At 68.1% G+C, this 43,731-nt stretch carries 36 protein-coding genes and 2 pseudogenes; 22 read left to right on the top strand and 16 right to left on the bottom strand.

Features of this window, described 5'->3' with window-relative positions:
* Nucleotides 1–103: 103 nt before the first annotated feature.
* Complete coding sequence (locus ACWDNU_RS30280) at nt 104–1,678, bottom strand: PucR family transcriptional regulator (RefSeq protein ID WP_449671410.1); 1,575 nt, start codon at nt 1,676–1,678, stop codon at nt 104–106.
* A 92-nt stretch (nt 1,679–1,770) separates the two neighbouring features.
* Between ACWDNU_RS30280 and ACWDNU_RS30275 the strand changes: the two genes are divergently transcribed.
* The 3 genes from ACWDNU_RS30275 to ACWDNU_RS30265 are packed head-to-tail and all read left to right on the top strand — an operon-like array spanning nt 1,771 to nt 4,864.
* The gene (locus ACWDNU_RS30275) at nt 1,771–2,625 is read left to right on the top strand and encodes a hypothetical protein (RefSeq protein ID WP_449671409.1); all 855 of its coding nucleotides are present in this window, start codon (nt 1,771–1,773) and stop codon (nt 2,623–2,625) included.
* Nucleotides 2,622–3,731: an o-succinylbenzoate synthase gene (gene menC, locus ACWDNU_RS30270; protein ID WP_449671408.1), complete on the top strand. Its 1,110-nt coding sequence runs from the start codon at nt 2,622–2,624 to the stop codon at nt 3,729–3,731. The genes ACWDNU_RS30275 and menC overlap by 4 nt, the downstream gene beginning before the upstream one ends.
* 23 nt (nt 3,732–3,754) lie before the next feature.
* The gene (locus ACWDNU_RS30265) at nt 3,755–4,864 is read left to right on the top strand and encodes a serine hydrolase domain-containing protein (protein WP_449671407.1); all 1,110 of its coding nucleotides are present in this window, start codon (nt 3,755–3,757) and stop codon (nt 4,862–4,864) included.
* 83 nt (nt 4,865–4,947) lie between these two features.
* On the opposite strand, the gene ACWDNU_RS30260 is transcribed toward ACWDNU_RS30265, so the two are convergent.
* Entirely contained in the window at nt 4,948–10,089 is a 5,142-nt protein-coding gene (locus ACWDNU_RS30260; protein ID WP_449671406.1) for an AAA domain-containing protein, read from the bottom strand.
* A gap of 223 nt (nt 10,090–10,312) precedes the next feature.
* Here ACWDNU_RS30260 and ACWDNU_RS30255 point away from each other — a divergent pair, with 223 nt between their 5' ends.
* From ACWDNU_RS30255 to ACWDNU_RS30245, 3 genes and pseudogenes are all read left to right on the top strand, one after another.
* A complete protein-coding gene (locus tag ACWDNU_RS30255; protein ID WP_449671405.1) occupies nt 10,313–11,656 on the top strand; it encodes a DUF4041 domain-containing protein in 1,344 nt (447 codons plus the stop codon).
* A gap of 3 nt (nt 11,657–11,659) precedes the next feature.
* Nucleotides 11,660–11,779: pseudogene (locus ACWDNU_RS30250) on the top strand (DUF2510 domain-containing protein); the annotation flags it as partial.
* A 39-nt stretch (nt 11,780–11,818) separates the two neighbouring features.
* Nucleotides 11,819–12,235, top strand: a complete 417-nt coding sequence (locus ACWDNU_RS30245; RefSeq protein WP_449671411.1) for a DUF2510 domain-containing protein — start codon at nt 11,819–11,821, stop codon at nt 12,233–12,235.
* 40 nt (nt 12,236–12,275) lie between these two features.
* Here the strand turns inward: ACWDNU_RS30245 and ACWDNU_RS30240 are convergent, their stop codons facing one another.
* Genes ACWDNU_RS30240 through ACWDNU_RS30230 form a run of 3 tightly spaced genes read right to left on the bottom strand, consistent with a single transcriptional unit; the run spans nt 12,276 to nt 14,680 of the window.
* Nucleotides 12,276–13,181, bottom strand: coding sequence for a phosphotransferase (locus ACWDNU_RS30240; protein ID WP_449671404.1), 906 nt, complete (start codon nt 13,179–13,181; stop codon nt 12,276–12,278).
* Complete coding sequence (locus ACWDNU_RS30235) at nt 13,182–13,658, bottom strand: hypothetical protein (protein WP_449671403.1); 477 nt, start codon at nt 13,656–13,658, stop codon at nt 13,182–13,184.
* Nucleotides 13,655–14,680 (bottom strand): DNA polymerase III subunit beta family protein, encoded by a 1,026-nt coding sequence (locus ACWDNU_RS30230; RefSeq protein WP_449671402.1) that lies wholly within the window; start codon nt 14,678–14,680, stop codon nt 13,655–13,657. The genes ACWDNU_RS30235 and ACWDNU_RS30230 overlap by 4 nt, the downstream gene beginning before the upstream one ends.
* 197 nt (nt 14,681–14,877) lie before the next feature.
* On the opposite strand from ACWDNU_RS30230, the pseudogene ACWDNU_RS30225 reads away from it, so the two are divergent.
* Nucleotides 14,878–14,991 (top strand): annotated as a pseudogene (locus ACWDNU_RS30225) (tyrosine-type recombinase/integrase); the annotation flags it as partial.
* A 404-nt stretch (nt 14,992–15,395) separates the two neighbouring features.
* On the opposite strand, the gene ACWDNU_RS30220 reads toward ACWDNU_RS30225, so the two are convergent.
* The 3 genes from ACWDNU_RS30220 to ACWDNU_RS30210 all read right to left on the bottom strand — a co-directional run bounded on the left by ACWDNU_RS30220 (nt 15,396) and on the right by ACWDNU_RS30210 (nt 17,703).
* Nucleotides 15,396–16,241 carry a hypothetical protein gene (locus ACWDNU_RS30220; RefSeq protein ID WP_449671401.1) on the bottom strand — a complete coding sequence of 282 codons (846 nt, stop codon included), beginning with the start codon at nt 16,239–16,241 and terminating at the stop codon, nt 15,396–15,398.
* A gap of 18 nt (nt 16,242–16,259) precedes the next feature.
* Nucleotides 16,260–16,868: a CatB-related O-acetyltransferase gene (locus tag ACWDNU_RS30215; RefSeq protein ID WP_449671400.1), complete on the bottom strand. Its 609-nt coding sequence runs from the start codon at nt 16,866–16,868 to the stop codon at nt 16,260–16,262.
* 205 nt (nt 16,869–17,073) lie between these two features.
* Entirely contained in the window at nt 17,074–17,703 is a 630-nt protein-coding gene (locus ACWDNU_RS30210) for a DUF5701 family protein (protein WP_449671399.1), read from the bottom strand.
* Nucleotides 17,704–17,799: 96 nt separating this feature from the next.
* On the opposite strand from ACWDNU_RS30210, the gene ACWDNU_RS30205 reads away from it, so the two are divergent.
* The gene (locus ACWDNU_RS30205; protein ID WP_370935014.1) at nt 17,800–18,426 is read left to right on the top strand and encodes a TetR/AcrR family transcriptional regulator; all 627 of its coding nucleotides are present in this window, start codon (nt 17,800–17,802) and stop codon (nt 18,424–18,426) included.
* 152 nt (nt 18,427–18,578) lie between these two features.
* Complete coding sequence (locus ACWDNU_RS30200; protein WP_449671398.1) at nt 18,579–20,105, top strand: MFS transporter; 1,527 nt, start codon at nt 18,579–18,581, stop codon at nt 20,103–20,105.
* A 78-nt stretch (nt 20,106–20,183) separates the two neighbouring features.
* Here ACWDNU_RS30200 and ACWDNU_RS30195 read toward each other — a convergent pair whose 3' ends face one another.
* From ACWDNU_RS30195 to ACWDNU_RS30185, 3 genes are all read right to left on the bottom strand, one after another.
* Nucleotides 20,184–21,029 carry an SAM-dependent methyltransferase gene (locus tag ACWDNU_RS30195; protein ID WP_449671397.1) on the bottom strand — a complete coding sequence of 282 codons (846 nt, stop codon included), beginning with the start codon at nt 21,027–21,029 and terminating at the stop codon, nt 20,184–20,186.
* 137 nt (nt 21,030–21,166) lie between these two features.
* The gene (locus ACWDNU_RS30190; protein WP_449671396.1) at nt 21,167–21,718 is read right to left on the bottom strand and encodes a cysteine hydrolase family protein; all 552 of its coding nucleotides are present in this window, start codon (nt 21,716–21,718) and stop codon (nt 21,167–21,169) included.
* A 46-nt stretch (nt 21,719–21,764) separates the two neighbouring features.
* A complete protein-coding gene (locus tag ACWDNU_RS30185; RefSeq protein ID WP_370935018.1) occupies nt 21,765–22,526 on the bottom strand; it encodes an alpha/beta fold hydrolase in 762 nt (253 codons plus the stop codon).
* A 67-nt stretch (nt 22,527–22,593) separates the two neighbouring features.
* On the opposite strand from ACWDNU_RS30185, the gene ACWDNU_RS30180 reads away from it, so the two are divergent.
* Entirely contained in the window at nt 22,594–23,013 is a 420-nt protein-coding gene (locus ACWDNU_RS30180; RefSeq protein WP_370935019.1) for a MarR family winged helix-turn-helix transcriptional regulator, read from the top strand.
* A 49-nt stretch (nt 23,014–23,062) separates the two neighbouring features.
* Here ACWDNU_RS30180 and ACWDNU_RS30175 read toward each other — a convergent pair whose 3' ends face one another.
* Nucleotides 23,063–24,061: a helix-turn-helix transcriptional regulator gene (locus ACWDNU_RS30175; RefSeq protein ID WP_370935020.1), complete on the bottom strand. Its 999-nt coding sequence runs from the start codon at nt 24,059–24,061 to the stop codon at nt 23,063–23,065.
* Between the two features lie 84 nt (nt 24,062–24,145).
* Between ACWDNU_RS30175 and ACWDNU_RS30170 the strand changes: the two genes are divergently transcribed.
* On the top strand, nt 24,146–24,520 hold the full coding sequence (locus tag ACWDNU_RS30170) for a VOC family protein (RefSeq protein WP_449671395.1): 375 nt from the start codon (nt 24,146–24,148) through the stop codon (nt 24,518–24,520).
* Between the two features lie 157 nt (nt 24,521–24,677).
* Here ACWDNU_RS30170 and ACWDNU_RS30165 read toward each other — a convergent pair whose 3' ends face one another.
* Nucleotides 24,678–26,372 (bottom strand): EAL domain-containing protein, encoded by a 1,695-nt coding sequence (locus tag ACWDNU_RS30165; RefSeq protein ID WP_449671394.1) that lies wholly within the window; start codon nt 26,370–26,372, stop codon nt 24,678–24,680.
* 439 nt (nt 26,373–26,811) lie between these two features.
* A complete protein-coding gene (locus ACWDNU_RS30160) occupies nt 26,812–27,720 on the bottom strand; it encodes an SAM-dependent methyltransferase (RefSeq protein ID WP_449671393.1) in 909 nt (302 codons plus the stop codon).
* A 133-nt stretch (nt 27,721–27,853) separates the two neighbouring features.
* On the opposite strand from ACWDNU_RS30160, the gene ACWDNU_RS30155 reads away from it, so the two are divergent.
* From ACWDNU_RS30155 to ACWDNU_RS30110, 10 genes are all read left to right on the top strand, one after another.
* Nucleotides 27,854–29,458 (top strand): thiamine pyrophosphate-binding protein, encoded by a 1,605-nt coding sequence (locus ACWDNU_RS30155; RefSeq protein ID WP_449671392.1) that lies wholly within the window; start codon nt 27,854–27,856, stop codon nt 29,456–29,458.
* Nucleotides 29,459–29,581: 123 nt separating this feature from the next.
* The gene (locus ACWDNU_RS30150) at nt 29,582–31,030 is read left to right on the top strand and encodes an aldehyde dehydrogenase family protein (RefSeq protein WP_449671391.1); all 1,449 of its coding nucleotides are present in this window, start codon (nt 29,582–29,584) and stop codon (nt 31,028–31,030) included.
* 151 nt (nt 31,031–31,181) lie between these two features.
* Nucleotides 31,182–32,636, top strand: a complete 1,455-nt coding sequence (locus ACWDNU_RS30145; protein ID WP_449671390.1) for a 4-hydroxyphenylacetate 3-hydroxylase family protein — start codon at nt 31,182–31,184, stop codon at nt 32,634–32,636.
* An 18-nt stretch (nt 32,637–32,654) separates the two neighbouring features.
* Entirely contained in the window at nt 32,655–33,656 is a 1,002-nt protein-coding gene (locus ACWDNU_RS30140) for an amidohydrolase family protein (protein WP_449671389.1), read from the top strand.
* 11 nt (nt 33,657–33,667) lie between these two features.
* On the top strand, nt 33,668–34,684 hold the full coding sequence (locus ACWDNU_RS30135) for a DODA-type extradiol aromatic ring-opening family dioxygenase (protein ID WP_449671388.1): 1,017 nt from the start codon (nt 33,668–33,670) through the stop codon (nt 34,682–34,684).
* Nucleotides 34,685–34,686: 2 nt separating this feature from the next.
* Nucleotides 34,687–35,355 carry an RraA family protein gene (locus tag ACWDNU_RS30130; RefSeq protein WP_449671387.1) on the top strand — a complete coding sequence of 223 codons (669 nt, stop codon included), beginning with the start codon at nt 34,687–34,689 and terminating at the stop codon, nt 35,353–35,355.
* A complete protein-coding gene (locus ACWDNU_RS30125) occupies nt 35,355–36,002 on the top strand; it encodes an RraA family protein (protein WP_449671386.1) in 648 nt (215 codons plus the stop codon). Before ACWDNU_RS30130 ends, ACWDNU_RS30125 begins: the two co-directional genes overlap by 1 nt.
* Nucleotides 35,999–36,637: a 4-carboxy-4-hydroxy-2-oxoadipate aldolase/oxaloacetate decarboxylase gene (locus tag ACWDNU_RS30120; RefSeq protein ID WP_449671385.1), complete on the top strand. Its 639-nt coding sequence runs from the start codon at nt 35,999–36,001 to the stop codon at nt 36,635–36,637. The genes ACWDNU_RS30125 and ACWDNU_RS30120 overlap by 4 nt, the downstream gene beginning before the upstream one ends.
* Before the next feature lie 5 nt (nt 36,638–36,642).
* A complete protein-coding gene (locus ACWDNU_RS30115; RefSeq protein WP_370935032.1) occupies nt 36,643–37,605 on the top strand; it encodes a flavin reductase in 963 nt (320 codons plus the stop codon).
* A gap of 11 nt (nt 37,606–37,616) precedes the next feature.
* Complete coding sequence (locus tag ACWDNU_RS30110) at nt 37,617–39,227, top strand: FAD-dependent monooxygenase (protein ID WP_449671384.1); 1,611 nt, start codon at nt 37,617–37,619, stop codon at nt 39,225–39,227.
* Between the two features lie 60 nt (nt 39,228–39,287).
* Here the strand turns inward: ACWDNU_RS30110 and ACWDNU_RS30105 are convergent, their stop codons facing one another.
* Nucleotides 39,288–40,664 carry an aldehyde dehydrogenase family protein gene (locus ACWDNU_RS30105; protein ID WP_449671383.1) on the bottom strand — a complete coding sequence of 459 codons (1,377 nt, stop codon included), beginning with the start codon at nt 40,662–40,664 and terminating at the stop codon, nt 39,288–39,290.
* Between the two features lie 55 nt (nt 40,665–40,719).
* Nucleotides 40,720–41,871, bottom strand: coding sequence for a PucR family transcriptional regulator (locus ACWDNU_RS30100; protein WP_449671382.1), 1,152 nt, complete (start codon nt 41,869–41,871; stop codon nt 40,720–40,722).
* A 74-nt stretch (nt 41,872–41,945) separates the two neighbouring features.
* Here ACWDNU_RS30100 and ACWDNU_RS30095 point away from each other — a divergent pair, with 74 nt between their 5' ends.
* Nucleotides 41,946–43,556, top strand: a complete 1,611-nt coding sequence (locus tag ACWDNU_RS30095; protein WP_449671381.1) for a thiamine pyrophosphate-binding protein — start codon at nt 41,946–41,948, stop codon at nt 43,554–43,556.
* Nucleotides 43,557–43,731 lie beyond the last annotated feature (175 nt).

Here is a 43,731-nt window from a genome sequence, read left to right as displayed (position 1 = left end):
GCTCCAGCCGTATTCGGCGAGGAAGGCTTCGACGCGGCCGGGCGTCAGGCCGAAGCGCCAAAGCCGCTGCTTGAGAACGACCGGCATTGCCACTCACCACCCCCTACCAGCCGAGTTGATCCCCCAACCGCAACCGGAGCCACAGCACCAGCCGCTCGTCCGGATCCGCCAGGTCGAACCCGAAGATCTCCTCCGCCCGGGAAAGCCGGTACCGGATCGTGTTCGGATGCACCGACAACCGCGTCGACGCCGCAGCGATGTCACCGTTCGTATCGAGGTAAGCGAGGATCGTCGGCGCATACGTAGTCCCGTGCTCGACGTCGTGCGCCCGCACCGCCGGACCCAGCCGTCGCGGCAAAGAGGCGTCCCCGGCCAGGATCTGCGCCAGCACCGACAGCGTCGCCCCGGCCCAGACCTCCTCGATCGCCGCCACCTGACACGGTTCCGGGGAGGTCCGTCGCTCCGCCAGTGTCCGCAGGACCAGGTCCGCGTCGGCCCGGGAGGATGCGATAGACCGCAGCCCGGGAACCGTCGCGCCGAGTCCCGCTTGCACCGGCATCCGCAGCGCGCCGTGCGCTCGCCGGGCGATGTCGGCGACCAGTTCGCGGTGCGCGGGACCCTCGGGCAGCAGCGCGTAAACGGTCCCGTCGATCAGCGCGCAGCCGTGCCGTCCGTAGTGCGCCTCGCAGTGCAGGCTCACCAGATCGGCCAGCCGCGTCGCCGCGTGGGCAGCCAGTACGTCTTCGGGATCGGCGACGGTGAACGCGGCGACCGCGACCGGGGCGTCCGGGTCCAAGCCGAGTTGCGGGGCGACGGCGGTGACGCTGCTCGGGTCGGCCAGCAGGCGTTGCAGCAGGTCAGCGCGCCGACGGCGGACCACGTCGACCGCCGTGCGCGCGGCCAGCAGGTGCAGCGCGGCGATCTCGGCGGCGTTGAACAGCGCTTGCTCGGCCGTCTCGTCGAGGCTGTCGTCGGCGTCGACCACCCAGATCGAACCCAGCATCTCGCTGCCTGCCCGCACCGCGACGCCGAGCCGCGGCAGCCCGCCGGGAAGCGAAGGAAACCGGCAGGTCTGCCGTACCCGCGCGAGTTCGCGGTACTGGTCGTCGTAGAAAACCGGCACCTCCGGCACCTGCAGTCCGAGGATGCCCTGGCGGCGGCCGTCGTCGATGGGCTGGCCGGGCAGCGTCGAGTACGCCAGGATCCGCCGGTGGGGATCTTCGATGGTGGTCGCGCCGCCGACCATCCCGGCGATGGCGTTGGCCAGCGCGAACAGATCGCCCGCGGCCGGTGCGCCGGGCGTGCGCACGGCGGGGGCGAGCGCCGAGGAGATCATGGTCTCGAGGTGGTGCCAGGGCACGGCTTCGTCGGCGGCGAGCAGCACGACCCCGGCGTCGCGCGCGGCGTCGGACAGCTCGGTGAGGGGTTCGCCGAAGCTTTTCACCACCAGCGCTGAATATCCCACGGCAGAGTTGATGAGATCTTTCGCTTCGGCCGCATCGGCCCCGACGGCGAGCAGGATCGTGTCCTGCCCCGGCGGCGCGCCGCTGCGCCGCTCGTGGATGAGCACCCCGGACACCGGCACCGGACGCTCCGGCAGCGGGCTGACCGGCTGCAGCAGCGAAGCGCCGAGCGCGTCGAGGACCTGCCCGAGATCGGGGACCTCCGGATCGAGCATCTTCACCTCTTTAGCCAGACGCACAAAACATCCGCGGAATCTCTGGACCGGCACTGCACGCACCCGGACGATCCGGCCGCGAGGCTGTCAGCATGCACGTTCCACCAGGCGCACCCGCGACCGTACTCCCTCCGGCCCCGGACACGGCCGTCTCGACCGCCCTGCGCGCCGCGAACCGGGCCGGCGTCCGGATCCGGCTGGCCGACGACGTCCGGACGCTCGAAGCGGTGTCGCGATTCCTCGCCCAGGTGTGGCAGACGCCGGAATCCCACGCTCCGTTCGGCGCGGACGCGCTGCGCGCCGTCGTCCACGCGGGCGGCGCGGTGCATTACACGGCTGATGACGCCGGTATTCAGGCGGCGTCGGCGCTCATTTTCTGCCCACCGGTGACGCGCGCTGTCTATTCGCTGATCGCCGCAGCGCGCGCGAGCGATCGGGGAGTGGGCTTCGCACTCAAGCAAGCCCAGCGGGTATGGGCGCTTGATCAGGGCGCGGAAACGATGGTCTGGACTTTTGATCCGCTGGTAAGCCGTAATGCGCATTTCAACCTGGCGAAACTCGGCGCGCGCGGAACCGAGTACACAGTGGACTTCTACGGCCAGATCGAGGACGGCGTCAACGGCGCGGACGAAACCGACCGGTTCACCGCGGTGTGGCCGCTGCGGGAACCGAATCCCGCCAGGCTTTCCGGCCCGGACCTGACGACCGCGGAGATCGACCCGCGCCGCGCCCCCGACGGCGAATCGTTCCTGGTTCGCGACGGTTCCGGGTATTGGTGCCGGGTCCCGGCCGACATCGTGGGCCTGCGCCGCCTGGACGCACGGCTGAGCGCGGAGTGGCGTTACGCGACCCGGGACGCTTTCGTCCCGCTGTTCACAGAGGGCTACACGGCGACCGGATTCAGCCGGTCCGGCTGGTACCACCTGACCGAAGGGGCGCGGGCGTGAAAATCGAACGGATCGACCTGATCGAGGTCAGCCTCCCGCTCGTCCGTCCATTTCGGACTTCGTGCTCGGTGGACACCGAACGCGACACCCTTCTGCTGCACGTGGTGACCGACGTCAGCGAGGGCTGGGCGGAATTCGGCGGCGACCCGGAACCGGTGTACAGCCCGGAATTCGCCGTCGGAGCCGAACGGATCCTGCGCGACCACCTCGTCCCGCGTGTGACCGCCCTGCCGCAGTTGACCGCCGCCCGGGTCGCGGGCGCGATGGCTCCGGTCAAGGGCAATCCGCTGGCCAAAGCCCTGCTCGAAACCGCGATCCTCGACGCCGAATGCCGCGCCTACGCGATGCCGTTGTCCACTTATCTCGGCGGTGTGCGCGATCGCATTCCGGCCGGAGTTTCCGTCGGAATCACCGACACTGTAACGGAATTGATCGACACTGTCGCCGGTTACCTGGCCGAGGGATACGTCCGGATCAAACTCAAGATCGAGCCCGGCTGGGACCTCGAACCCGTGCGCGCGGTCCGCGCCGAGTTCGGCCCGGACCTGGTTTTGCAGGCCGACGCGAACACCGCGTACTCCCTCTCCGACGCCGACCATCTGGGCCGGCTGGACGAGTTCGGCCTGGTCCAACTCGAACAGCCGCTCCCCGCGGACGATCTCGGCGGGCACGTCGAACTCGCGAAACTCCTGCGCACTCCGCTTTGCCTCGACGAATCGATCTGCTCCGCCCGCGACGCCGCGTTCGCGATCCGGCTGGGCGCGTGCCGGATCATCAACGTCAAACCCAGCCGGGTCGGCGGATATCTCGAAGCGCGGCGGATCCACGACGTGTGTGCCGCACACGGAATCCCGGTGTGGTGCGGCGGCATGCTCGAGACCGGCATCGGCCGTGCACAAAACCTAGCCCTCGCCGCGCTGCCCGGTTTCGTGTTGCCCAATGATATCTCAGCGTCGAGCCGGTACTACGCCACCGATCTCACCGCACCGTTCGAACTCGAAGACGGTTGTCTGTCCATTCCGGACGGTCCGGGCGGCGGCGTCGCTGTCGATCCGGCTGCGCTGAAACGGCACACCGTCGCTTCGCAAACGCTCTTCGCAGTCTGAAGATTCCAGCAGAAGGAGACGACATGCGAGCTTGGACCAGCGCCGCCGCGGCGATGGTGGTAACCGCGGCATTAGTGGTCGCGCCGACGACCGCGGCTTCAGCGGCCGCATGCTCCGCCAAACCCATCCAAACCGCGCTGGACGGCCTGAAAAAGGTCGGTCTCCCCGGAATCGTCCTGACCGTGCAGAGCCCGGACTGCGGCCTGTGGAAAGGCGGTGTCGGAAAGTCCGACGTCGAGACCGGCCGCGCGATCACCGGCGACGAACATTCCAGAATCGGCAGCGACACGAAAACCTGGACCGCCGTAGTCGTGCTGCAATTGGTCGCCGAGGGCAAAATCAGCCTGAACGAAACCGTCGATCATTACCTGCCCAGCCTGATCCGCACCGCCCGCTACGACGGCCGCAAGATCACCGTCCGGCAGCTGCTGCAGCAGACGAGCGGCCTGCCGGACTACCTGGACTCGCCGTTCTGGGAGGACGACCAAGCACACCGATGGGAACATTTCGACCCGATCCAGACCGTGCGACAGGCCCTTTCGCTCGCTCCGCCTGACCGCGCCCCGTCCGGTTTCGCGTACTCCAACACGAACTACAACCTGGCCGGCATGGTGGTCACGAAGGTGACCGGCCGCAGCATCGGCACTGAGCTCACCGAACGGATCATCAAACCACTCTGCCTGCACGAAACCTATTGGCCCGGCGACGAAACCACGATCGACGAACCGGAACTGCGGTCCTACACCAACGGAGTCGACACCACGGAATGGAACGTCTCCGAAGCCGACGCCTCCGGCGAATTGATCTCCACCGGCGCGGACACGACGAAATTCTGGACCTCACTGCTGGGCGGAAAACTCCTGCCCGCTGCTTTGCTGACCGAAATGAAAAAGACCGTCCTTGACGACGGCGGCGAGGGATACGGCCTGGGCCTGCAGCGGTATGAACTGACACCGAACTTCCCCACGTGGGGCCACAGCGGCGGCATGGCCAGCGGCCACGACTTCCGCAACGCGGTGACCGAGGACGGAAAACGCTCGGTGACAGTGTTCATCGACACGGCGGACTATTCGAAAGCCCAGTCGAACCGGATCGACGCGATCGTGGGCGCGCTGATCCGCGACCTCAGGTAACACCTCCGGGCGGTTGCGGCGTCCCCCAGCGCGGCAACCGCCCGGATCCTACGGGCTGCGGACCTCGCGAACAAACCCGGTGCTTACTCGCCTTCTGCGATGCCGCGGGCCAGAGGAGCGACGGAGCCGAAGAGATCCTGCACCCGCTTTGTCAGGGTCTTCAATCCGAACTCGGCCAGCACCGCACGGAAGAGAACCCTCTCGTCCCATCCTTCGCGCTCAGCTACCCCAGCGATCAGAGAAGCGAGTTCGCGCGGGGGAACATCGGAGAGTTGCCGCGGGCCAAGCTCGCGGATCCGCACCCTCGGCTGGTCCGGCAGATAGTAGGTCCGTTCCTTGATCCGATGCTGTGCTGTCGGGTTGTCGACTAGCAGTTCTTCACGGCGTACCGCCTGAGTGAGCACCGAATCGAGTTCGTTCGCGATCAGCCGGCCGACCCGGCTGCCTCCGGCTGCCTCGACGTAGGCCCGATGGACTCGCTGTCCCAGCACCGGGCCTTCGGCTTTCACGATCGCGAGCACGCCCTCGGTCATCTGCTGCCGGGACGCCTCTGACGTCGGAATGAGCGCACCGGCAAAGGTCGCGTAGACGGCCAGGGCACCGGCGGTTGCAGCGACCTCCGGCTCTCTGGGCTCAGGTTCCAGCACCAGCTCTCCGGCTACTGGGCTGAAATCTTCTTCGGCGACGACGGTGGCAACTGCTGCTGTCTCCTGAGGCGATGGCAAGGATTCCAGCGCAGGGGGCTCTGCCATGGGTGCGGCATCGGCCCGTACCGGAGCCCAGCCAGCCGGATAGATCTCCTCCTCGTTCAGGATCTCCCACAGCTCCGCGAGAGCCTCGTCGGGATCGACGTCGAACGAAGAGCCGCTGATCCGGAAGAACCGCCAGCCGCACCGTTCGAGGTCGCGCTGCCGAGCCAGGTCGCGCTCGTAGACGTCGGGGCCGTGCCAGCGATCGCCGTCGCATTCCACCGCGAGCCTGGCCCGGCCGCCGACCACGACGAGGTCGATCCGATAGCCGAGCGCTTCGAACTGCGGTTCCACGGAGTAGCCGCGCGCGACGATGCGGTTGTACACCCGTTGCTCGAAAAGGGAATCGAACGGTTCGACGCGCTCGTTGTCAGGTACCGCCGACGAACGTCCGGCCGCACCGGCGGGCCGGTCGCGCACGCCGTAGCAGTAGTCGAGCAGCTGGTACCGCATGCACTCGCTGTTGGGCAACTCGTCTTGGCGGACGGAGTGGAACACCCAGATCTGGTCTTTCGCCCGGGAGACCGCGACGTTGAACCGCTGCACGTACTGGTCCTGGGTCAGGGCGATCATGCGCCGGTCCGGTTCGGGTGCGGCGACCATCGACAGGAAGACGACGTCCCGTTCGGAGCCCTGGAAGTCGGCGGCATCGCCGCACCGGAGGTCACGGCTCTGCCAGTCCTCGCGGGAAAGCCGGACGAGCAATTCGTCTTCGATGTGTTTCGCCTGGGCCTTGCCCAGGAGGGACACGACGCCAAAGGTCTTTCCGTCGTAGGCAGGGTCCGAAAGGCACTTCTCGATCTGCTCGACGATCGCATCGGCTTCGACGGGGTTGATCTTGTTGGTGGTGCCCCGTTCGTAGCCGTCCTCGAGGTAGACGGCCTTGACGGGATCGAGCCGGTCGGCGCCGTATTGCCGGACCGGCAGCAGCCTGATGCCCTCCGGTTCGTAGGCGATCCGGTTGGAGAAGCCGATGATCTCCGGGACACAGCGGCGGTGCTCGACCAGGGTGATCGGCCGGCCGTAGCGCATCTTGGCCTCTTCGAACAAGCTGCGTTTCGGGTCGTGCCACGAGTCGCGATAACGGTCGTCGGCAAGGTATTGCCGTGCCAGGTCCCGCAGCTCCTGCTGGTCGATGCCGACCGCGGACGGGGAAACCTGCTTGTCGTCCCCGATGACCACGATCTTGCGGGCCAAGTACTGAAGGAAGACAGCTTCGGTACCGGCTTGCGATGCCTCGTCGATCACTACGACGTCGAACATGCCGGGACGAACGCGCAGCTGCTCGGCGATGCGGTAGATCGGCATGATCCACACCGGAACCGACGGCCGGCACCGGTCCATCGCCTTGCGGATCTCCGCGCGCCGCTGGTTGCGGTAGATACCGGTGTTCTTGCCGGCACGTTGGACCAGCTGCGCGTACTGGGTGAGGTCAGCGCGAGCGGTGCCGGTGAGCCGGCTCGGGGATGCCGCGTGGTCCCAAGCGCGGCGTGCGGCGATCGCTTCGGCTTCCTTGCGGATGCTCGCTTCGATCCGGGATATCCGGCGCTGGACGTCATTGACGTCGATTGCTTCCTGATCGACGACCCACGTCCGGGTAGCCGCCCAGCTCCACGCTTCCTGGAACTGGCTGATCCGGCCCGGCCACACCGCGGCGCCAGGGCCAGCCTCGACTGCCGAACGGAAGCCCGGCGCCGCGGTACCGAGCACGGAGCTGGCGTGATCCCGTCGAGCAGCGCGTTCCCGGACCTCCCACAGCCGTTCGAGCCGCTGGCGGGCACTCGCGTAGAGCTCGTGGTCGCGTGTCTTCGCCCCGGCCATCAGATTCGCGACGCACGGTGCCGCGTCCGTCCATTGTGCAGTTTCGCGAAGCACCGATTCGAGTTCACTGAGCGGCCGGGTAGCTGCGGCTCGCGCTTCTTCGGCACCGCAAGCGTCTGCCAAGCTGGCATACCTGCGGACGTCGTTGAGATCCTGCCAGTTCGGCACGGGCAGCTGGAGCCACCGCAGCTGGTTTTCCTCGTGGGCCAAAAGGTCTGCCAGCGTCAGGACGTGCTGCAACTGCGCGAGTTCCGTCGTGTGCCATTGGAGGCGTTCCTGCAGCGTGTCCTCAGGCGGGATGAGGACGTTCTCCGGCCAGGCCCGGTCGAGCGCGGCCAGCACCCGCGTTCCCTCGGCCCACGCCAGGAACGTCTGGAGCTGCGCGGCGGAAGTCGGAGGGACGCCGTCGACTCGGACATTGTCGAACAGCGGCTGTGCCTGCTTCAGCACCTTGCCGGCGAACGCGCCGATCTTCGGCTTCCCGTCTGCTTGCGTCTTGATCACGCCGCCGTCGCCGAGATAGCGGATGACCTCGCCGGCAAGCGCCGTCAAGGTGCCGAGATCGCCCTCGCGCACAACGACTTCCGTCAGCGCGCCAAGGTGAGCGACCGGACGGGCACACGCTTCGACGAGGCCGGCGATCGTGCTGGCGCGGGCCCGCCACTGGTCGGCTCGTCCGGACAGGACATCGCGCAGAGCGGCGTCGAGCCACTGTTCCCGCCGGCTCGCGAACTGCTCGGTTTCGTCGGCGATGTGCTGCAATCGCTGCCGCAACTCTGTCCGTTGCTGCGGAGCGAGCCGGAGCACGGCTCCGAAGGCCGGGTGCTGCTTGAGCGATGCGTATCGCGAATCTGCCTCGAACGCGGCGCGCTCCTGTGCGACGAGGTTCGCGAAGGCCGCGGCGTCGCACACCGATTCGAGGGAAAGCAAGCGCAGCCGGGACTCTGATTCGTCAGCACGGAGCCGGTCATCGAGCAGGTCGCGATGCCAGCTTCGCACCTCGGTGGCGGGTAACGGAAGCGGAGCGTCGGCGGCAATGGTGTCCGACATGGACAGCCAGCCGAGCTCTTCCTTGGCAGCCAGCTGCTGGGCGATGCGCGACAGCGTGCCGTGGTAACCCTGGTGGGTTCGCTCACGGACCTCGCATTCACGAGCCTCGATCAGGCGGCTGTACAGCGCTGACCGTTCCCGTCTCAACCGGTCGACCGTCTCGAGGTTGCGCTCGACGGCGCGGGCGTTCTCCGCACCGTCGTGGTCTCCGGCCGCGGCGGCGATCTCCTGCACCGCGATCTTGAGATCGGCCATGTCCTCGCGCGAGGTGCCGACGACGGCGACCGCGAGCGGTTTGATCCGATCCGGGAGCTTGTCCCGCACTTCGCGGAGCGCGCGGTCGGTCTGTGCGGTCACCAGAACCCGTTTGCCCTGGGCGAGCAAGTGGGAGATCAGCGCGGCGGCGGTGTGGGTCTTGCCGGTGCCGGGCGGGCCTTGAACGAGAACCTGAGAGCTGGAGTCGACGCGCCGGATGACCTCGAGCTGTTTTTCGTTGATCGGCATGGGGAGGAACGGCTCGTCGTCGACGGCGAGGATGGCGCCGGCGTCGGTGGCCTGCTCCGCGACCGGGACGTAATCGGGATCGAGCAGGGGCACGAGTCCGGCGGGGACCTCGCCGGTCTCGTCGATCTGGCGCAGGATCGCGTCGAAAATCTCGATCAAACCGTGGAAGGTGCGCTTCCGGAGGATCACAGCGGGGGCGAACGTCGCGAGCGCGTTCCGCGCGGGAGGCAGAGCTTCGTCCTCGTCGCGGTACTCCCCGTCCGGATCGAGGCTGTGCACGATGCGCTGGACGAATTCCCGTGCGGCCGCCCGGTCCAGCGCGGATCCGTCGTGCGCCTTGACGTCCTCCCGGACCTCAGTGACCTTGTCCGGTGTCGTGATCAGGCGCAGGTCCACCATGTCGAGTTCGAGCCGCACCGGCTCGGCCGACTCGACCGTCCGCACCTCGATGACGCCGGTCCGGTCGTCGAAGTGGATGCTGACCTCGCTAGTGAGCGCGTGCCGTCGGATTCGGGGGCTGTTGACAGGTTGCCAGCTCAGGCACCCGGTTCCCGCGAGCAGCTCCAGCTCTTCCGGGCTTTCGGTCGATCGGACGTACATGAGGTAGAGACGCTGGTAGAGGTCTCGCGCCGGACGGTCGACGAGTTCTTGGCCGGCCCATCGCTGCCATCGGACGAGCCAACCCGGGAACGCGGCTTCGACGGCCGGGAAGTCGTTCAGCGACAGGTACGCCGGCGTGCGTTCCGCGCCGGTTTCCGCGTCGTCCTCGTCGTCGGTGAGGGGGTCGACGATCCGCTTCCGCAGCGTCGGCACTTGCTCCGGGTCGTCGAGCGGGCTGCTCAGCCAGCGGGCCAGATCGTCATCCGGTTCGGGCGGAGCGATGACCGGCACTCGTTCGACCGCGAGCACCGGGCCGTCTGTATCGCCGGCTTCCCCTGACCGCACGGAGACAGCGGGATGCCGGGGCGCTTGGCTCAGCCAGACGACGTCGCCGTCCCGCTGGTAGGTGTCAGTGGTGCGGACCGGACTGGCTTTGAGGTGCTGCGCACCCCGCAGAAACTCGAAGAGCCTGCGAGCGCGATCCACCAGTGACGTATCCATTCCACCTGCCAGTCGTACCTCATGCGCAGTGATTCCGCGCCTCTCCTCAATCGGGTTCTGGACTGAAACGTGACAGACGGTTACCGAATCGTGAGCTGCCGGACGGGGACGGCCAGGCCGGGGGCAATCCACGCAAATGAGCGGTAACGGTCCGATGCGGGACAGCGATCGTCAAGGGGACGTCACGGGAAGATCTCCCGCGCGCAGGGGGAAGGCATCGGAAGTGGCTCTGTTCGGCAACCGGGAGAACCCGGAGGTGGTCGCGCTGCAGCAGCAGCTGGCCGCGGCGCACGCGACGATCACCGAACTGCGTGGATGGGTCGACCATCTGCGCGGTGCGGGGACGGCCGGTCTCGAGGCGGAATTGCGAGACCTGCGGTCGGCGGTCGAGCGGTCGAAGCGCGAGGCAGCGCAGTTGACCGCGACGCGCGATCAGGTCAGCGCGGAAACCGCGAAGTGGCAGTCGAGCCTAGTCGAGACCCGGGAACTGGCGTTGCTCCAGGAAGCGGGCGTTTACGAGTACGCCCACCCTCTCGACGACGCGGTCGCGTACAAGGAAGAGCTGAAGCTGCTTCGGGACCGCATCAAGCTCGAAGCACGGGCCGACGCGGTCACGTGCCAGGTCGATTGGGCGGTGAACGGTTCGGTCAAGGAAGGCCAGCGGCTCGGGCGCGACATGGCCAAACTGATGTTGCGCGCATACAACGCCGAAGCGGACAACGCGGTCCGCGTGGTTAAGCCGCACACCCGGGAGTCGGTGAAGAAACGGCTGACGACCACGCGGAATACGATCGGGCGGCTGGGTGTCCTTATGCGCATCGCCGTGTCGGACAGCTACCACCGGCTCCGGCTCCGCGAGATCGACCTGACCGCGGATTACCTGGCGAAGGTCGAAGCCGAGCGCGAACAGGCGCGGGCGGAACGCGAACGGCTTCGCGAAGAAGCCAAGGTCATGAAGGAAATCGAGCGCGAACGAACCCGGCTCGCGAAGGAACGCGCGCACTACGCGACCGCTCTTGCCAAATTGGAGGCGAAGGGCGATTCGGAGGGCTTGGCCCGGGCACGAGAGCAGATGACAGCTGTCGACGAAGCGATCGCTGGCGTCGAGGCGCGTGCCGCCAACATCCGGGTCGGGCATGTCTACGTGATTTCCAATGTCGGCGCATTCGGCCCGGGTGTGGTCAAAATCGGCATGACCCGGCGCCTTGAGCCGCTCGACCGCGTCCGTGAACTCGGTGACGCCTCGGTGCCCTTCCGGTTCGACGTCCACGCACTGGTCTTCTCCGAGGACGCCGTCGCGTTGGAAACCGTTCTGCACCAACGGTTGAGCCACAAGCGCGTGAATCTGGTCAACTTGCGCCGGGAATTCTTCTACGCGACCCCGGCAGAGGTGAAGGAGCATTTGATCGCTGTCGGCGACGCGCACGTGCTGGAATACACAGATGTCCCGGAGGCAATCGAATGGCGGGCATCGGACCCGGGACGGCGCGACGCCCGGGAGGCGTTGGTGTCGGTCACCCCGTCCGCTTCCGCTGACGGCGATCTCAGCGACGACGGTGGTGAGTGAATCGTGACTCGCCCACCGGTATCGGCGCGCCCGCCGGCTTGGCTGCCGGATCCCCTCGACGACACTTTGGTCCGCTACTGGGATGGCCGGCGCTGGACTTTCCACACAGCCGTACGGCAGACCGCGGTCCAACCTGAGCCCGCGGCAGCGCCGAGCGCTCCCGTGCGAGCGCCGGAATTGCGCCCGGACATCGCGAGGGCAGTCGGCCGAGTCAGCGGCCTGCTCGCCGGATCCAGGAAGGAGATCGCCCTCCTGGCGGACTATCTCCAGCCGGAGGAAGAGGTTCTGGCCTTAACCGGTGCACAAGGCGACGGGCTCGGCGTCCTTGCCTGCACGAACCAGCGGCTGCTCTTCCTGTTCGTCGGGCTGGTGCGGCGCCAGCTCCTGGAAGTGAGCTGGAACCAGGCCAAAGCCGCGGTGTACGACCGGTCGACTAAGAATCTCGCGGTGTACACGACGAAGCCCACCAAACGCGCAGTTCCGGCGATGTCCGTCCGGGTGGCCAACGTCGCGGATGCGGCCACGCTTCTCGAAGCGGCTGAGACTGCTTCAGCCGCACCTCGGCTCGATGTCGTTTAGGACTGGCTAGGCGCGTCAGGCCTGGTTTTTGTGCTAGAACTCAGGCGTTCGCGAGACGAAGACGTTCAGCAGCCTGCTCCCGAAGCGCCTCGCCGCAGATCGGCGGATCGCCATGCAGCGCTTCCCATCGGGCATTGTGCGCCGCTGGCCACAAGCTCGCCGCCCACGCGACTTCCTGTTCGGCCAAGGAGAATCGGCGACCTCGGAAGTCCTGATAGGACTCCAGGAACGCCGCGGAGCTCTCGATCGGAGCCAGCGTCGGCGGGGTTGTGCTCGGGAACATCCCGCTCGCCGCTCCCGCCAGTGCTGCTTCCGGTTGCCATGCCAGGCTGTCCCAGTCATGTACGGTCCAGCCTTGGCTGGTATCCCAGCGGAGGTTCTGCGCTTCGAAATCCCCATGGCCGAGGACGTTCGGCAGATCAGCGGCGAGCAGTCTGCGGCGGGCCCGGTCTGCCGTCTTGGTGACCTCCTCGGGCACGAAGCGCTGGTCTCGTTCGTCCAGGAAGTCGATCGCCGGCCACAGACCGGGGTCGGCGTGGTCCCAGCGCAGCCAGCGTGGGTTCGGCAGCGGCGGCTTGACGGAGACCCCGGCGAGAGCGGTCAGCAGCACGGCGAATAGCTCGGCATAGCGCGCGGCAACGTCCGGCGAGTCGCCCGAGATTACCTCGCCGCCGGGGCGGTATTCCTCGGCATGCACGGCCAGGGAACCGACTATGACGGCCGAGGTCAACGGTCGTGCGCACGGGAAGCCTCGCTGAGCCAGCTGCGTTTGCGCCGCGACGCAGGCGATGGCACGGCCGTCGTCCGGGCGGGCCTTGACCACGACCTTCCGGCCGTCTTCGAGGCGCAGGCCGTGCACTGTCGAGACCTGGCGTGCCTCGAACAGTACGTCGACCGGCTCGGCCCCGAGGTGCGTGCGGCACCAATCCGACAGCCATGGTTCCAACTATTCGACTCCCGGTGCCGTCGTGCGTCGTTCGGTGGACCGGCGTTCGATCGCCTCCGCGACACCGTCGATCGCCCGTCGGATCATCGCACCGTACTCGTCGTCGGAGAGTGCGTCCTGTCGTTTTCGCGCTGCCGCGATTTGCTCCGTCGCCGCGGAGAACGAGCCGAGGCGGCGGAAGTTGTCGGCCAGGTTCAAGTGCAGCGACGGGTAGAAGCCTTCGATGCGGAGCCCGGCGTCGTGCGCTTGCACCTGGTCGTCGGTCACTGTCGCGGCGGCGTCCAGGGCTCTGACATCCCACACCAGTGCCTCTGCCGGGTCAGTGAACAGATCTGCTTGGTAGTGGGCGAGAACACAGCGGTAGAACGGATCACCGCCCGGTCCGATCTCGTCCCACAGCTCCTGCAGACGCGCCCGCGCGACGTCCGTGTCGCCCGCTCGGCCCTGCGTCACCGCGGCGGTGATTTCGGCCATCATTCGGCATTTCCTTTCACTGGCATGGCAAGGGTGGTCAGGTCGCCGTCATCGGCTGAGCGCACGACGACCGGCAGGTGCGGGGCCGCGACGTCCAGCATCACGTCCGGACCGACAGCGGTGCTGATCGCCGGGTGCAGCGTGCTCACGGCGAAGGAGAGCGAGATCGGTGGGCCCGTGACGTCCGCGGGGATGGATTCGGTTCCCACCTGGACGGCCGCGGCCGAGAGGTCCACCTGGACTTGCGGGGTGTAGTGGCGTTCCAGACATGCCACGAGCGCGTTGCGAGATATCACTGCCCGTGTAAGGACTTCTGGCAGCGAAGCCAGCATTTGCCGGTAGTCGGGGAATTCGTCGGCGACAGTGCGGCAGGTTCGTGTCCCGTCGTCGCCCTGGAAGCAGAACTCCTCGCCCCGGACGCTCAGCCGCAGTTCGTGCTGACGGCGCGTCCACGGCATCGCGAGCCGCAGGTCGTCGGCGTCGACGGTCGCGGTCCAGCTGGACGCGCTCGGTTCGGCCGGGACCAGCGTGCGGGTCGAGAGCCGGTACCGGTCGGTGGCGGTGAGCACGATCGCCTCCGGGGAGACTTCGAGGTGCACGCCATTCAGTACCGGCAGGTCCTGCGACGTCGCGGTCAGCACCTGCTCGACGGCAGCGGTGAACATCGGCCCGGTGAACTGGACCGACGGTGCCGTCGAGCCCAGCGTGGCCTTCACCGCCGCGGCGATTTCCCGTGCCTGCTGCACCTGAGATACCAACCCGGCGACGTGGTCGTCGATGATCCGCGACGCCTCGGCCGGTTCCGCGGCTAGGACCGCGCCGACCCGTTCCAGCGGCAGGCCGATCTCCCGCAACCGCCGGACCAGCAGCGCGGCCGGGACCTGGCCGGGGGAGTAGTAGCGGTAGCCGGACTCCTCGTCGACCCGGATCGGCCGCACGAGCCCCGAGTCGGCGTAGAAGCGCAGCGCGCTGGCGGTCAGGCCGCAGCGGCGGGCGAACGCACCAATGGTGAGCAGATCGGACACCTGCCCATCATCGGGCTTCAAGCAGCTTGAAGGTCAACCCGGAGCGCTTGGCCACGAGATTTCCCCCATTGCGCTAGGACGGACGGATGAGCGACCCGATCGAGGAGGCGGCGCTGTACGGCGGGACGGCGACCGAGATCGCGCTGTCGGCCGAGGGCACCATCTCCGCCGGACGGCTGGCGGCCGGTTGCCCACCCGTGCGCGACCTCGCCGCACGGCTCGCGGTGAGCCCGGCGACGGCACGGCGGCCGCGCAAGGACTCGCCGCACACCACTGCCGCTTACCGGTGCGATCTCGCCGGGATCACCTCGTAACGGTGCCTGCCGGACCCTGCGCAAACGTGGCCTCTTCGCAGCCGCCGGTCGCGCTGGGACGCGCGTGCTCGAACGGAGCGCGCCGACGAACCGCGCTCTCGGCGCCCTGGTCGGGCCAGGCCAATGCTGGCCTGAACAGGGCGCTGGGCCATTGCTGGCCGGGCCGGGGCGCTAGGCCAATGCTGGCCAGGCCGGGGCGCTAGGCCAATGCTGCCCTGACCAGGGCGCTAGGCCATTGCTGGCCCGACCGGGGCGCTGGGGCCATTGCTGGCCCGATTCGTGCGCTGGGCCAATGCTGGCCAGGCCGGAGCGTTAGGCCAATGCTGGCCGGGCCAGGCCGGGGCGTTAGGCCACTGCTGGTCCGATCCGTGCGCTAGGCCAGCGTCGACCCGATTCGTGCGCTAGGCCAGGGTTAGCGCGTCGTCGATCGTGGCGTCCAGGAAGGCTAGGGTGTCGCGTCGTCGCGCCAGCGGATTCCGGTAGCTGCGCCGGCCTTCCGCTCCTTCGGTGCGCAGGCTCAAGCTCTCCGCGATGATGCGCTGCCACCGCGAGTCGAATTCCCTTGCCGCATAACGCCCCGCGCCGCATTTGGACGTCATCTCTCCGGTGGCCAGCAGATGGTGCAGGCGGCTCACCCCGAGCACTGCCCACACCGGGAACCAGGGGCTCATTCCGACCGCGAGCGACAACGCGCTGGCGCGCCGGTTCTTCTCCCACCACGGCCGCCAATAGCGGCTCAGGTTGTCGACAGTGAACGCGCGCAGCGCATTCTGGTCCGCCCAAACGTCCATAGCGGACGGTTCGGGTCCGCGCAGTGCGATCCCGCGGCTGGCGAGTTCGCAGAACATCACCGGGTTGAGGCCGTCGCGCGCCGCCTCGGTGAAGCGGCCTTCCTGCGCGCACGGAACGTCCGGGCAGGCATCCGGTCCGGCGGCGAGGTCGGCCCAGGTGAGCACGGCTCCGTCGAAATGCGGTTTCGGGAACTGGGCGACCGTCGTGCCATGTGCCAGCGCCAAGGCCAGCGCCTCGATCTCGCCGGGTTCCGCGCGTCGATCGGTGACCGCGACGAAGTCGATGTCGCTGGACGTGCTCAGCCGCCCTCGTCCGGCGCCGCGGGCGTGGAAGTCGCCGAAGCAGACCGAGCCGACCAGGTAGAACCCGGTGACCAGCCCCGGCGCGACTCGGTCCACTGTGGACAGGAACAGTGCGGTGCTTCGGCGGACTTCCTCTGGTATCTCAGCGGGCACGCCTGCCACGTTACCGAGTTACGCGAGTTCGGCCGCCGCCTTCGCCAGTTCGTCGACGCTGCCGGACATGACCGTGCGGACGTGCTTGGTGAGGTGCGCCAACGGCCAGTCCCACCACGCGATCGCCAGCAGCCGTTCGACGTCCTCGTCGCTGTGCCGCCGCCGGATCAGCTTCGCCGGATTGCCGCCGACGATGCCGTAGTCCGGCACGTCGTCCACCACGACGGACCCGGACGCGACGACCGCGCCGTGCCCGATGCGGACGCCCGGCATGACCATCGCCCGGTAGCCGAGCCAGACGTCGTTGCCCAGCACCGTGTCGCCGCGCCCGGGAAGGCCGGTGATGACGTCGAAGTGCCCGGCCCAGTCGCCGCCCATGATCGGGAACGGGAACGTCGACGGCCCGTCCATCCGGTGGTTCGCGCCGTTCATGATGAACCGCACGCCCTCGCCGAGCGCGCAGTACTTGCCGATCACGAGCTTCTCCGGGCCGTAGTGGTACAGCACGTTGCGGGTCTCGAAGGCGGTCGGATCGTCCGGGTCGTCGTAGTAGGAGAAATCGCCGACGTCGATCAGCGGCGACGTGACCAGCGGTTTCAGCAGCGCCACTCGCGGCTGTTCCGGCATGGGGTGCAGGACGTTCGGGTCGGGGAAAATGGGAACACTCCTCGGAGTCGGGGTCTCAGCGGCAGGCGGCGGCGGACCCGAAGCTCAGCCAGGTGTGCCGATTGCCCCCGCCAGCGCCTCTCGGGGTTGGTCGAGCATCGGGTGCAGAACGGTCGGGTCTGGGAAGTCGGGGGTCTCGTCTCTCCTCGGTGTCGGGGCTGGTGTCTCAGCGGCGGGCGGTGGTGGACCCGAAACCCAGCCAGGTGTGTCGGTTTCCCCACCAGCACCAGCCGACCTTCGGGGCGTTGCGGCGTTCGCTGCCGTCGCGGCCGGTGCCGTTGCTGATCCACAGCGCCGGCGTGCGGGTGTCGAACTTGCCGTTCTCCTTGCGCAGCCGGGAGCCGATGGTCATGAAGCAATGGTTGCGCTCGAGCACCGACGGCTGCTGCAGCACCCAGTGGATCCCCTCGGTGAGCAGCAGCGGACTGCGCCCGGCCTTGGTGATCGCGGGCAGCGCCTCTTCGGGGCTCCAGTTCCCCATCTCGTCGCCGCGTTCGATGCCGGCGACCAGGTACAGCGGCGCGTCGGGCAGTTCGACGTCGCGCGGCGCGAACTGGTCGACGTCCGGCATGTCCGTGACGACGAATCCGGCTTTGCCTTCGCGGCGCAGCAACGGCGTGAGCGCTGACGCGGGCGCCCGATCCGGGTGGATCGCCAGCAGTGCGCCGTCCGCGTCGCTGTGGGCTGCCGCGAAAGTGCGCAGGTCGGCGGCGGAAAGCTGCGCGATTTCGGGCACCCCCAGCGCGATCAGGTGCTCCGCCTGGTCCGCGAGCGACGGGAGAGCGGCGATCGACAAGTGGTTCTCCTTCAGGTTATGTTTACGTCGGTAGTAAAAGTATGCCGAGACCCAGAACTGCTGTCAAGGTAAAATTACGTCGGAGGTAAGTTTTTGATGGAGCTAGGCCTGCGGGAAGCCAAGAAGCAGGAGACGCGCCAGCTGATCTCCGACCACGCGACGCGGCTGTTCCTGGAGCAGGGCTTCGAGGAGACGACGATCGCCCAGGTCGCGCAGGCCGCGCGGGTCGCAAAGAAGACGGTGACCAACTACTTCGCCCGCAAGGAAGACCTGGTCCTGGACCACCAGGAGGAGTTCGTCGCGACCCTGGCGGCCGCGGTGTCGGCGCGGGAACCAGGGGAGTCCGCGCTCACGGCGCTGCGGCGGGCGTTCGAGGCCGCGGTCGCCGCGAAGGACCCGGTGGTCGGGTTCGCGGGGCTGGAGTTCACCCGGATGATCGCCGAGAGCCCGACGTTGTCCGCGTGCCTGCGAGGCCTGCACCGGCGGCGGGAACGGGCCCTGGCCGACGCGCTGGCGGACGCGACGGGCAGCCTCCGCTCGGACATCACCGTCCGCACGGCGGCCGCGGTGCTGGGGGCGGTGCACCACAGCCTGTTCGAACGGATCGAGGAGCTGACTCTCGCCGGACGGCCGGACGACGAGATCGCGGAGACGGTCGCGGCGGAAGCGCGGAGGGCGTTCGACCTGCTGGAACCCGCGCTCGGCAACTACGCGGTGGCCTGACCCCGCAGGGGAAGACCGCAGGAGCCCAGCCGCGCTCAAGCACCGGCCCAAAAAAGTTTTCCCCGGGATGTCGATCCGCCAGCACCCCGATCGTCGCGTCAGTGAGAGCAGTCAGCGAGACCGCCGACGAGACGACTTCAGGGGAGAGAGCAATGAGTGCAGGACGACGCGAGTGGCTGGGCCTGGCGGTGCTGGCCTTGCCGACCGTGCTGTTGTCGCTGGACATGAGCGTGCTGCACCTCGCGGTTCCGCACCTCGCCGCGGACCTGCGGCCGTCCAGCACGCAATTGCTGTGGATCATCGACATCTACGGCTTCATGATCGCCGGGTTCCTCGTCACGATGGGCACCCTCGGCGACCGGATCGGCAGGCGGAAGCTGCTGATGATCGGCGGCGGCGCGTTCGGGCTCGCGTCGGTCGCGGCGGCGTTCTCGACCAGCCCGGAGATGCTGATCGGCGCGCGGGCGGTGCTCGGGATCGCCGGGGCGACGCTCATGCCGTCGACGCTCGCGTTGATCAGCAACATGTTCCCGGACCCCAAGCAGCGCGGCACCGCGATCGCGGTGTGGATGAGCTGCTTCATGGGCGGCATGGTGGTCGGCCCGGTCGCCGGCGGGTTCCTGCTGGAGCATTTCCGCTGGGGTTCGGTGTTCCTGATGGGCGTTCCGGTGATGATCCTGCTGCTCGCGACCGCGCCGAAGCTGCTGCCGGAATACCGCGACACCTCCGCCGGACGCCTCGACCTCGCCAGCGTCGGCCTGTCGCTCGCCGCGATCCTGCCGGTCATCTACGCGCTCAAGGAAATCGCCAAGAACGGCTTGTCCCTGACCGAAATCGTCGTGCTCGCCGCGGGGCTCGCGGTCGGCGCGGTGTTCGTCCGGCGGCAGCAGCGGCTCGAGCACCCGCTGCTGGACCTCCAGCTGTTCCGGGTGCGCGCGTTCAGCGCGGCGGTGGCGATCATGCTCGTCGGCGCAGTCACCATGGGCGGAGTTTTCCTGCTGGTGAGCCAGTATCTGCAGATGGTCGCCGGGCTGAGCACGGTCGACGCCGGGCTGTCGCTGGTCCCGCAGGCGCTCGCGGTGGTCGTCGGGTCGATGATCGCGCCGCGGCTGGCGCGCCGGTTCCGTCCGGAATTCGTGCTGGGCTTCGGAATGCTCGTCGCGGCGGGCGGAATCCTGTTGTTCACGTTGGCCAGCGGGCCTGGCGGTGTGACATTCGTGGTGCTGGGCATGTCGGTCGCGAGCTTCGGGATGGGACCGCAGGGTGTGCTGTGCACCGAAATGGTGGTCGGCTCGGTCCCGCCGCAGCGCGCCGGTGCGGCTTCGGCGATGTCGGAGACCAGCGCGGAATTCGGGATCGCCATGGGGATCGCAGTGTTCGGCAGCGTCGCGACAGCGGTGTATCGCAACCACATCGCGGTTCCGGCGCACGTGCCCGCCGCGGCGGCCGCTCAGGCGACCGACAGCATGGCCGGTGCGATGGCGGCGTCGGCGAGCTTGCCCGGCGCGACGGGGGAGCAGTTGCTGGCCACGGCACAGGATGCGTTCACTTCGGGGCTGCACACGGTGGCCGGGATCGGCGCGGCGATTGTGGTGGTGTTCGCGGTGATCGGGATGGTCGCGCTGCGGCGTTCCCCGGCGGCGGCGAAGGCGGAGGAACCGGTGCCGGTCGCGTCGTGACAGACGAAATTGGGCCGGTGTTCCAGCCGAGCTGCTAGCTCAGCCGGAGCACCGGCCCATTGCAAACCTGTTGTGCCGTCAGGGTTTCCGTGCGACCCCGACCGCCACGATCCGCTGCGCGACCGTCGGCTCGCCCAGCAGCGGGCCGTCCGGCCACCATTCGACCACCGGCACGATTTCCGCGGGCTTGTTCGGTCCGCTCGGGATCAGCTCCATGTCGTGGAACAGTTCCTTGATCTCGGCGCGGGTGCGGGACGAGACGTCCTTCATCGATCCGTTGTGGACCGATTCGATGATCCCCTGCACCGCTTCGTCGTCCTCGGAGCCGTCGTGCGCGTCGAGCAGGTGCGAAATCGCCACGTACGAACCGGACGGGAGCCGGTCGATGAATTCCTTCGTCACCTTCGCCGGGACGTCGCGGTCGCCGGTCTGGTGGTGCAGCGCGAGCAGGAACAGGACCGCGATCGGCTGGTCCCAGTCGAGGTGCTCGTTGACCGTCGGGTGGTCGAGAATGCTGGGCGGGTCGAAGAAATCCGCCTGGATGTATTCGGTGAACTCGTTTTCGTCGAGCAGCGCCCGCCCGTGGCTGGCCACCACCGGGTCGTAGTCGACGTAGACGACCTTCGTCTGCGGGTCGGCCCGTTGCACGATCTGGTGCACGTTTTCCGCGGTCGGCATGCCGGACCCGCAGTCGATGTACTGGCGGACGCCCGCGTGATAAGCGAGGAACCGGCAGATCCGGGTCATCAGATGCCGGTTGACCCGCGCCGTCTCCGCGATGTCCGGCATCACCCGGGCGGCTTCCCTGGCGACCTGGCGGTCGATCTCGTAATTGTCTTTCCCGCCCAGGAGATAGTCGTAAACGCGCGCCGCGCTCGACTGGTTCGGGTTGACCCCCGGCGGTGCGTTGACTGCGTCGGCCACGACGCGTACCTCCCGCGTGCTGACACGGTGATAGTTGCCGTACTGAGAGTAGCGGACTTCGCCGACGTCGCGAAACCGGTGCCGCCCGGATGTCAATAAGGCTTATTTCACCGCGCTGACCAGCGGCGAGAGCGCGCTCACGCGACCCCGCCGGTCCACTCGGCACAGGACACGACCTCGAATCCCCGGCTGGGGAACACTTTGTCCAGCAGGAAGTCGTTGACGGCCTGGTCGCCGTCGGCGCATCCGTCGCGCAGTACGGTCACCTGGTAGCCCCGGTCCGCCGCGTCGTAGCAGGTCGCGGTGACCATCGCGCTGGTCGCGACCCCGGCGACCGCGACGTGGCTGATGCCCCGGGCACGCAGCACCAGGTCGAGATCCGTTCCGGCGAACGCGCTGGCCCGGCGCTTGAGGACGACGACGTCCTCTTCGGCGACCGGCAGCGTCAGTTCAGTGCCCGGCGAACCTTCGTGGAAAGCGTCTCCGGCGTCGAAAAAGGAGCGGTACAGCGCGCCGTCCGGCAGGTCGGTTCCGTTGTCCCGCATGGCGAAATGCACGAATACGACGAGTGTGCCGTTTTCGCGGGCCCGCGGCAGCAGGTCCGCGAGCGGCGGCACGGCCTGACGGGCGAACGGGTAGCCGTCGGTGATGCCCCGCTGGATGTCGCCGACGATCAGTGCGGTGGTCATGAGAATCCCCCTTGTGCGCTAGCCGCTATTTAACCCGCAGTCGCGATCACGCGTCGAAGGCGAGCAGCGCTTCGAGCAGTTCTTCCGGAGTTTCGACCTGCGGCAGATGTCCCGTGCGAGGAAGCACGGTGAACGTCGAGCCCGGGATCGCGGCGGCGTACGCCGCGCCGTACCGCGGGTCGGCGATGCGGTCGCTTTCGCCCCACAGGACGTGGACGGGGATCTCGGCTTTGCCCAGTCGTTCGGCCAGGGTCGGGTCGGTCATCGCGGGACCGGTGTAGCCGACCAGTGCCGCGACGTCCGGGCTCGGGCCGCTGCTGCCGGGCGGCGGGGTCGGCGCCTTCGCCGGGTCGTGGAACGAGAACTGCTGGATTTCGGCGACCGTCTTGCCGCGGACGTCGGCCAGCGGATGGCCGTCGACCTCGATGCCGATGCCGTCGACGACCACCGCGCGGCTGACTCGCGGGCTGTGCTGCAGGGCGATTTCCGCGGCCAGCCAGCCGCCGAAGGAGTTGCCGACGACGGTGACGTTCGAGACGTCGAGGTGGTCGAGCATCGCGACGTACGCCTTGGCCAGCGCGGTGACGTCGGTGAGCTCGGCGGCTTTCGGTGTGCCGTTGAAGCCGGGGTGGGTGGGCAGCAGCACTCGCGAACGCGTGCGTCCGGCCAGCAGGTCGGCGAAACCGGCCATCGTCGCGACGCCGCCTCCGCCGTGCAGCAGCAGGAAGGTCCGGGTGCGGTCGTGGTCCTGGACGGCGATCTCGACCGGGCCGGCGGACTGGAACTGGAGGATCTCGGAAGAAGTCATATCAGGAACCTTATATAAGGAAGCTTATATAAGCAACCTGTCTTGAAACGGGGTAGGCTCCTCGGCCATGAAGTACCGCCACGCCGACGTCGCCTTGGCTGTCAAGCGCCTGCAGCACCGCCATCACCGCGCGCTGAGCCAGGCGTTGCAGCCGCTCGGCCTGTCGCTGGTGCAGTGGGATACGTTGCGGCACTTGGACAATCACCCGGACGCGTCGCTGCACGACCTCGCCGTGCTGACCTTCCAGACCGACCAGTCCTTCGGCACGCTGGCCGCGCGCATGGTCGACCGCGGCCTGATCGAGCGGGTGCCCGGTCCGGGCCGAGCGGTGCGGCATCGGCTGACGGAGAAGGGCGCCGAGCTGCGGGCGGCGGGGCAGGAACTGGCGGATGTGGTGGTGAAGGCGTCGTTCAACCGGCTGTCGGCGGCTCAGTTGAATGAGCTGGGCGCGTTGCTGGACGTCGCGCTGGAGTCTGATCCGGCGTAGCCGGGGGAGCCAGCGCGGGTCCGACAACGCGGCGACGGCTGGCGGGCGCTTAGCTGGCCGAGTCGGGTGTGTTGTCGGCTACCGCACGCGGGCCTGCTCCGGCGTAACCGGTCAGCCGGTCGGCGAGGGCGCGCATCTGGTCGCGGAGGGCGGCTGGCTGCTCGATGACGAACGGCCGGTCCAGCGCGGCGAGCTGGGGCGGGATCCAGTCGAGGCGTTCGGCCCGGATTCGCGCCCGCGTCCACGGGCCGTCCGCCTCCAGAATGGCGATCGACGGCGGGAACACCGCGCGGATCTCCTCCGCGGTCGCGTCGATCCGCACCGCTACGTCGTGCCGGTGCGGTGCTTCGGCGATGCCGCTGAGCACCTGCTGCATCGGGTCGAAATCCGCTGGGGCGCTGAAGGTTCCGTCCTGCGGTTCGGCCCGTTCGATGCGGTCGACGCGGAAGGTGCGCACCTGTCCGGCACTTGAGTCGAAGCCGGTGAGATACCAGCGGCCGGAATGTGCCACGACACCGTACGGCTCGACGACGCGTTCGCTGGCCCGGCCGTGTGCCGCGGTGTAGGCGAGTTTGACCGGCCGCTGGTCGCGCGCTGCCTCGGCGACCGCGAGGAGCACTTCGGCCTCGGCGGTGAGCGCGGCCCGCGCGGGTGCGGTGAAGTCGGCGACCTCCAGCAGTGCGTCGAGCCGACGCCCGAGCGCCTCGGGCAGCACCCGGCGGACCTTCGCGACGGCACTTTCCGCGGCCGCGACCGACGTGGTGACCAGCCCCGCGCGGCGACCCGCGACCAGGCCGAGCAGGACTGCGAGCGCCTCCTCGTCGGTGAGCATCAGCGGGGGCATCCGGTAGCCGGGCGCGAGCCGGTACCCGCCGTAGCGGCCGCGCACGGAGCGGACCGGAATGTCCAGGTCGAGCAGGTGCTCCACGTACCGGCGGACAGTGCGCTCGTCCACGTCGAGCCGCCCGGCGAGTTCGGCGACAGTCCGGGTGCCGCCGCCCTGCAGGATCTCCAGCAGCGCCAGCACGCGAGCGATCGGCCGGGTCATGCGGAAAATTCTCGCAATACCGGGCGGATCCTGTCCACTATTGCTTCTAGCGTGGCCACCAAGCAACGAGAGAGGAATTGGGCCGTGCAGTTGACTTCCGTCCGGATCATCACCGGTGACATCGACCGTCTGACGTCCTTCTACGAGCAGGTGACCGGGCTCGTGGCGAGCCGCCCGGCGAAGCAGTTCGCCGAGTTCGTCGGCGAGACCGCGACCCTGGCGATCGGCAGCGCCGAGACGATGGCGCTGTTCAGCGCGGGCGCGGCGGTGCCGGAGTCGAACCGGACCGTCATCCTGGAATTCCAGGTCGAGGATGTGGACCGCGAGTTCGCCCGGCTCCGGCCGCTGCTCGCGGAGGTGGTGCAGGAACCGACGACGATGCCGTGGGGCAACCGCTCGCTGCTCTTCCGCGATCCGGACGGCAACCTGGTCAACCTGTTCGCGCCGCAGACGGTTTGATTTGCCGCGACTTCGTCGCGGCGGAGAAATCGCCTTCATCCGGTTTCTTCCCTCCCGATCCGCTCGGCCTGGGGCCGAGCGGATCGCTCAGTCCAGAAACCGGGGCGATTTCTCGGTGGGGTCGGGCGAGGGAGCGGACGGCGCGAGAGCTGCCTGACTATTGCTGAGACAACAGCATCGGCGACCGGCCGTTCTTTTCCTTGCCACCGCGGAGAATCTGCGCCCGTCCGGCGCCCGGCCAGCTGTTGACCCAGCTCGACCCCGGGATCTCCTTGGCCTGTTTCTTCAACGGCGCCAGCAGCCGCGCGCTTTCGCGGTACGAACCCGCTGAGGCACCGGTCTGGACGAGGCTCGCCAGCGAGAGCGTGACCGACACGCCGTCGGCGGACCAGCCGTGGCCGAGGACGGCGTCGGCGAGCGAGGTGATGTCCTCGACGCCGCAGACGACCAGGAAATCGTCGCCGCCGACGTGGCCGACGGTGACGTCGCCGAGCCGCCGGGCGTGGTCGGTCAGTGCCCGGCCGATGGCGCGGATCAGGTCGTCGCCCGCGGCGAAACCGGCGGTGTCGTTGAGCCGCTTGAAGTGGTCGATGTCCAGCCAGGCCACGACAAACGGCCGTCCGGCGTCCGCGCGGCGGGCGACGTCCTGGGCGATCGCGTCGCTGCCGGGCAGCCGGGTGAGCGGGTTGAGCGAGACCGCGGCCTCGACCTTCACCGCGGCCATCCGGCGCATCACCTCGTTCGGCCGCACCACGCCCTGGTACCGGCCGGACGCGTCGGTCACGACGAGGTCGTCGCCGCTGTGCTCGGCTCCGCCGTCGGCGATGATCTCGAGCAGTTCGCGGGTGCCGGTGTCGATCCGGACCAGCCGCGGCGGGCCGGCCAGTTTCGCGGCGGGTTTCCCGGCGTACAGCGCGTGCCCGTACCGGCCGGTCACCGCCAGCAGGAAGCGCATCCGGTCGATCGTCCATTGTGGACGCGCCTGCTGGTCCAGCCCGACGATGGCCTTCGGCGCGTGCTCGGCGGACAGGATCGCGTGGACGTCGTCGCACGTCGCGTCGTCCGGCAGGGTTTTGGCCTGGCGGAGGAATTCGGGGATCCGCAGTCCGGCGGCGGGCGAGACCGCCATGGTGCCCGGCTGGTCGCCGCGTTCGGCGGTGGGCAGCACGCGTTCCGGGGCGGCGGTGGCGAACAGATTCCCTTGCACGAGACGGATCCCGGCGCGTCGCGCGACGTCGAGTTCCGCGTCGTTCTCGATGCCGGTCGCGACGAGCCGCAAATCGGTCTGGGTGGCGAACTGCACCAGCGCCTCGACGAGCGCTACGGTCGCCGCGTTCGCCGGGAGCCGGCGCAGCGTCGCGCGGTCCAGCTTGATCATCTCGATCGGCGCTTCGGCGAGGAGGTTCATCGGCAGGCCCGCGGCGCCGAGCCGGTCGAAGGCCAGCCGGAAGCCGAGGTCGCGGAGCCGGTGCAGGCCCCGCAGCAGGGTCCCCGGATTCGGGAGGGCGAGCGGGGCGGTGACTTCCAGCACGACGTCGGCCGGACGGCGGCCCGCGCGTTCGAGGGTCTGCAGCAGCGGGATGAACCGCTCGGCGGGCGCGCTGGCGGCGCTGGCGCTCAGGTTGAGATGCAGCGACACCCCGGCCGCGGTCGGCGGGGCCGCCGCGGCCGCGCGGGCGGCGAGGTCGAGGTCGGCGTCGATCAGCTGGGCCTGGTCGCCCGCCGCGTCGAGGAGGTCCTGGACCCAGCCCGCCGCCGGATGTCCGACCGCTTCGACTGCGACAGCCGAGCCGCTGTAGAGGCTGTACAGCGGCTCGAAGGCGAAACGGACCTGGTCGGCAGGGGCGAGCACACGCAAATCCTCGCCCGGAACGCACGGATCTCCACAAAACCGTTATCTCCCGTTGACCTGCCCGGCGCGCGGACGAACCGGAAAACTCTTCGGGATCGGGTGCTGTGCTTGGGATTCGCGACCGCGCGGGGCAAACCCGCGGTATGGCCCGTGACTACCATCACAAATCGGCTACGGACCAGGTGTGACCAGGCGTGATGGCTCGACCACCGGCGATGCGCCAACGGCGGGGAGGACGCGGCGGTACGTGAGGGGAACCCTGAGGGAATCAGATTCCCTCAGGGTTCCCCTCATGTACGCGCGGAAGCGGCCCCACTCTGACCCCCGGCAAGAGCCGCGCCGACCCCATCGACCCGAGCAGATGCACCTCAACCGCACCCATGACGTCGCCTTAAGACCCTGGCATCGGACTCAGAGCCCCGCACGGAAGGTCGAGGCACTAGCCCAATACGCCGGTGATGTACCGAAGGTCGCCCATGCGCAGATCGTCGTCCTCAAGCGGCGGCAGGCCATTGGCCGCGAGCAGTTCCCGGACGGTGCTTCCTTCCACCGCCCAGCCGAGGTCGGCCAGGTAGGGTGCCGCTTCGTTGCGCTCGCCGAAGTAGCGCAGCCTCGTCATGTCGGTGTCGAAACCCTCGCCGCGCCATTGCTCGGAGATGCGGTCGAGGCGTTCCTTCGTCTTGTCCTCGTCGCCGGGACGCGGGTTGGGCCGGTTCTCGGTCGCGACCCGGCTGCCCGGCGCGCTGAGTTCGGTGATGGTGTCCAGCAAGCGATCTTGGGCTTCGGGCGGCAGATATCCCAGCAGGCCCTCGGCGCTCCATGCGGTCGGCCGGGCCGGGTCGAAACCGGCGGCGCGCAGTGCGGCGGGCCAGTCCTCGCGCAGGTCGACGGCGACCGCTCGCCGGTCGGCGGTGGGCTCGGCGCCCAGCTCGGCGAGGGTGCGGGCTTTGAACTCGACCACCGGCTCCTGGTCGATCTCGTACACCACGGTCCCGTCCGGCCAGAGCAGCCGGTAGGCGCGGGAGTCCAAACCGGACGCCAGGATCACGGCCTGGGTGATGCCCGCGCCGGCCGCGGCGAGGAAGAACTCGTCGTAGAACTTGCCGCGGATCTTGGCCGCGTCGATCCAGATCTGCCCGACGAGAGTGCCGGAGGTGGTCTCGCCGGACGCCAGCTTGGCGAGCAGGTCGACGCCGACTGCCTGGACGAGCGGTTCGGCGAACCGGTCCGAGAACAGCGTGCTGTCCTCGCGGGTCGCGATCGCCCGCGCCGCCGCGGCCATGGTCGCGGTCGCGCCGACGCTGGACGCCAGGTCCCAGGTGTCTCCGTCGTGCCGGGCAGAAGTCATTGAGCCGCCTTGCCTTTCGCCGGGTGTCGACCGCAACCTACTCCGATCCCGACACCGTGTCGCACAGTTCGCCAGGTTTCTTCCGCCGCCGCGTCGGAGCGCCCGGCCCGGCGTGCTGCGTAACGTGCCGGGCATGACGGCTGCCGCGCGGTTGCTGGAAACCTTGGCGCAGTGGGGAATCGAGCACGTCTTCTGCTGTCCCGGCACCAGTGAGATACCAGTACTCAACGCTCTTGCTGCCAGGCAAGGCGGACCCGAGTTCGTGCTGACCACCCACGAGGCGATCTCGGTGTCCATGGCCGACGGTTACGCGCGTGCCTCCGGACGGATCGGCGTCGCCTACCTGCACACGAACGTTGGCGTCGCGAACGGCCTGGCGCATCTGTACGCGGCGCAGGTCGCGCGCAGTAGCGTCGCGATTCTTGCTGGGATCAAAGGGACGGCGACCCTCCCGCACCGCGCGTTGACGACTTCGCCGCGGTTGCTCGAAACGGCCGCGCCATACGTAGGTCATGCCTGGCAGAACCTCCGCGCGGAGGACCTGCTGGAAGATCTCAGCCGGACGCTGTGGCACACCACGGTCGTTCCGGAGCAACCGGCGATTCTCACGATCCCGCAAGACCATCTGGCCGCCGAACCTGGCGTCGCGCCTCCGGTCCGCCGGGGTGCGCGGCAAGGCCCGGCCGCGGAAGCGGTTCGACACGCGAGCGCGCTGCTCGACGCCGCGCGGCGGCCGGTGGTCGTCGCGGGATCGGACGTCGCCCGCCGCCGCGCTGAGACGGACTTGGCGAGGTTGGCCGAGCGGCTCGGCGCGCCGGTGTTCGTGGAATCCCGGCGGGACCTCGAACGGTGGTCGTTCCGTACGGATCATCCGCACTACGCCGGATTGTTCGAGCCTCGCGCGCCGCTGCTGGCGGAGGCCGATCTGCTGGTGCTGGCGGGCATGCCGACGCCGCTGGAGTTCTCGGCCGAGGTCGCGGCGCTTCCATCCGGCGTCCCTCTTCTCCATCTTTCCGAAGACGCTGCCGAGCCTGGCCGCCGCTACGTTCCAGCCGGGGCGGTTGTCGGCGACACCGCGGCGGTGCTGCGCGGACTGGCTGAAGGGGTTCGCGCGCCTGCACGGGTCGAATGGCTCTCGCGGGTGCGGAAGGACAGCGAAGCCCGGCGAGCCCGTTGGGAGGCCGAAGTTCCGTGGGACGGGGAGTTCAGCGCTGCGCTGGCGATGCGCACTCTCGCGGACGTCATCGGCGGGGAACGGCTGCTGGTCCTCGACGCGGTCACGTCGACGCTGCCGTTGCTGCGGTTTCTCCAGCGCACGCGGGCGGATTCGCTGTTCGCCACCGCTAGCGGCTCGCTCGGCTGGGGAATGGGCGCGGCGGCGGGAGTGGCGATGGCGCGTCGCGAGCGGGTGCTCGCGGTGGTCGGCGACGGGGTGGTCCAGTTCGGCGTGCCCGCGTTCTGGACCGTCGTGCGGTACCGGCTGCCAGTGACATATCTCGTGGTGAACAACGGAAAGTACCAAGCCGTGGTCGCCGGTCTGCGGAAAAGCGGAGGCGAGCGCGAGGAGTATCCGCTCACCGACATCAGCGGCGTTGAGATATCAGCGTTGGCGCAGGCGTTCGGCATGAAGGCGACGACGGTCGACGACACCGACGGGCTGCGGGCCGCACTCACCGAGGACCCAGGTGACGGCCCGCGGCTGATCGAGGTTCGCGTGAACGACCGGCTGTGGCAGTGAGTCCGACACCGTGTCCAGTCGCGGGCGCGGGATTTGCGTCGCCGAGGCGATGAAGCAAGGGCTCGCGCCGACCTAGCATCGCGGCGATCTCCGCACCCGCACCAGGATTGGCAGGCGACGCACATGGCCCGGTGGGATCTCAGCGAGGCAGACGGGCATATCTACTCCGGCGGTTGGCGTACCGGCGGGGGAGGGACGCAGCCGGTGGTCTCGCCGGGCGACGGCGGGAAAGTCGGCCTGGCCGGTATCGCCGACCAGCACGACGTCGAGCGGGCCGGAGCGCGCGCCGCGCAGGCGCAGGCTGAGTGGAGCCGAGCGTCGTACCGCGTGCGAGCCGACGTCCTTACCCGCGCTGCGGACGCATTGCGCGACATCCGCGCCGACGTCGAAGACGTGCTCGTGCGCGAAAGCGGCTCGCTGCCCGCGAAGGCGAAGCACGAGGTCGACAAAGCGATCGACGAGCTGATCGCGGCGGCCGGGCTGGTCACGATGTCGCAAGGCGATCTCCTTCCGGTGGAAGACCCGACGACGCTGGGAATCGCCCGGCGGATCCCCGTCGGTGTGGTCGGCGTGATCGCGCCTTGGAACGCGCCGTTGATGCTCGCCATGCGCTCGGTCGCCCCGGCGATCGCGCTGGGCAATGCGGTCCTGGTCAAGCCGGACGTGAAGACCGCCTTCTGCGGGGGCGCAGTGCTCGCGCACATCTTCGAGCAAGCCGGGCTGCCCGACGGCGTACTGCACGTGCTGCCCGGTGGCGCCGCAACCGGCGAGGCTGTCGTGCGTTCGCCGCACACGAACGCGATCTCGTTCACCGGCTCGTCCGCGGCGGGCCGTCGGGTCGGTGAGATCGGGGGTGGCCTGCTCAAGCGGGTAGTGCTCGAACTCGGCGGCAACAACGCGTTCATCGTGCTGGCGGACGCTGACCTCGACCGCGCCGTCGCCGGTGGCGTAGGCGGGACTTTCCGGCACCAAGGCCAGATCTGCATGGCCACCGGACGGCATCTCGTGCACGAAAGCATCGCCGACGAGTACGTCGAACGGCTCAAAGCGGCTGCCGAGAAACTGCAGATCGGCGACCCGAAAGCACCCGGGACGACGCTTGGCCCGCTGATCACGACCGCGCAGGCCGAGCGGGTGCACGGCATCGTCGAGGCGGCGGTCGCCGGGGGAGCGCGGGTCGTGCACGGGGCCACGCACGACGGCGCGTTCTACCAACCGACCGTGCTGGACGGCGTAACAGCTGACAATGCAGCTTTCCGCGGTGAGATCTTTGGCCCGGTCGCTCCGGTAACCCGCTTCTCGACTGAAGAAGAAGCGCTCGAACTGGCCAACGCGACCGAATACGGCCTTTCCGCGGCCATCCACAGCCGCGACGTCGCGCGCGCCCTCGGCTTTGCTTCGCGGTTGCGCGCCGGGATGGTCGCGCTCAACGGCCAGACGATCTACGACGCCGCGCACATCCCGATGGGCGGCCTCGGCGCGTCCGGCAACGGCGGACGGCACGGCGGGCACTGGAACCTGGACGAGTTCACCTACTGGCAATGGGTGACGGTTCCGACGATCCAGCGCTGAGCGTTTCCGACACCGCGTCGGACTTTCCTACACGGTGTCGGACGCCCGCGGCGGAGATTCCCGCAGCGGACCGATTCCGCGGCGCCGCGATTTCCGTAGCTTCGAATCGTCGCCCGGTGCGGGCCTGTCACAGACAAAGGAGTCGGAGTACATGGACATTTCCGGGGCCACCGGGGCGCTGACCGGCGAGCAGTACAAAAAGAGCCTCGACGACGGCCGCGAGGTCTGGCTGGACGGGAAGCGCATCGAGAACGTCGCGGAACATCCCGCGCTGAAGCCGACCGTCGACGAGTTCGCCCGGCTGCTCGACCTGCGGTTCGCCACCCCCGAGGGGCGGGCGGCGACCCTGTTCAAGTCGGAAGAGACCGGCAACGAGGTCAGCTACGCGTTTTCGCTGCCGAAGACCCCCGAGGAATTGCGGGCCAAATTCGCCGCGTCGGAATGGTGGATGCGGGAAAGCCTCGGGCAGCTCGGCCGTTCGCCCGACTTCATGTCGAATGTGGCCGCGGGTCTCGCCGATTACGCCGGCGAACTCGACCAGAACCGCGAAGGGTTCGGCCAGAACGCCCGGGATTACCGCCGGTTCGCGATGGAGAACGACCTCGTCCTGACGCACGCGCTCGGCGACCCGCAGATCGACCGCAGCGCCAGCCCGCTCGACGACCCGGACCTCGCCTTGCGCGTGGTCGAGGAACGCGAGGACGGCGTAGTCCTGCGCGGGGCCAAGCAACTCGCGACGCTCGCGCCGTTCTCTCACGAGGTGCTGGTGTATCTCAACGGCGTCACCGCCGCTCGTGGCGCGGAAGACTTCGTCATCTGGTTCGCGCTGCCAATGAACACGCCGGGCCTGAAGATCCTGCTGCGCGAACCGCTCGGCGCACCGGAGAGCGGCCACTCGCACCCGCTCGGCAACCGGTACGACGAGCAAGACGCGATGCTGTTCTTCGACGACGTTTTCCTGCCGCGCGAACGCATCTTCCTGCTCGGCGACTCCCTGCGCGCGCTCAAGGGCCTCGGCCGGATCAACGTCTGGAGCCTGCAGAGCACGCACATCCGCTTCCTCGCCCGGATGAAGTTCTTCACCTCCGTCGCGAAGAAGCTCGCGCACTCCATCGGCGTCGACACCTTCCGCGGCATCCAGGAACAGCTGGGCGAGCTCATTTCGTATGTCCAGACGCTCGAGTTGGCGATCAAGGGCGCCGAGGCGGACGCGGTCGTGACGCCGGGCGGGCACCTCGCCCCCAGCAATACCAACGGCGTCGGATTCTGGTCGGCTGATATCTCAGCGCGGATGGTTCAGATCTTGCGACAGGTCGCAGCGTCCGGCCTCATCATGCAGCCGACCGAAGCCGACCTCGCGAACCCGGAACTGCGTCCGTTCCTGGACCTCTACATGCGCGGTCACGACATCGGAGCGGCGGAGAAGGCGCGGCTGTTCCGGCTCGGCTGGGAACTCGCGGGCTCGAGTTTCGGGATGCGCCAGGAACTTTACGAGTACCTGCATCGCGGCGACCCCGGCGCGGGCCGCACTCGGTTGTTGCGCTTCTACGACACGTCGGCGACGGACGCGCGCGTCGACGAACTCATCAGCAAGCCGCTCGTCTGAGACCGCAAGGAGCATCCCGTGATCATCGACGTCCACGGCCACATGTCCGCGCCGGACGCCTACTACGCCTGGAAAGCCTCGCTGCTGTCGCACCGCGGCGCGCACGGCGGCAAACCGCCCGCCATCAGCGACGACGCGCTCGCCGCCGCGTATCACCACCCGCACCCGAGCTTCGGTGACATCTCGCATCTGGCGCATCTCGACGGTGCCGGGATCGACCTGCAGATGATCTCGCCGCGCCCGTTCCAGATGATGCACAGCGAACGGCCGGCCAAGCTCGTGCAGTGGTTCACCGAGGAGACCAACAACCTCATCCACCGCGCGACCGAACTGTTCCCCGGCCGGTTCAAGGGCGTCGCCGGACTCCCGCAGAGCCCGGACCTGACACCCCGCGACTGGACCGCGGAGCTGCGCCGCACGGTGACCGAACTCGGCTTCGTCGGCGCGATGCTCAACACCGATCCGTACGAGGGCACGGAAACCCCGCTCGCGCTCGGCGACCGGTACTGGTACCCGGTGTACGAGGTGCTGTGCGAACTCGACGTGCCGGTGCTGCTGCACGCCGCAGGATGCAAACCGCCCGCGCGCGAACCGTACAGCCTGCACTTCATCCAGGAAGAGACCATCGCGGTATGGAGCCTCGTGAATTCCACCGTGCTGAAGGACTTCCCGGATCTCAAGGTGATCGTCTCGCACGGCGGCGGCGCGATTCCGTACCAGGTCGGCCGTTTCCTTCCGTCGGTGGTGCGCACCGGAGTGTCCTATCTGGACAAGCTGCGCCGGCTGCACTTCGACTCCTGTCTGTACACCCAGGACAGCCTGGAGCTGCTGATGAAGGTCGTCGGCACCGACCGGGTGCTGTTCGGCTCGGAGAAGCCGGGCACCGGCTCGCAGATCGACCCGGACACGGGCCGCTGGTTCGACGACATCCACCTGCTCATCGACGACATCGCCTGGCTCGGCGAGAAGGAGCGCGCCGACGTCCTCGAGAACAACGCACGCGCGCTCTTCCAGCTCTGAGGGGGAAGGTCATGACCGAGATCGTCGCCGGGTTCGGCACCTCGCACGGACCGCAACTGAAGGCGCCACCGCCCCAGGCCTGGGATACCAGGGGTACAGCGGACCGCGCGAGCAAGGGACTGAAGTTCCGCGGCGAGACGTATAGCTACGAGGAGCTGCGCGAGCTGCGTGAAGACTTCGCAGCGGAGATCACTCCCGAGGTGATGGCGCGTCGCTGGGAAAGCTGCCAGCGGTCGATGGACCGGCTCGCGGACTTCATTCGCGCCCAGGACGTCGACGTTCTCGTCATCGTTTCCAGCGACCACAAGGAAACCTACGGCGACGAATGGCTCGCTCCGTTCTCGGTGTTCTGGGGCGACGAGGTCGCGCACGTGCCGTTCACCCAGGCGCAGCTCGACGCGATGGCCCCGGGTTTGGCCGAGGCCGCGACCGGCGACGTCCCGGACCGCACGATCATGCGGCCGACGCACCGCGCGCTGGGCAAGCACATCATCCAGTCCACGCAGGCTGATGACTTCGACACCGGGGCTACCGAGGTCATCCCGGCCGGCCGGTACGAGAACCACACCATCCCGCACGGCTTCGGGTTCATCTACCAGCGGTTCCTCGGCCAAGAGTCGACGTTGCCGATGGTGCCGATCTTCATCAACACCTTCTGGGAGCCGAATCCGCCGGGAGCCAAGCGCTGCTACGAATTCGGGCGCGCGGTCGGCCGGGCGATCCGGTCGTTCCCCGGCGACCTGCGTGTCGGCGTGGTCGCTTCGGGCGGGCTCAGCCACTTCGTGATCGACGAGAAACTGGACCAGGAGTTCATCCAGGCCCTACGGGACCACGACGCCGACTACCTCTCGAACGTCCCGGCCGCCGAGATGCGGTCCGGTGCGTCGGAGCTGCGGAACTGGATCGCGGTCGCCGGAATCGCTGACGAAGCCGGTCTAGCGGTGACGAGCGTGGACTACGAGCCCTGCTATCGCACCGAGGCTGGCACCGGCAACGCGATGGGTTTCCTCACCTGGGAACGGAAGTGACCATGTCTCCCGAAGAGATCATCACCGCGCTGCGCGGGCTCGACAGCTGCGCGGTTTCCGACGCACTCGACACGCTGGGCCTGCCCGGCGCTGTCACGGCACTGAAGCCGATGTGGCCCGCGAGCACCGTCTTGGCCGGTCGCGTGCGCACGGTCACCGCCGCGCCCAAAGCGACCGCCGGACCGGCGACGCACATCGCCACCCCGCTGGTCGCGATCACCGAGCCGGACGACGTCGTGGTGATCGACAACCACGGCCGCACGGACGTCTCCTGCTGGGGCGGCCTGCTCGCCGAGGCCGCGGTCCGGCGCGGCGTGGCTGGCGTCATCGTGGACGGTGCCTGCCGCGACGTCCAGGAGAGCGAAGCGTTGAAGCTCCCGGTGTTCGCCCGCGCGGCCGTTCCGGTCAGCGCGCGGGGCCGCATCGTGCAGGCCGCGATGGACGAGCGGATTCAGATCGCTGGTATCTCCGTTGCCTCGCAAGACTTTGTGCTCGCGGACGTCAACGGCGTCGTCTTCGTCGCCGCTGCAGACGCCGAACGCGTCATCGAGCTCGCGCAGCGGATCGCCGAGCGCGAAGCCCGGATGGCGGAGGCCGTCCGCTCCGGCCGTGACGTGCAAGAGGTCATGCACGATTCCCAATTCCCCTCAGTCACTGTGGAGCAGCGCTGATGTCTCTCCTTGACCGGTTCGCCGGGCTCGGCACCGCGACGGTCTCCGACGCCCTCGACAAACTCAAGCGCCCAGGCAGCCTGCTCGGCCTCGCCCCGCTCGCGGACGGACAGCGCATGATCGGCCGCGCGTTCACCGTGCGGTATGTCAGCGCGCAGGTCCCGGCGGGCACCGTCGGCGATTTCATCGACCAGGTCGAGCCTGGTCAGGTGATCGTGCTCGACAACGACGGCCGCCTCGACTGCACGGTCTGGGGCGACATCCTGACCGCGGTCGCGCATCAACGTGGCATCTCCGGCACGGTCATTGAAGGTGTCTGCCGCGACACGCATCGCGCGCTGTCCATCGGCTATCCGATCTACAGCCGCGGTCGCTTCATGCGCACCGGCAAGGACCGGGTCGAGGTGGCCGAGGAACGCGGACCAGTGACCATCGGCGGCGTGACAGTCCGCCACGGGGACATCTTGCTCGGCGACTCGGACGGCGTCGTCGCGATCCCGCGTGACTGCGAGGACGACGTGCTCGAGGTCGCCGAGATGATCCAGGCGCGTGAGGAAGCGATCCTCGCCGCTGCCCTCGGCGGCGCGACGATCGCCGAGGCGCGCGCGAAGTACGGCTACCACGATCTGCAGCGGGCGGACGCATGAGCACGCTGGCCGAAGACACCAAGGAACTGCTGACGCTCGGCACGGCCACGCTGTACGAGGCGTCCGGTCTCGATTGCTTCCTGGACGCCGCGTTCCGGCCAGCCTGGGACGGCGCGCAGATCGTCGGCCGAGCGATGCCGGTGTCCGCGCAGCTCGGTGACAATCTCGCGCTGCATCACGGGATCGAGGCTGCTGGCTCCGGTGACGTGCTCGTGGTCGACGCCGGTGGCGCGCCGTTCGGGTATTGGGGCGAGGTGATGGCGGTCGCGGCGCAGGCACGCGGCATCTGCGGCCTGGTCATCGACGGCGGCGTCCGCGACACCCAGCAGCTCGCGTCGCTCGGGTTCCCGGCGTTCAGCACCGCGATCTCGATCCGCGGCACGATCAAGAACTGGCCGGGAACAGTGGGTCGCTCGATCACCTTGCGCGGCAGGGTGGTTCGGCGCGGCGACATCGTGGTGGCCGACCGGGACGGGATCGTCGTGCTCCCGGCGGACGAGTATGACCGGGTTTTGGCTGCGTCGCGGGCCCGCGCGGAGAAGGAAGAGTCCTATATGGACCGTCTTCGCTCCGGTGAGACCACTTTGGACGTTTACGACTTCCGCCATCTCGGCGTCCCGGACGGAGCGAGGTGACCACGATGACCTCCGACCAGCAACGGATCGACAGCTTCCGCCAGGCCGCCGGACGATTCGCTTCCGGTGTCACGGTGGTGACTACCGCACTCGACGGCCACCTTTACGGAATCACCGCGACCTCGTTCGTTTCCCTTTCGCTGAACCCGCTTCTGGTGACGGTGTCGATCAATTCGCACAGCCCGATCCTCGAAGAGATCCGGGCGAGCGGGGTCTTCGCGATCAACGTGCTCGGTCGCCATCAGCAGGACGTTTCCGCCTGCTTCGCCCGCCGTGGGCGCGGCCGGAGCAAAGAGCGATTCGACGAGGTCGAGACGCACACCGAGGCTACCGGTGCACCGGTGGTCACCGGCGCGTTGAGCTGGTTCGACTGCACCGTGCACACGATGCTCGGCGGCGGCGACCACATCATCCTCGTCGGCGAAGTTGTTTCCGCAGGTGGCGGGACGGGGCAGCCGTTGCTGTACTGGTCCGGCGAATACCGTGAACTCAACACGGCGGAAGAAGCGGAGGCGGACATCGGCCGGATCGCCGATTCGCTTTCCATCCAGCTGCATTTGCACGGTATGCGAACGGACCAGCTCCTGGAAGCGCAGCACGCGGTCGAACCCGCCGCCGCTGCTCTCGCTGCTCGTGCCGCTGCGGACGACCAGGTCGCGCAACTGCGGGCGTTGGTCGAAGAATCGGAGAAACACGTCCACGACGCCAGCCGGTACAACCCGTTGTCGCTGGAATTCCATGCCCGGCTTGGGTTGCTCAGCGGAAATCCGGCGATCGCCGCGTCGGTCGGCGCGCTCAACCGGCCGCGGGAAAGCGTGTATGCCGTGCACACCAACGCTGAACGGGCTTCTCGGGCCGTCGACGCACACCGCCGCATCCTTCAGGCCATTGAGGACCGCGACGAGGATGCTGCCCGTCGGTTGATGACCGAGCACCTTGGCGTGGTGGCGCAAGGAATGCCGTGCTGAACGGAGAAACCATGGACGCAGACGTCCTCATCGTCGGTGCAGGTCCGGTCGGCCTTGTCGCCGCACTCGACCTGAGCAGCCGTGGCGTGTCGGTGATCGTTGTCGAGGAACGGGAGTTTCTCGAACCGCCGAACGTCAAATGCAATCACGTCGCCTCACGCACCATGGAGAGCTTTCGTCGGCTCGGCATCGCGGCCGAGGTGCGCGCGGCCGGTCTGCCACGTGACTATCCGCAGGACGTCGCGTTCCGGACCTCGCTGACCGGACGGGAATTGTCGCGCATCCCGATTCCGGCGAGCGGCGAGCGGTACACTTCGCGCGTCGGTCCCGACACGAGCTGGGCGACGCCGGAGCCTCCACATCGGATCAACCAGACGTTCCTGGAACCGATCCTCGCCCGGAACGCCGCCGCCGCTCCCGGCGTGACGCTGCTCAACCGCACGCGATTCCATTCGGTCGAGCAGGACGCGTCGTCGGTCTCGGCAGTAGTGTCCGACGGATCCGGCGAACGGACTCTGCGTGCGCGGTACTTCATCGGCGCGGACGGCGGCCGTTCGACGGTGCGCAAGCAGATCGGTGCCAAGCTCAGCGGTGATCCGGTGCTTCAGCACGTGCAGTCCACCTGCATCCGCGCGCCGAAGCTGTACTCGCTGATGTCCGCCGACGAACCGAGGGCGTGGGGTTACTACACGTTCAACGCCCGCCGCGTCGGGCACGTGTACGCGATCGACGGCAGCGAAACCTTCCTCGTGCACACGTACCTTTCCTCGGCTGAGGAGGTCGTCGACCGGGACGCGGCCATCCGCGCGATTCTGGGTGTGGACGAGGCGTTCGAGTACGACGTCGTGTCCAAAGAGGACTGGATCGCGCGCCGTCTGCTCGCCGACCGGTTCCGCGACCGGCGGGTGTTCCTCGCTGGAGACGCGTCGCATTTGTGGGTGCCGTTCGCCGGATTCGGGATGAACGCGGGCATCGCGGACGTGCTCAACCTGACCTGGCTGCTCGGCGCGCATCTCGGCGGCTGGGCTGCGGAAGGAATCCTGGACGCCTACGAAGCCGAACGACGGCCGATCACCGAACAGGTGTCGCACTTCGCGATGAACCACCAGCGGAAGCTCGCCCGGCCAGGACTTCCCGCCGCCCTCGAAGACGACACCGCAGCCGGTGAAGCCGCACGTGCGGCTTTCGGTGCGGCGGTGCGGGAGTTGAACGAGCCGCAGTTCGCTGCCGCTGGTTTGAACTACGGCTACGCGTACCACGATTCACCGATCATCGCCTACGACGGCGACGAAGTCCCCGGCTACACGATGGGCAGCTACACACCGTCCACTGTGCCCGGTTGCCGTGCCCCGCACTTCACGCTGGCGGACGGATCCTCGCTGTACGACCATTTTTCCCCTGGCTACACGGCGATTGCAGCCCGCGGAGTTGATATCTCAGCGCTGACCGTTGAAGCGGCAGACCGAGGTATCCCATTCGCCGTGGTTGAAGTCGACACGCTGCCGGATGAATATCTTTGCCCGATCACGCTGGTACGTCAGGACCAGACGGTGGTGTGGCGAGGTGCTCCGCCTGACCGGGCGGCCGCGGCCGAGTTGTGGGACAAGCTTTGCGGCGCTTGATCCTCCGGCCCACCGTGAAGGCCTCCTCGGGGAAATCCCTCGAGGAGGCCTTCACTGGTTCTATCGGCGGATGATTTTGCTGGCCGCCATGGCCTTCAGACCTTCCACGCCGAACTCCAGCCCGTACCCCGAGGACTTGGTTCCGCCGAACGGAATCGCCGGATCGACGCCACCGTGCTGGTTGATCCACACGGTGCCCGCCTCCATCCGCTGCGCCACCGCGTCGACCTCGTCCGCGTCCGCGCCCCAGACCGAAGCACCCAGGCCCTGGTCGGTGCCGTTCGCCCGACGCACCGCATCGTCCACATCGGAGTACCGGATCACCGGCAGCACCGGTCCGAACTGCTCCTCGTCGACCACCGCGGCACCGTCCTCGACGTCCGCGATGATCGTCGGCCGGTAGAACAGCGGCCCCAGCTCCGTCGCAGGCAGGCCGCCGGTGACGATCCGGGCTCCGCGCGCCCGCGCCTCTTCCACCAGCCGGGAAACGATCTCGAACTGCGCGGGATTCTGTACCGGCCCGAGCCGGTTCGCCTTGTCCTGTCCTGGCCCCATCGGTGCCTTCTCGGAGCGTTCGGCCAGCGCGGAGACGACGTCGTCGTAGATCGACTCGTGCACGTAAAGCCGTTTGAGCGCGGCGCACACCTGGCCCGTGTTCATGAAAGCCGCCCAGAACAGCTTGTCCGCGACGGCCTCCACGTCCGTGCCGGGAAGCACGATCGCGGCGTCGTTTCCGCCCAGCTCCAGGGTGAGCCGCGCGAGGTTGCCCGCCGAGCTTTCGACGATCCGGCGTCCGGTCGCGGTCGAGCCGGTGAACACGATCTTGGCGATCCGCGGGTGCGCGGCCAGCGCAGCACCGACTTCGCGATCCCCGGAGACCGCGGTCAGCACGTCCGCCGGAAGGTGGCGGCGGAAGATCTCCGCAAGGGCGAGGACGCTGAGCGGAGTGTTCTCGGAAGGCTTGAGCACCACTGTATTTCCCATGCGCAATGCCGGCGCGACGTGCCATACCGCGATCATCACCGGGAAGTTCCACGGGCCGATCGAGGCTACGACGCCAAGCGGGACATAGTGTTGCTCCGCTCCATCGGGCAGCTTCTGCGGTTCGAGCACAGTGTCCGCGGCGGACCGGAGCCAGTGCGCGGCACCGTGGGCCTCGCCAGCGCCGCCGGCTTTGCCTTGCTCGGCAGTGATGATCTCGCCGAGTTCTTCGGCGTGCGCGTCGATGTCGTCGGCGATGACGTGCAGGATTCGCGAACGTTCAGCGTGCCCCAGCGCGGCCCAGGCGGGCTGAGCCGTTGCGGCAGCCGCGATCGCGGCGTTCAGCTGGTCGACCGTGTGCACGGGTGCGTGGCCGACGACTTCCCGGGTCGCGGCGTCGAGGATCGGCCGCCCGCGGTCGTCGGCGACCGAGACGGTGGTCAGCAGTGCGTTCATGCGGAACCCTTCCGTAAAAGTTCACATTGAATATAGTCAATTGCGAGCGGTGGGGCTAGCGAAGACCGGCGAGCGTCGCGATCCGCAGGCCGGTATGGAGCTCCCGGCGCACTTTGCCGTCGGCGAGATCGACGTCGGCGACCGCTCGCACGCGATCCAGCCGGTAGTAGAGGGTGCTGCGGTGGACGTGCAGGGTGAGCGCGGTGCGTTGGGCATCGCAACCGCAGTCGAGGTAGGTCTCCAGGGTCTGTGCGAGATCCGGTCCGGACTGCGCGTCGAGCAACCGTCGTACGGCATCGGGGAGATCTGAGATATCAACGTCCTCGAGTGGGAGTTGCAGCAGCAGCCGGTCCAATCCCAGTTCCGACCAGTGGGCCACGCAGCCGGTGTCGCCGCCGCGCAAGGCGATCCGGGCTTCCCGCAGCGATCGGTGCACGCCGGACAGCGGCGCGTGCGCTCCGCCGACTCCGGCGCGCAGACCGGAAAAGGCAGGCTGGGCAAGGAGAGCGGACAGTCTCTCGGTGTCGATCTCGTACGGCACCAGCAAGATCGCCTCGCTGCCGAGCACCGCGCCGACGGCCTTAAGCGTCGGGAAGACCGGAATGCTCGACAACGCCCGGTCCAGCACGAGCCGAAGGGTCGCTGAGCTGGGCTCGGCCCGCGGCGGGGTCGCGATCGAGATGACCGTGTAGTGCGGGACGGGGGAGAGCAGGCCGCTCGCGAGCAGTTCGTCGGCGGCTCGGACGCGCTGGTCGTCGTTGCCTTCGAGGAGTGCGCCGAGCAGCCGTCGCGCGCGGTCCTCGTCCTCTCGGTTGCCCAGTGCCATGGCGGCCAGCAGCAACCCGATCTGCGCGCGGCGGTCGCGCAACTCGTCGTCGTCCGCGTAGGCGGAGTCGTCGTCCTCGGGGATCGTCGAGGACAGGTAGCCGACGAGCCGTCCTTCGTGCCGGACCGGCGCGACCAGCCGGGACTGCCCGCCGTCGAGCGGCGGAATCCGGACCGGGTCCTGCGCTTGGCCGACCCGGTAGTCCCGGATGGACTCTCGGGCGCGCGAAGATCCTTTGTGGGACAGGATGATCGCCAGCCGGGCATGGTCGACGTCCTGGTCGTGCACGCTGAACGCGATCACCGTGAAGTCGACGTCGAACACGATGACCGGCCGGCCGAGCCGGTCCGCGTAGGCCTGCACCTGTCCTTCGAGAGTCATGCGCGCCTCTTCCGTTGCCAGCCGCCGGAGATTTGATCTATATTCATTATAGACATTTGACGAGAGGGATCCGCATGGCACAGATGACAGGCGGTGACGCGCTCGCCAGGGCGCTCATCAGCGAGGGCGTCGACACGGTCTTCGGCATTCCCGGAGTCCAGCTGGACGGGCTCACTGACGGCATGTACCGCAAGCGCGACGAGCTGGAGCTGGTCGTTCCGCGGCACGAGCAGGCGACCAGTTACATGGCGGACGGCTATTACCGGGCTTCCGGCCGTCCTGGGGTGGCGATGGTGGTGCCGGGGCCTGGTGTGCTGAACGCCGGAGCTGGGATGGCAACGGCGTATGCCTGCTCATCGCAGGTGATGTTGCTGGCGGGGACGATTCCTTCGCCGCTCGTCGGCGGCGGGCTCGGGGCGCTGCACGAGATTCCTCGGCAAACTGACACGGTTCAGGGGCTGACTAAGTGGTCTGCTCGGCCGAAGCGGGTTGAGGAGATTCCTGATCTCGTGCATGAGGGCTTCCGGCAGATGCGGACTGGGCGTCCGCGTCCGGTTGCGCTTGAGCTGGGGCCGGATTTGTTGCACGCGGTTGCGGATCTCAAGCCGGGGGAGCCGTTTGGGGTTCGGGAGCCGGAGGCGCCGGAGCGGGATGTTGTTGAGCTCGCGCGGTTGCTGGCGGCTTCCTCGCGGCCGGTGATCCATGCTGGTGGCGGGATGCGGGATCCGCGGGCGTTCAAGCTGTTGGCTCGGCTTGCTGAGTTGCTGGACGCGCCGGTGGTGATGAGCGAGAACGGGCGCGGGGCGATTGATGCCCGGGATCCGCATGCTCTGCCTGCTTTTGCGTTGTGGGAATTGCGGGCTACTGCTGACTTGGTGGTGTCGTTCGGCAGTCGGTTCCTGACGCCGTTTGGGCAGCAGTTGAATGTCGGGGATGCTCGGCTCGCGTTGGTCAATATCGATGCGGCTGACCTTCGTCCGCCTCGGCGGCCGGATCTTGCGGTTAATGCTGATGCTGTGGCGGTGTTGGCGGCGTTGGTTGAGCGGCTCTCGCCGCGGGCTACGTGGGGGGCTGAGTTGGTTCGGCTTCGGGAGGATTGCGAAGTCCGGATTCGGAAGCAGGCTGGGCCGCAGATGGAGTTCGTGGACGCGATCCGTGCTGCGTTGCCTGAGGATGGGATTTACGTGAATGAGTTGACGCAGATTGGGTATGTGTCTACGTACGGGTTTCCTGTGCAGGCTCCGCGTTCCTACGTGTGGCCTGGGTATCAGGGGACGTTGGGGTATGCGATGCCTACTGCGCTTGGGGCTGCGGTGGGGTCGGGTGGGCGTCCTGTGGTGGCGGTGACCGGTGACGGGGGGATTGGCTGGTCTATGCAGGAGTTCGCTACGGCTAAGAAGTATGGGATTCCCCTGGTGACTGTGCTGTTCGAGGACTCGCGGTTTGGGAATGTGTGGCGGATTCAGCGGGATACTTATGGTGGTCGGTTCATTGGGTCGGATTTGACCAATCCTGATTTTGAGTTGCTTACTCGGGCATTTGGGTTGGATTTCGCGCTTGCTGAGGATGCTGCTGCGGTGGAGAAGCATGTTTCTGCGGCTATTGCGGCTCGGCGGCCTGCGGTGGTGAAGGTGCCGGTGGATGTTTTTCCTTCGCCTTGGCCGTTGATTCACGAGAAGCACTGAGCGGCTCGTCGCCTGGCGGCGACATTGCAGGCGGTGGTTGCGTGGGGCACCCCGAAGCTTGAGTGTGCTGACGGTCTGGGGGTGCTTGTCAAGGCGGGAAAGATGCCTTGACAAGCACCCCCAGACCGCAGGGACGCTTTATATCGGGGTGCGGGGGAGGGGCTGGGTGCCTCGA

Source organism: Amycolatopsis sp. NPDC003676 (assembly GCF_053587275.1).
This window is presented reverse-complemented; position numbering and strand designations above follow the sequence as displayed.

What these genes read in the sequence shown, in the direction of transcription:
- ACWDNU_RS30280 (WP_449671410.1), bottom strand. Translation starts at nt 1,678, where the DNA reads ATGCTCGATCCGGAGGTCCCCGATCTCGGGCAGGTCCTCGACGCGCTC.
- ACWDNU_RS30275 (WP_449671409.1), top strand. Translation starts at nt 1,771, where the DNA reads ATGCACGTTCCACCAGGCGCACCCGCGACCGTACTCCCTCCGGCCCCG.
- ACWDNU_RS30265 (WP_449671407.1), top strand. Translation starts at nt 3,755, where the DNA reads ATGCGAGCTTGGACCAGCGCCGCCGCGGCGATGGTGGTAACCGCGGCA.
- ACWDNU_RS30260 (WP_449671406.1), bottom strand. Translation starts at nt 10,089, where the DNA reads ATGGATACGTCACTGGTGGATCGCGCTCGCAGGCTCTTCGAGTTTCTG.
- ACWDNU_RS30235 (WP_449671403.1), bottom strand. Translation starts at nt 13,658, where the DNA reads ATGATGGCCGAAATCACCGCCGCGGTGACGCAGGGCCGAGCGGGCGAC.
- ACWDNU_RS30215 (WP_449671400.1), bottom strand. Translation starts at nt 16,868, where the DNA reads ATGCCGGAACAGCCGCGAGTGGCGCTGCTGAAACCGCTGGTCACGTCG.
- ACWDNU_RS30205 (WP_370935014.1), top strand. Translation starts at nt 17,800, where the DNA reads ATGGAGCTAGGCCTGCGGGAAGCCAAGAAGCAGGAGACGCGCCAGCTG.
- ACWDNU_RS30200 (WP_449671398.1), top strand. Translation starts at nt 18,579, where the DNA reads ATGAGTGCAGGACGACGCGAGTGGCTGGGCCTGGCGGTGCTGGCCTTG.
- ACWDNU_RS30190 (WP_449671396.1), bottom strand. Translation starts at nt 21,718, where the DNA reads ATGACCACCGCACTGATCGTCGGCGACATCCAGCGGGGCATCACCGAC.
- ACWDNU_RS30185 (WP_370935018.1), bottom strand. Translation starts at nt 22,526, where the DNA reads ATGACTTCTTCCGAGATCCTCCAGTTCCAGTCCGCCGGCCCGGTCGAG.
- ACWDNU_RS30180 (WP_370935019.1), top strand. Translation starts at nt 22,594, where the DNA reads ATGAAGTACCGCCACGCCGACGTCGCCTTGGCTGTCAAGCGCCTGCAG.
- ACWDNU_RS30175 (WP_370935020.1), bottom strand. Translation starts at nt 24,061, where the DNA reads ATGACCCGGCCGATCGCTCGCGTGCTGGCGCTGCTGGAGATCCTGCAG.
- ACWDNU_RS30160 (WP_449671393.1), bottom strand. Translation starts at nt 27,720, where the DNA reads ATGACTTCTGCCCGGCACGACGGAGACACCTGGGACCTGGCGTCCAGC.
- ACWDNU_RS30155 (WP_449671392.1), top strand. Translation starts at nt 27,854, where the DNA reads ATGACGGCTGCCGCGCGGTTGCTGGAAACCTTGGCGCAGTGGGGAATC.
- ACWDNU_RS30150 (WP_449671391.1), top strand. Translation starts at nt 29,582, where the DNA reads ATGGCCCGGTGGGATCTCAGCGAGGCAGACGGGCATATCTACTCCGGC.
- ACWDNU_RS30145 (WP_449671390.1), top strand. Translation starts at nt 31,182, where the DNA reads ATGGACATTTCCGGGGCCACCGGGGCGCTGACCGGCGAGCAGTACAAA.
- ACWDNU_RS30135 (WP_449671388.1), top strand. Translation starts at nt 33,668, where the DNA reads ATGACCGAGATCGTCGCCGGGTTCGGCACCTCGCACGGACCGCAACTG.
- ACWDNU_RS30130 (WP_449671387.1), top strand. Translation starts at nt 34,687, where the DNA reads ATGTCTCCCGAAGAGATCATCACCGCGCTGCGCGGGCTCGACAGCTGC.
- ACWDNU_RS30125 (WP_449671386.1), top strand. Translation starts at nt 35,355, where the DNA reads ATGTCTCTCCTTGACCGGTTCGCCGGGCTCGGCACCGCGACGGTCTCC.
- ACWDNU_RS30120 (WP_449671385.1), top strand. Translation starts at nt 35,999, where the DNA reads ATGAGCACGCTGGCCGAAGACACCAAGGAACTGCTGACGCTCGGCACG.
- ACWDNU_RS30115 (WP_370935032.1), top strand. Translation starts at nt 36,643, where the DNA reads ATGACCTCCGACCAGCAACGGATCGACAGCTTCCGCCAGGCCGCCGGA.
- ACWDNU_RS30110 (WP_449671384.1), top strand. Translation starts at nt 37,617, where the DNA reads ATGGACGCAGACGTCCTCATCGTCGGTGCAGGTCCGGTCGGCCTTGTC.
- ACWDNU_RS30105 (WP_449671383.1), bottom strand. Translation starts at nt 40,664, where the DNA reads ATGAACGCACTGCTGACCACCGTCTCGGTCGCCGACGACCGCGGGCGG.
- ACWDNU_RS30100 (WP_449671382.1), bottom strand. Translation starts at nt 41,871, where the DNA reads ATGACTCTCGAAGGACAGGTGCAGGCCTACGCGGACCGGCTCGGCCGG.
- ACWDNU_RS30095 (WP_449671381.1), top strand. Translation starts at nt 41,946, where the DNA reads ATGGCACAGATGACAGGCGGTGACGCGCTCGCCAGGGCGCTCATCAGC.